54 protein-coding genes (1 of these 54 cut by a window edge) are annotated in these 56792 nt (G+C 64.4%); 23 read left to right on the plus strand and 31 right to left on the minus strand.

Annotation, left to right across the window (positions count from 1 at the left end; all coding sequences use genetic code 11):
* Window positions 1-222: 222 nt before the first annotated feature.
* Window positions 223-972, plus strand: a complete 750-nt coding sequence (locus tag PQQ53_RS06545; protein ID WP_408152112.1) for a GntR family transcriptional regulator — start codon at window positions 223-225, stop codon at window positions 970-972.
* A gap of 389 nt (window positions 973-1361) precedes the next feature.
* On the opposite strand, the gene infA is transcribed toward PQQ53_RS06545, so the two are convergent.
* The 3 genes from infA to PQQ53_RS06560 all read right to left on the minus strand — a co-directional run bounded on the left by infA (window position 1362) and on the right by PQQ53_RS06560 (window position 2841).
* Window positions 1362-1634, minus strand: a complete 273-nt coding sequence (gene infA / locus PQQ53_RS06550; RefSeq protein WP_012427521.1) for a translation initiation factor IF-1 — start codon at window positions 1632-1634, stop codon at window positions 1362-1364.
* Between the two features lie 136 nt (window positions 1635-1770).
* Entirely contained in the window at window positions 1771-2052 is a 282-nt protein-coding gene (locus PQQ53_RS06555) for a hypothetical protein (protein WP_121323029.1), read from the minus strand.
* Window positions 2053-2622: 570 nt separating this feature from the next.
* Window positions 2623-2841 carry a hypothetical protein gene (locus PQQ53_RS06560; RefSeq protein ID WP_121323027.1) on the minus strand — a complete coding sequence of 73 codons (219 nt, stop codon included), beginning with the start codon at window positions 2839-2841 and terminating at the stop codon, window positions 2623-2625.
* 290 nt (window positions 2842-3131) lie between these two features.
* On the opposite strand from PQQ53_RS06560, the gene PQQ53_RS06565 reads away from it, so the two are divergent.
* The 3 genes from PQQ53_RS06565 (at window position 3132) to PQQ53_RS06575 (ending at window position 4338) form a co-directional block, all read left to right on the plus strand.
* Entirely contained in the window at window positions 3132-3776 is a 645-nt protein-coding gene (locus PQQ53_RS06565; protein WP_408138705.1) for a helix-turn-helix transcriptional regulator, read from the plus strand.
* 87 nt (window positions 3777-3863) lie between these two features.
* Entirely contained in the window at window positions 3864-4055 is a 192-nt protein-coding gene (locus PQQ53_RS06570; protein ID WP_408152135.1) for a DUF1653 domain-containing protein, read from the plus strand.
* 88 nt (window positions 4056-4143) lie between these two features.
* Complete coding sequence (locus tag PQQ53_RS06575; RefSeq protein ID WP_168663758.1) at window positions 4144-4338, plus strand: YqaE/Pmp3 family membrane protein; 195 nt, start codon at window positions 4144-4146, stop codon at window positions 4336-4338.
* 90 nt (window positions 4339-4428) lie between these two features.
* Here PQQ53_RS06575 and PQQ53_RS06580 read toward each other — a convergent pair whose 3' ends face one another.
* Complete coding sequence (locus PQQ53_RS06580; RefSeq protein WP_408323497.1) at window positions 4429-4740, minus strand: 2Fe-2S iron-sulfur cluster-binding protein; 312 nt, start codon at window positions 4738-4740, stop codon at window positions 4429-4431.
* Between the two features lie 200 nt (window positions 4741-4940).
* Window positions 4941-6953: a sigma-54-dependent Fis family transcriptional regulator gene (locus tag PQQ53_RS06585; protein ID WP_408323498.1), complete on the minus strand. Its 2013-nt coding sequence runs from the start codon at window positions 6951-6953 to the stop codon at window positions 4941-4943.
* Window positions 6954-7351: 398 nt separating this feature from the next.
* Between PQQ53_RS06585 and PQQ53_RS06590 the strand changes: the two genes are divergently transcribed.
* Window positions 7352-7642, plus strand: coding sequence for a DUF1488 family protein (locus PQQ53_RS06590; RefSeq protein WP_028194698.1), 291 nt, complete (start codon window positions 7352-7354; stop codon window positions 7640-7642).
* A 304-nt stretch (window positions 7643-7946) separates the two neighbouring features.
* On the opposite strand, the gene PQQ53_RS06595 is transcribed toward PQQ53_RS06590, so the two are convergent.
* From PQQ53_RS06595 to PQQ53_RS06625, 7 genes are all read right to left on the minus strand, one after another.
* Window positions 7947-8477, minus strand: a complete 531-nt coding sequence (locus PQQ53_RS06595) for a cytochrome b (protein WP_408138696.1) — start codon at window positions 8475-8477, stop codon at window positions 7947-7949.
* Window positions 8478-8625: 148 nt separating this feature from the next.
* Window positions 8626-9927: an NCS2 family permease gene (locus tag PQQ53_RS06600; RefSeq protein WP_408138694.1), complete on the minus strand. Its 1302-nt coding sequence runs from the start codon at window positions 9925-9927 to the stop codon at window positions 8626-8628.
* Between the two features lie 211 nt (window positions 9928-10138).
* Window positions 10139-10603, minus strand: coding sequence for a YaiI/YqxD family protein (locus PQQ53_RS06605; protein ID WP_408323499.1), 465 nt, complete (start codon window positions 10601-10603; stop codon window positions 10139-10141).
* A 352-nt stretch (window positions 10604-10955) separates the two neighbouring features.
* Window positions 10956-11216: a DUF4148 domain-containing protein gene (locus PQQ53_RS06610; protein WP_408138690.1), complete on the minus strand. Its 261-nt coding sequence runs from the start codon at window positions 11214-11216 to the stop codon at window positions 10956-10958.
* Window positions 11217-11406: 190 nt separating this feature from the next.
* Window positions 11407-12180, minus strand: coding sequence for a slipin family protein (locus tag PQQ53_RS06615; RefSeq protein ID WP_408138688.1), 774 nt, complete (start codon window positions 12178-12180; stop codon window positions 11407-11409).
* Window positions 12177-13832 (minus strand): NfeD family protein, encoded by a 1656-nt coding sequence (locus PQQ53_RS06620; protein ID WP_408323500.1) that lies wholly within the window; start codon window positions 13830-13832, stop codon window positions 12177-12179. Before PQQ53_RS06620 ends, PQQ53_RS06615 begins: the two co-directional genes overlap by 4 nt.
* Before the next feature lie 84 nt (window positions 13833-13916).
* On the minus strand, window positions 13917-14954 hold the full coding sequence (locus tag PQQ53_RS06625) for an AraC family transcriptional regulator (protein ID WP_408138685.1): 1038 nt from the start codon (window positions 14952-14954) through the stop codon (window positions 13917-13919).
* A 242-nt stretch (window positions 14955-15196) separates the two neighbouring features.
* Between PQQ53_RS06625 and PQQ53_RS06630 the strand changes: the two genes are divergently transcribed.
* The 10 genes from PQQ53_RS06630 to PQQ53_RS06675 all read left to right on the plus strand — a co-directional run bounded on the left by PQQ53_RS06630 (window position 15197) and on the right by PQQ53_RS06675 (window position 25435).
* The gene (locus tag PQQ53_RS06630) at window positions 15197-16330 is read left to right on the plus strand and encodes an acyl-CoA dehydrogenase (RefSeq protein ID WP_408323536.1); all 1134 of its coding nucleotides are present in this window, start codon (window positions 15197-15199) and stop codon (window positions 16328-16330) included.
* Window positions 16331-16580: 250 nt separating this feature from the next.
* Complete coding sequence (locus tag PQQ53_RS06635) at window positions 16581-18272, plus strand: AMP-binding protein (RefSeq protein WP_408323501.1); 1692 nt, start codon at window positions 16581-16583, stop codon at window positions 18270-18272.
* A gap of 86 nt (window positions 18273-18358) precedes the next feature.
* Window positions 18359-19879 carry a CoA-acylating methylmalonate-semialdehyde dehydrogenase gene (locus PQQ53_RS06640; protein ID WP_408323502.1) on the plus strand — a complete coding sequence of 507 codons (1521 nt, stop codon included), beginning with the start codon at window positions 18359-18361 and terminating at the stop codon, window positions 19877-19879.
* Between the two features lie 28 nt (window positions 19880-19907).
* Window positions 19908-20822 carry a 3-hydroxyisobutyrate dehydrogenase gene (gene mmsB / locus PQQ53_RS06645; protein ID WP_408138679.1) on the plus strand — a complete coding sequence of 305 codons (915 nt, stop codon included), beginning with the start codon at window positions 19908-19910 and terminating at the stop codon, window positions 20820-20822.
* A complete protein-coding gene (locus PQQ53_RS06650) occupies window positions 20819-21643 on the plus strand; it encodes an enoyl-CoA hydratase (protein WP_408138678.1) in 825 nt (274 codons plus the stop codon). The genes mmsB and PQQ53_RS06650 overlap by 4 nt, the downstream gene beginning before the upstream one ends.
* Window positions 21643-22785: an enoyl-CoA hydratase/isomerase family protein gene (locus tag PQQ53_RS06655; RefSeq protein WP_408323503.1), complete on the plus strand. Its 1143-nt coding sequence runs from the start codon at window positions 21643-21645 to the stop codon at window positions 22783-22785. Before PQQ53_RS06650 ends, PQQ53_RS06655 begins: the two co-directional genes overlap by 1 nt.
* A 550-nt stretch (window positions 22786-23335) precedes the next feature.
* Window positions 23336-23518: a CsbD family protein gene (locus PQQ53_RS06660; RefSeq protein ID WP_408138674.1), complete on the plus strand. Its 183-nt coding sequence runs from the start codon at window positions 23336-23338 to the stop codon at window positions 23516-23518.
* 118 nt (window positions 23519-23636) lie between these two features.
* Entirely contained in the window at window positions 23637-23879 is a 243-nt protein-coding gene (locus PQQ53_RS06665; RefSeq protein ID WP_408138672.1) for a CsbD family protein, read from the plus strand.
* 114 nt (window positions 23880-23993) lie between these two features.
* Window positions 23994-25079, plus strand: a complete 1086-nt coding sequence (locus PQQ53_RS06670; RefSeq protein ID WP_408323504.1) for an AI-2E family transporter — start codon at window positions 23994-23996, stop codon at window positions 25077-25079.
* Between the two features lie 107 nt (window positions 25080-25186).
* Window positions 25187-25435 (plus strand): FCD domain-containing protein, encoded by a 249-nt coding sequence (locus tag PQQ53_RS06675; protein ID WP_408138668.1) that lies wholly within the window; start codon window positions 25187-25189, stop codon window positions 25433-25435.
* A gap of 67 nt (window positions 25436-25502) precedes the next feature.
* On the opposite strand, the gene PQQ53_RS06680 is transcribed toward PQQ53_RS06675, so the two are convergent.
* From PQQ53_RS06680 to PQQ53_RS06740, 13 genes are all read right to left on the minus strand, one after another.
* Window positions 25503-26549 (minus strand): XdhC family protein, encoded by a 1047-nt coding sequence (locus PQQ53_RS06680; protein ID WP_408323505.1) that lies wholly within the window; start codon window positions 26547-26549, stop codon window positions 25503-25505.
* A 70-nt stretch (window positions 26550-26619) separates the two neighbouring features.
* Window positions 26620-27990 carry an MFS transporter gene (locus PQQ53_RS06685; protein ID WP_408156893.1) on the minus strand — a complete coding sequence of 457 codons (1371 nt, stop codon included), beginning with the start codon at window positions 27988-27990 and terminating at the stop codon, window positions 26620-26622.
* A gap of 59 nt (window positions 27991-28049) precedes the next feature.
* Window positions 28050-29711 (minus strand): UbiD family decarboxylase, encoded by a 1662-nt coding sequence (locus tag PQQ53_RS06690; RefSeq protein ID WP_408323506.1) that lies wholly within the window; start codon window positions 29709-29711, stop codon window positions 28050-28052.
* A 201-nt stretch (window positions 29712-29912) separates the two neighbouring features.
* On the minus strand, window positions 29913-31385 hold the full coding sequence (locus PQQ53_RS06695) for an NAD-dependent succinate-semialdehyde dehydrogenase (RefSeq protein WP_408323507.1): 1473 nt from the start codon (window positions 31383-31385) through the stop codon (window positions 29913-29915).
* Window positions 31386-31484: 99 nt separating this feature from the next.
* Complete coding sequence (locus PQQ53_RS06700; RefSeq protein WP_408323508.1) at window positions 31485-32069, minus strand: UbiX family flavin prenyltransferase; 585 nt, start codon at window positions 32067-32069, stop codon at window positions 31485-31487.
* Entirely contained in the window at window positions 32056-33723 is a 1668-nt protein-coding gene (locus PQQ53_RS06705; protein ID WP_408156885.1) for a UbiD family decarboxylase, read from the minus strand. Before PQQ53_RS06705 ends, PQQ53_RS06700 begins: the two co-directional genes overlap by 14 nt.
* A 139-nt stretch (window positions 33724-33862) precedes the next feature.
* Entirely contained in the window at window positions 33863-34591 is a 729-nt protein-coding gene (locus tag PQQ53_RS06710; protein WP_408138654.1) for an enoyl-CoA hydratase/isomerase family protein, read from the minus strand.
* 65 nt (window positions 34592-34656) lie between these two features.
* The gene (locus tag PQQ53_RS06715; protein WP_408323509.1) at window positions 34657-37023 is read right to left on the minus strand and encodes a xanthine dehydrogenase family protein molybdopterin-binding subunit; all 2367 of its coding nucleotides are present in this window, start codon (window positions 37021-37023) and stop codon (window positions 34657-34659) included.
* A gap of 4 nt (window positions 37024-37027) precedes the next feature.
* Complete coding sequence (locus PQQ53_RS06720) at window positions 37028-37540, minus strand: (2Fe-2S)-binding protein (protein WP_408138652.1); 513 nt, start codon at window positions 37538-37540, stop codon at window positions 37028-37030.
* A gap of 19 nt (window positions 37541-37559) precedes the next feature.
* Window positions 37560-38441, minus strand: a complete 882-nt coding sequence (locus tag PQQ53_RS06725) for an FAD binding domain-containing protein (RefSeq protein ID WP_408138650.1) — start codon at window positions 38439-38441, stop codon at window positions 37560-37562.
* A 30-nt stretch (window positions 38442-38471) separates the two neighbouring features.
* Window positions 38472-39170, minus strand: coding sequence for an SRPBCC family protein (locus PQQ53_RS06730; protein WP_408156879.1), 699 nt, complete (start codon window positions 39168-39170; stop codon window positions 38472-38474).
* A gap of 109 nt (window positions 39171-39279) precedes the next feature.
* Window positions 39280-40074: an alpha/beta fold hydrolase gene (locus PQQ53_RS06735; protein ID WP_408323510.1), complete on the minus strand. Its 795-nt coding sequence runs from the start codon at window positions 40072-40074 to the stop codon at window positions 39280-39282.
* 163 nt (window positions 40075-40237) lie between these two features.
* Window positions 40238-40639 (minus strand): carboxymuconolactone decarboxylase family protein, encoded by a 402-nt coding sequence (locus PQQ53_RS06740; RefSeq protein ID WP_408138645.1) that lies wholly within the window; start codon window positions 40637-40639, stop codon window positions 40238-40240.
* A 137-nt stretch (window positions 40640-40776) separates the two neighbouring features.
* Here PQQ53_RS06740 and PQQ53_RS06745 point away from each other — a divergent pair, with 137 nt between their 5' ends.
* The 5 genes from PQQ53_RS06745 (at window position 40777) to PQQ53_RS06765 (ending at window position 47314) form a co-directional block, all read left to right on the plus strand.
* The gene (locus PQQ53_RS06745; RefSeq protein ID WP_408138643.1) at window positions 40777-41460 is read left to right on the plus strand and encodes a GntR family transcriptional regulator; all 684 of its coding nucleotides are present in this window, start codon (window positions 40777-40779) and stop codon (window positions 41458-41460) included.
* Between the two features lie 425 nt (window positions 41461-41885).
* Entirely contained in the window at window positions 41886-43184 is a 1299-nt protein-coding gene (locus tag PQQ53_RS06750) for an MFS transporter (RefSeq protein WP_408138642.1), read from the plus strand.
* A gap of 162 nt (window positions 43185-43346) precedes the next feature.
* Entirely contained in the window at window positions 43347-44741 is a 1395-nt protein-coding gene (locus PQQ53_RS06755) for a uracil-xanthine permease family protein (protein ID WP_408323511.1), read from the plus strand.
* A gap of 232 nt (window positions 44742-44973) precedes the next feature.
* Complete coding sequence (locus PQQ53_RS06760) at window positions 44974-46017, plus strand: porin (RefSeq protein ID WP_408323512.1); 1044 nt, start codon at window positions 44974-44976, stop codon at window positions 46015-46017.
* Window positions 46018-46222: 205 nt separating this feature from the next.
* The gene (locus PQQ53_RS06765; RefSeq protein WP_408138636.1) at window positions 46223-47314 is read left to right on the plus strand and encodes a porin; all 1092 of its coding nucleotides are present in this window, start codon (window positions 46223-46225) and stop codon (window positions 47312-47314) included.
* 217 nt (window positions 47315-47531) lie between these two features.
* Here PQQ53_RS06765 and PQQ53_RS06770 read toward each other — a convergent pair whose 3' ends face one another.
* From PQQ53_RS06770 to PQQ53_RS06780, 3 genes are all read right to left on the minus strand, one after another.
* Window positions 47532-47801: a nuclear transport factor 2 family protein gene (locus PQQ53_RS06770; RefSeq protein WP_408323513.1), complete on the minus strand. Its 270-nt coding sequence runs from the start codon at window positions 47799-47801 to the stop codon at window positions 47532-47534.
* A gap of 206 nt (window positions 47802-48007) precedes the next feature.
* On the minus strand, window positions 48008-48832 hold the full coding sequence (locus PQQ53_RS06775) for a siderophore-interacting protein (protein WP_408323514.1): 825 nt from the start codon (window positions 48830-48832) through the stop codon (window positions 48008-48010).
* Window positions 48833-48926: 94 nt separating this feature from the next.
* Window positions 48927-49877, minus strand: coding sequence for a PadR family transcriptional regulator (locus PQQ53_RS06780; protein ID WP_408323515.1), 951 nt, complete (start codon window positions 49875-49877; stop codon window positions 48927-48929).
* 432 nt (window positions 49878-50309) lie between these two features.
* Between PQQ53_RS06780 and PQQ53_RS06785 the strand changes: the two genes are divergently transcribed.
* The 3 genes from PQQ53_RS06785 to PQQ53_RS06795 all read left to right on the plus strand — a co-directional run bounded on the left by PQQ53_RS06785 (window position 50310) and on the right by PQQ53_RS06795 (window position 53964).
* On the plus strand, window positions 50310-52364 hold the full coding sequence (locus PQQ53_RS06785) for an alkyl/aryl-sulfatase (protein WP_408323516.1): 2055 nt from the start codon (window positions 50310-50312) through the stop codon (window positions 52362-52364).
* 9 nt (window positions 52365-52373) lie between these two features.
* A complete protein-coding gene (locus PQQ53_RS06790; protein ID WP_408138629.1) occupies window positions 52374-52898 on the plus strand; it encodes a hypothetical protein in 525 nt (174 codons plus the stop codon).
* Between the two features lie 163 nt (window positions 52899-53061).
* Window positions 53062-53964 carry a hypothetical protein gene (locus PQQ53_RS06795; RefSeq protein WP_408323517.1) on the plus strand — a complete coding sequence of 301 codons (903 nt, stop codon included), beginning with the start codon at window positions 53062-53064 and terminating at the stop codon, window positions 53962-53964.
* A gap of 100 nt (window positions 53965-54064) precedes the next feature.
* Here PQQ53_RS06795 and PQQ53_RS06800 read toward each other — a convergent pair whose 3' ends face one another.
* From PQQ53_RS06800 to PQQ53_RS06810, 3 genes are all read right to left on the minus strand, one after another.
* The gene (locus PQQ53_RS06800; protein ID WP_408323518.1) at window positions 54065-54442 is read right to left on the minus strand and encodes a response regulator transcription factor; all 378 of its coding nucleotides are present in this window, start codon (window positions 54440-54442) and stop codon (window positions 54065-54067) included.
* A 96-nt stretch (window positions 54443-54538) separates the two neighbouring features.
* On the minus strand, window positions 54539-55162 hold the full coding sequence (locus PQQ53_RS06805; RefSeq protein WP_408323519.1) for a response regulator transcription factor: 624 nt from the start codon (window positions 55160-55162) through the stop codon (window positions 54539-54541).
* Window positions 55159-56792, minus strand: the 3' portion of a protein-coding gene (locus tag PQQ53_RS06810) for a sensor histidine kinase (protein ID WP_408323520.1). 352 nt of this gene lie beyond the right edge of the window; only the last 1634 of its 1986 coding nucleotides appear in the window; its start codon lies off the right edge, out of view; it ends in the stop codon at window positions 55159-55161. The genes PQQ53_RS06805 and PQQ53_RS06810 overlap by 4 nt, the downstream gene beginning before the upstream one ends.

Here is a 56792-nt window from a genome sequence, read left to right on the forward strand (position 1 = left end):
ATGCATTCGCGCACCGCATTTCCATGAAGCGTGGACCCGACGCGCGGCGTCAGCGTGCGCTGAACTGTGGCCCCGTTTCGAATCCTTGGCGCTTGATCGGGGTGTCAGGCGCGCCGCGCCCTCGCCGCGCAAAATTGCGATGGAATTGTTTTGTGCCGGCATCGGCGCCTTGCCGCGGCTAGAATGCCGGTCGAGATCGCTTCGTTCCCACTTACCGAATCTATGGCCCCACGCTCCCGCCGGTCTCCGCCGGCCGCCACCGACACCGAAACACCCATCGGTACCCCAACGGGCGACGATACGCCCAGCGTCGAAGCGCGTATTTACGCGTCGATTACCACGGCATTGCTGCAAGGGCGTCTACGGCCCGGCGCGCAACTGGTCGAGCGCGATCTCGCGGCCGCGTTCGGCTGCACGCGCGGCGCGCTGCGCAAGGTGCTGGCGCGGCTCGGCTTCGAGGGCAAGCTGGTGCTCGAAGCGAATCGCGGCGCGTTCGTGCCTTCGCCGTCGGAAGAGGACATTCGCCAGGTGTACCGCGCGCGGCAGATCGTCGAGGCGGGGATTGTCGCGGCGTTGTGCGGGTCGTTGAGCGCCGCGCACAAGCGCCGTCTGCGCGCGCATGTGCGCAGTGAAGAGAAGGCCTTGCGCACGGCAGCCATCGATGAATCCGTGCGCCTCGCCGGCCAGTTTCACGTGCTGCTGACGGAACTGGCGGGCGGCACCGAACTGCTCGGACTGGTCGGGCAACTGGTCGCGAAGACCGAGTTGTACAAGGCACTGTTCGACCCGTCGAAAGGTTCGGCCTGTTCCGCCGACGAGCACGCGCGGATCATCGACGCGCTCGATGCCGGCGACCTGGCCGCGGCACTGACGGCGATGCGGGAGCATCTGTCGGAACTGGAAGAGCGGGTGGTGGAGCAGGTGCGCAAAAGCGCCGCCGGAGAGGATCTCGGGGCGGTGTTCGGGCTGTAGAGAAGAAGCGGGGCGGCGCACGGAGACGCGCAACATCCACTGAAAATGCGAAAGGGCGCACTGCTGAAGCAACGTGCGCAGCGGCGCGTGCGCCAGAGGCCGCGCGCAGCGTCTTGTACGCTTGCGTGGCCGCACAGCTTGCACTGCAGAGCGAAAGTGAACGACGCACGCGTGAGCAAGCCACCCGAGCCGATCCACCTGAACGACCTTCGGCGGGCCGCCCTGCACAGCACGTGCACATTCATACGACGCCGAGACGCGCCGCTCAGGCTCGAATCAACCAGTCAGCGAGTCAAGCCGGAGAAGGCGCGCGAAAGGCTTCGCATACAACTCGATCGCAACGATCACACGACGACCGCGCACAGCGCGGTCAGCGTGCCGTCAAGCCTTTAACGGCGACGGAATTGCGTATTGCGGGCGCCGCCGCCACCGGTGGCGCGCTCGTCTTTGTGACGGAAATTGATCCGGCCTTTGGTCAGATCGTAGACCGACAGTTCCAGCGTCACGCGGTCGCCCGCGAGAATGCGGATGTGGTTCTTGCGCATGCGTCCGGACGCATAAGCGCCAACCACGACGCCGTTGTCGAGCGTCACGCGGTAACGGCTGTCCGGAAGTACTTCGTCGACGATACCGTCAAGTTCAAGCAGTTCTTCTTTCGCCATGCATAACTCCTGGTCGATGGGATAACGGGTTGCCGGGTCGCCCGCAAAGCCGGGCGGCACAGCATTGGATACGGTTGACAGCGGGTTTTCAGACCCGCTGCGCTTGCGGCATCAGCCTATGCGCTGATAGTACCGCTCAAAGATCGGCGACGGACTGGCCGTCCACACGGCCGTCGATCAGTTGTTCGGCGTGAGCCATGCACGCGATGCGCGCCTTGCCCGTGCCGTCGAACGGAAACAGATACTGCAAACGGAACACCCGGCCGTCGGCCGCGGCGTTCGCGCCCACGCGGCAGATGCGCACCGACGCGTCGTAGCCCGCATCGGGATTGCGGCCCGTCTGCCCCTGAGCCGGGCGGCGCGGATAGACGAGCGGGTGAATTTCGTAACCCTTGTACGTCTTGACAACTGAATTCATGAAGCATGTGTCCTGTATTACGTGGCCGACATGTCACGCGTGTGTTACGCGCGGCACGACAGGCCGGCGGCGCTGCACCCAAGGGCGCGCCGCCATGGAAAAAGTTGGCATAGGCCCCATGGCAAGGGCTTGAGCGCGGCCGCGCAAAATCGCGGATTCGATGGAGAAGAAACACGCTGAAGTCGCGCAGACATCGGGCGCGTAAAGCTGAACCGCTCAGCTGTACAACTCGCGACGGCGAATGCATGCAGCGCATTGCCGGAGTGACGGGATCGCCGACGGGCGGCGGTCGAACAGTCGGGGGTGGTGCGGAGATGCCGGTTTGAGACTGCCTGCAGCTGTTGCCTGATGTTGCCGGTGCTACGAATGCGGATACAGCTATTCCAATATGATGCCCTAAATGGGGCTAATTAGATAGCAGAAAGTTCCGAGCACGGGCAAATCGCCCGTCTGGCGGGGCTTTGGGCAATATCCGGCGGGACACTGACGGTGCGCCGCGCATGAGCGGGGCGCCGTGTGTGCGTTGCGACGCGCTGAACCGAAGGCGGACCGCGGTGGCCCGGACGCGTTCTAGCGCGACGTTTCAGCGACGCGTTTCTGCAATTCTCGCGCGGCGGCGAGCGGGATGCGGGCGTCGTCCCAACTGGCCAGCCATTCGACCTCTTTCGACGTGAAGATCTGCCCGTGATTGCGCAGCGCGTATTGGAGCGAATCGATGATGTGATTGCGGATGATTTCGGGCGTGCCTTCGTCGTCGAGCACGGTGCGAAACGCTTCGAGCGTGGCCATCTGTAGCTCCGTGGGGTGAATGGCTCTGTTATCGCATGAAAAAAATCACCTCGCCACGTGGAAAAAAATCGCCGGGTCCCTGTGGAACGTCAAACGGGCGCGTGGCGGGTTTTGATCCGGGCGGCCCGTACGGCGGTCGCGAGGGAGGGGCGGGGTGGCTACAATGGCGAGTTGCCGCGGGCGGGGGTTCGTCCCAGCACCGGCTCCGCCTTCGGTATTGGCATCGGCGCATTTTCACCACCCGGCGCGGGCGCAACCCGCGCCGCATCCTTCGAACACTGCGATTTCCCATGCGCAACACAAACGTGTCTCCCGTGAAAGACCTGCTGCTGCAGCGTTACGCTCCGATCGCCGACGGCATCGCGGCGCTCCTCTATCCCTGTGCCGAAGTGGTGATTCACGACCTGCGCGATCAGACCATCGCGTACCTCGTGAACAATCTGTCGAAGCTCGAAGTCGGCGGGCCGTCGGTGCTCGACGAGGTCCATTACGCGGCGCGCGGGCAGACGATCGGACCGTACGAGAAACTCAACTGGGATGGCCGGCGCATGCGTTGCGTGAGCAACATCCTGTTCGATGACGACGGCAAGCCCGCGGGCATGTTGTGCGTCAACTTCAATATCGCGGTGTTCGAGGACGTGCGCTCGACACTCGATCTGTTCATCAAGGGCGGCAGCCTGTCGGACGCGCCCTCGGAAGACCTGTTCCGCGACGACTGGCAGGACCGCATCAACACGTATCTGCATACGTGGCTGCGCGAGCGGCAGATCGGCATCAATGCGCTCACGCGCGAACACAAGCGGGAAATCGTCGAGGCGCTGCACGCGCAGGGCGCGTTTCGCGGGCGCAGTTCGGCGAACTACGTGGCCGCCGTGCTGACGATGGGGCGCGCGACGGTCTACAAGATTCTGAAGCAGATGAAAGAGGGCGGGTGACGCCTGGAAGAAGGAGGTTTCCTTCGCGGGCGGTTCGCCCGTCGCCGCGCCGAGGCGTGGCGGTTTTCAATCACGAGGAGGATGGCAATGGTGCGTTACCGGCACTACAAAGGCGGAATTTACGAACTGGTTTGCGAGGCGACGCTGGAGTCCGATCCGACGGTCACGATGATCGTCTACAAAGCGGCCAATGGTACGATCTGGACGCGTCCCGCTTCGGTGTTTTTCGAACTGATCGAGCAGGACGGCGCCATGGTGCCGCGCTTCGCACCGATCTGACCTGGCGCGGGTGTTCAGTTCCTCTCGCCTCGGCTCATCGGGGCCCGGACGAACGCGCGCCGTCATGCACGACCAACAGGAAATCTGAATGCGTTTATTGCTTGCCATCATTCTGCCGTGGTTGCAGTTCTTCACGATCGGCCGCCCGTTTGCCGGCATCATCTGTCTGATTTTGCAGATCACGCTGATCGGCTGGATTCCGGCCGCGATCTGGTCGGTGTATGCGTTGAGCCAGTACAACACCGACAGGAAAATCGCCCGCGCGATGGGCAACGGGCGTTAAGGCCTGCTTGCGATGAGTGCGCGCCAGCGGCTCGTGACCTAGAGTGCGCGCGCCGCGACGTGATGCACGAGGTTGCGGCCGCGCAGCGGTTTATCGCGACGACGGCATGTCGACGGCGTCCGGCGCTTCGATCACCACGTCGGTTTCCGCGATCGCCACACACGGCAGGATATAGCCTTCGACCTTTTCTTCGCGGCTCAGACCCGGCCATTCGATCGTGTAGCGCACGCGGCCGGTGGTCATCTTGCAGATGCAGGTCCGGCATGTGCCGTTACGGCATGAGCGTGGCAGACGCAGATTCGCGAAGCCGGCGGCTTCGAGGATGGTCAGCGAATCGGGCGCTTCGAAGCTCTGGCCGAGCGGCTCGATGCGAACGCGAGGCGGGCGGGTTGGATCGGACATCGTGTGACGTGGGGTGGCTGCGTGCGCGACACTTTACACGGGATGGACGGGGCGGGATTTGTCGCTTCGTGGTTGTGGCTGATTGAGCTGGGCATTTGCCGCTCGCAGCACGCGCATTCGAGGGTGCGCTTCACGTCAAAGGCAGAACGCACCGCTGCGCGCCTCAGCAATCACCGCTCGATCACGATCCCCGCGCCACATCAATGCGTCGTCCCTGCGCGCCGCAAATACCGGTACACCGTGTTGCGCGCGAGCCCCAACTCCCGCGCCGCAGCAGACACATTGCCGTCAAGCCGCGCGAGCGTCCGGGCGATCAGCGTGGCCTGCCAATCTTCCATCCGCGCTGGCGCGCCACGCACGGTTCCCGCAGCAGCGCCATCCACATCGTTACCTGAGCTTGCCGCCTGCACACTAGCCGCATCCGCTGCATCGACACAATCCGGCAAGAAGTCATCCGGCAAATCGTCCACCTCGATCTGCTCGGCGCCTTCCGCCATGATGCTCGCGGTGCGCAGCACGTTGGCCAGCTGCCGCAGATTACCCGGCCAGCGGCATTGCTCGAAGCGCGCCAGCACCGCAGCCGACACGCGCCGCGGCAACTGCTCGTCCTCCGGCTGCAAGGCCAGCATGCGCGTGACGAGCGCAGCCAGATCGGTGCGCTCGCGCAGCGCCGGCAACGTCACGACGAGGCCGTTGATCCGGTAGTACAGGTCTTCGCGGAAGGTGCCCGCGTCGATCATCGCGCGCAGGTTGCGGTGGGTCGCGCAGACAATGCGCAGATCGACCGGGATCGGTCGCGTCCCGCCGAGCGGCACGACGGTGCGTTCCTGCAGCACACGCATCAGACGCACCTGCTGGGCGAGCGGCATATCCCCGATCTCGTCGAGAAACAGCGTGCCGCCGTCCGCCTGCACGATCTTGCCGACGCTGCCGCGCTTCTTCGCGCCGGTAAACGCGCCGTCCTCGTAACCGAACAGTTCCGCTTCGATCAGCGTATCGGGCAGCGACGCGCAATTCAGCGCGATGAACGGCGCGGCGCGCCGTGGCGAGTCGTGATGGATCGCCCGCGCGAGCCATTCCTTGCCGGTGCCGGTTTTGCCGAGCACGAGAATCGGGATGTCGCGGCCACGCAGCTTGGCGACGCGCCGCAGAATCGCCGCGACCTGTGCGTCGCCGGTGTCGAGCGTCTCCAGCGTGGCGGGCGGCGCGGGATCGGCGCAGCGCGGCGGCGCGTGACGGGCGCCGGCCGGCATCGGCGCCCGCATCGCGCCGCCGCTGTCCTCCACCGGCACGACGACGTGCGCAACATGGCGCGGCGCCGCGTATTCGCCACGCGCGACCACCCGCACGCCGCTTGGCAGCGTCAACAGGATGCTTTCGCCGGGCGCCCGGGCGATCTGCTGCAACAGCGCCGCGAAGGCGACGCCGAACAGCGCCTCGAACGGTTGCCGTTGCAGCTCGGCGAGCGGCTGCCCGAACTGGAACAGCGCGCTGCGGTTTGCCGACAGAAACACGCCGTCCGGCGCGAACGCCGCCAGCCCTTCGAACAACGTACCGATGAATTCCGCGCGTGCGTGAAAGTGCACGCGAATCGCGTCGGCGAATTGATTGGAGAACAGATGATTTTCAATCATCTGTGCCGACATCCTGACGAGCGCCAGGGTGTGCTTATGAAAACCGCGCGTGTCGCCGCTCACGTCGAGCGCGCCGATGGTGCGCCCGAACGGGTCCGCAATCGGCGCACACGAGCAGGTGAGAATGCGGTTCGCGTGCAGGAAATGCTCGTCGGCATGCACGACGGTCGGCTGCCGGTCGACCAGCGCGGTGCCGATCGCATTGGTGCCGCGATCCGCTTCGGCCCACGACACGCCCGGACACAACGCGACGCGATTGGCTTTTTCGACGAAGTCGCTATCGCCGAGACTGTGCAGGATCACGCCGTGATTGTCGGTGAGCAGCACCATGCTTTGCGTGTCGACGATCTGCGCGTGCAGCGTCTCCATCACGGGCAGTGCATGCGTATAAAGTGATTGATTGCGCTCGACGAGCTCGCGCAGCGCGGGCCGCCGCAGCGGCTGAAAGTCCGGCGTTTCCGACGCGCGCAGGCCGATTTCGAGCGAGCGCGCGTGAGCCTGCGCGATGACATCGGGCCGGCCGATGCCGGCCGGTGAATCAGGGCAATGAGCAGGACGATGAGCAGGACGATGGGTCAAGGCATGTCTCCGGTGATCGGACGCGCGGCGGGTACTTGGCCCGCCGTTCGATGCCGCAGCGCAGCATGCGCGCGTGTGGCCGAATCCCGATCTTACAGGACGAAACGCGCGGCGCGCGGCAGCGAAAACACCGCAAACGTGCAGGCCGCGTGCCGCAAAAATACGCGTGAGGCACCAAAATCAGGCAAACGAAAAGGAAAACTTGCGCGCCGCCCGAACTCGTCTAAAGTGAATCAATTCACCTCCGCGCGGCGCGAACTGCAGCGCCGTCGCGGCGGGTGACGAGCCCGCGTCGTCAGCATTGGACAAGGAGGAGGAAGCTGCTGGCGCGATCAGATGCAACCGGCGCGCGCACTACCTGGCCACACCATGCGCGGCCCAACCTTCCAGGTGAACCCATGCAGATCCTATTCCCCAATGAAACTCCTGAATATTCAGGTCGCGAACTCACCTTGGCGTTCCCGGCGATGGTCGATGGGCAGAGGGTGGAATGCATGATCACGGCGGAGGCGCTCGAGGATCACTTCGGCGCCGCCTCTCCGCGTCTGGAAGACATGGTCGGTGCCTTCGATGCGCACCGCGCCCGGATCGAAGCCGCCACGCGTCGTTTGCTGTCGGAAACGCGGGCGCAGTGCCTCGTGCTCCGCAGCGGCTACGTGCGCTTCTACGAGGCGAACTGGCGTAACTGATGCAAGGCCGAGGTTAGTGCCGAGGGCTGAGGGCGTTTCCGGCGTCCGGAAGTGCTCGAAACACTTTCACGCCATCAAGCTCGAACGAGCAGGAAAGCTGCGCGTCAATCACGGGCCGTCGAAAGCCGCGCGCGGCGCGAGCCGTCCGAAACCGGCGGCGGCCAACGGTGCCGTCGTTCTCCCTGAGCGCGCCCGATGGTGCCTCGGGCACATTTCAGCAAAATCACGTGGTCGATGCAGGCGTTTCACGCACCGCGTGAACGCGTGCGAGCACACTTGCGATGCCGACGAGCGCGGCATCCCGTCAGACTATCCGCCGCAGCGTCCGGTCCTTGAAAATCACGTGATGCACGATCGCCGCCAGCGCGTGCAGGCCGATCACCCAGTAGAACAGATTGCCGAGCCATTCGTGCGCGTCCTTGAGCAGGGGCCGCGCGATCGAATCAGCGCTTACCAACGTAAAGCTGACGTTGACCCACGCGAGGCTCACCGGCCGTCCACCGGCATTGACCATCAGAATGCCGAGCAGCGGCTGCGCAAAGATGAACACGTAGAGCGCGAGATGCGCCGCGCGCGCGACGAACGCAAGCAGCCGGTTGCCGCTGAGTTCCTCCGGGGCGCCGGCCCACAGTCGCCAGAGCAGGCGCGGCACGGCGAGAGCCAGCACGAGCGTGCCGGCCCAGAAATGCACGCTGGTCCAGAACGCGCGGCTGTCCGAGCCGCGCGGCCCGCGTATTTCGATGGCCAGATAGGCCAGCGCGACCAGCAGAAAAATGGCCCAGTGAAAGAAAATCGCGGGCGGCGTGTAACGGTCCGCGGGGCGGCTGTAGGACATGGGGACTCCTGCGACCTGGTCGATCCGATTCTTGAATCCCGCGATGATAAACGGTGCCGGAGCAGGAATGCGCTCTCAATAAAGTACCGTTGATCCAGGATCAGATGCGGCGCGGTCCACACCTGATCTCATGCCCTCCGCCCGCCGGTTATTCGCTGCCGAGATAGAAATAGCGGAACAGGAAAATCGCCGCGATGATCCACACCACCAGCTTCACCTGACGCGCCTGCCCGGTCAGCAGCTTCAGCCCGGCATAGGAGATGAAGCCGAACGCCACGCCGTTGGCGATCGAGTAGGTGAACGGCATCAGCAGCGCGGTCAGTGCGGCCGGCACGACTTCGGTGGCGTCGTCCCAAGGCAGGTCGAGCATTTCGCGCAGCATCAGGCACGACACGTACAGTAGCGCCGGCGCAGTCGCGTAGGCGGGCACCACGCCCGCCAGCGGCGCGAAAAAGAGCGCCAGCAGGAACAGCACGGCAACCGTGATCGCGGTCACGCCGGTGCGCCCGCCCGCCTGCACGCCCGACGCGCTTTCGATGTACGCGGTGGTCGACGAGGTGCCGAGCATCGAGCCGGCCAGAATCGCGGTGCTGTCGGCGAGCAGCGCGCGGTTCAGGCGGTGCATCTTGCCTTCGACCAGCAGCCCCGCGCGATTGGCCACGCCCATCAGCGTGCCGGTCGCATCGAACAGTTCGACGAGGAAGAACACCAGCACCACGTTCAGCACGCCGGTGGACAGCGCGCCGCGGATGTCGAGCTGGAATAGCGTCGGCGTGATCGACGGCGGCGCGGAGACGATGCCGTGGAACTGGTTGCCGCCGAAGAAAAAGCTCAGCGCCGTCACGCCGACGATGCCGATCAGGATCGCGCCGCGCACCCGCAGGTAGTCGAGCGTGACGATCGCGAAGAAGCCGATCATCGCGAGAATCACGTGCGGTTCGTGCAAATTGCCGAGCGTCACGAGCGTGGCCGGGCTGCTGACCACCACGCCGGCTTCCTTCAGCGAAATGATCGCGAGGAAGAGGCCGATACCGCCGGTGATCGCGATGCGTATCGAATGCGGGATACCTTTGACGATCACTTCACGTACGCGAAACAGCGTGACGATCAGAAACAGGCAGCCGGAGATGAACACCGCACCGAGCGCGGCCTGCCAGGTGAAGCCCATGCCCTTGACGACCGTGTACGCGAAGTATGCGTTCAGCCCCATGCCGGGCGCGAGCGCGATCGGGTAGTTCGCGTACAGACCCATGATCAGCGAGGCCAGCGCGGCCACGAGGCAGGTCGCGACGAACACCGCGTCCTTCGGCATGCCGGCGTCGCCGAGAATCGCCGGATTGACGAAGATGATGTAAGCCATCGTCAGGAAGGTGGTTACCCCGGCGAGCACTTCGGTGCGCAGGTTGGTGCCGGCGGCGTCGAAGCCGAAGTAGCGTTTTATCGAGTCCATGAGGCGGGTCTCTCGTCGTTCAGAAAGCGTTTCTTGTGGTGGAGGCGGGTGAGGCGTAGCGGCCCGGCGGGTGGGCTGCCGGCCGACGCGGCGCGGGGCTACGGGCGGATTGTAATCATGAATGGCGGGCGCACGCGGTACCGCGTGGCCGAATCGGCGTGTAAAGGCGGCTCAGGCGGGCGGTTCGCCGCGAGAGTGTGGCGTCGGCGCATCAGGGCGCATCGGGGCGCGGCGGCCGGCGCGCGAGCCAGCGGTCCAGTTCGCCCGCGAAGCTCTTGCTGTCGCGCGCGCTGAACGCGGCGGGGCCGCCCGTATCGACGCCGCTCCCACGCAGCTGGTCGAGCATCGAGCGCATGCGCAGCCGCTCTTCGATGGTTCCGGGCGTGTACCAGTTGCCGCGCGGGTCGAGCGCCTCGGCGTTTTTTGCGAGGACGGCGGCGGCGAGCGGGATGTCGGCGGTGATCACGAGGTCGCCCGCGACGACGCGCTCGGCGATCAGGTCGTCGGCGGCGTCGAAGCCGGCGGGCACCTGGATCGTGCGGATCAGCGGCGACGGCGGCACGCGCAGAAACGCGTTGGCGACCAGCGTTAGCGGCATGCCGGTGCGGCGCGCGGCGCGAAACAGCATGTCTTTGATCACGACCGGACAGGCGTCGGCATCAACCCAGATTGGCATCGTTCGGAATCCGGCAGCGGGGTTTGTCGAAGGGGCGAGATGATACCTTGCCTGCGCGGGGCGCACGGGGCAAGAGGGGCGTGAGCCGAGCGGCGGGGTGGTTGCGAAGGAGCAGCAGCCTGGCGGCGCAGGCGTACGGCCAGGCGGCACTCGGAAGGTCTGAACGACGACAGGGAGAGTCGACGGTTGAAGGTGGGCCAGTTGACCCGGCCATGCGGGCGCACGGCAAGCACACGTCACCCCTCGGCCTGCCGGCGAAAGGCAGGCCACCAGCCGTCGAGGCAGCGTGCGGGGGCCGCATTCGCCGACGACCATTGCAGTCGTCGCGTGCAGCCCGTCAACCCGCCGCGCGTTACTGCGTCATCGTCCCACCCGCCTGCTGCGCGCGCCGTGCCGCGACGATGCGGCCCGCGCGCTGCGCATTTTCCGGGTAGTCGATCCAGTCGAGCGGATCATAGCCGGCGGCACGCCACTCGATCAGATCGGCCCGGACCTGCGCCCGCGTTTTCGGCGCCGACGGGTCATTGGGCTGCGCCTGCGTCTGCGCGAACGCGGTGCTGATAGTCATGGCGGCCAAAAGCGCGCCGAATCCAACCTGAGAAACCATTTTCATGATGAGCTCCTTGGGGAGCGGTTAACAAAACAAGCCCGGCATTCTAATTTCCGGTTGCCTGTCGAGTAAGACGATGGAAAGCAATGCATCATTTCGTGTGGCGGCATGAAACGCGTGACGCGCGCGGCAACCGCGCCGAACGCGCCGAACCCGCGCCGGTTCGCGGGCGTTCACAAAAACTCCCCCCGCATCACGGCGCAGTCGGCTTGCCGAAGCGCTCGAGCAGCGAGCTCAGCAGATCGATCGGCAGCGGAAACACGATCGTCGAGTTCTTGTCGGCGGCGATCGTCGTGAGGGTTTGCAGGTAGCGCAACTGCATCGCCTGGGGCTGCTTCGCGAGCGTCTGCGCCGCTTCCAGCAGATGCTGCGAGGCCTGCAATTCGCCTTCCGCGTGAATCACCTTGGCGCGCCGTTCGCGCTCGGCTTCGGCCTGACGGGCAATCGCGCGGATCATCGTTTCGTTGATGTCCACGTGCTTGATCTCGACGATCGAAACCTTGATGCCCCACGCGTCGGTCTGTGCATCGAGCACTTTCTGGATGTCCGCGTTCAGTTGCTCGCGCTCGGCGAGCAGTTCGTCGAGTTCGTGCTTGCCGAGCACCGCGCGCAGCGTCGTCTGCGAAAGCTGGCTGGTCGCCTCGAAGTAGCGCGCCACCTGAATCACCGCTTTCTCCGGATCGACCACGCGGAAATAGACCACCGCGTTCACCTTCACCGAGACGTTGTCGCGTGTGATGACGTCCTGTGGCGGCACGTCGAACACGACGGTGCGCAGGTCCATGCGCACCGCCTGCTGCACGACCGGAATGATCAGCACGAGCCCGGGGCCCTTGACCTTCCAGAAGCGTCCGAGCATGAATACGACGCCTCGTTCGTACTCCCGGAAAATCCGCACCGACGACGCAATCAGCGCGGCCGCCAGCAGAATCAGAATGCTGCTGAAACCGAATGTGAAACCGATCATGAGCGTTCTCCTTGTAGGGCTTCACCCGGCGCACCCGATGCACCCGATGCGACCGGCACCACGGTCAGCGTCAGTCCGTGCCGCGCGGTGACGCGCACCGGCTGGCCCGCCTCGACCGGGGCCGCGCTGGACACCCGCCAGCGCTCGCCGTGCACGCGCGCCCAGCCTTCGGGCGGGCCGTTCGGCGTCGCGTGCCCAGTTGAAAGGCCGCCGTCGAGCACCACGCCGACGCTGCCGATCAGCCCCTCCGAACCGGTCACCACGGGCCGGCGCCGCGCGTGCAGCGCAAGCCGTGACACGCCGAGCACGAACAGCACGCTGAACACGACGACCGCGGCGATCAGCGGCAGCGGGATGCCGTAGCCGGGCACGTCGGTGTCGATCAGCATCAGCGCGCCGATCACGAACGCGACCACGCCGCCGAAGCCAAGCGAACCGAAGGTCGGCAGGAACGCCTCGCCGATCAGGAACGCGATGCCCAGAAAGATCAGGCCGAGGCCGACGTAGTTGATGGGCAGCATCTGCATCGCGAACAGGCCGATCAGCAGGCTGATCGCGCCGACCACGCCGGGCAGCACGAAGCCGGGATTGGCGAATTCGAAGAAGAGGCCGTACATGCCGATCATCAGCAGGACCAGCGCGACGCTCGGGTCGGTGATGACGGCGAGGAAATGGCTGCGCCAGTCGGCTTCGAGCGTCGCAAGCGGCGCGTGGGCGGTGCGCAGTGTGACGTTGCCGCCGCTCGTCGCGATCGTGCGGCCGTCCACCTGGCGCAGCAGGTCGGGCACGTCGCGCGCGACCAGATCGACGACGTGCTGCGCGAGCGCGTCCTCCGCCGACAGGCTCACGGCTTCGCGGACCGCGCGCTCGGCCCAGTCGATGTTGCGCCCGCGCATCTGCGCGAGGCCGCGGATGTAGGCGGCGGCGTCGTGGACCTGCTTGCGCAGTTCGGTCGATTGGGTGTCGAGGGGGAGGGCGGCGCCTTCGCTGGCTGAAGTGGTTGAGGCGGGCGTCGATGCTGATGATTCGCTGGCACCAGAGCCGGAACCGGCGCCCGAACCGGCACCCGAACCGGCACCCGACCCGGCACCAGGCAGCCCGGGCACGCCTCGTCCCGGCAACCCCGGCGCTCCGCCACCCGCAGGCGGCTCGCCGCCGCCAATCCCGATCTGCACCGGCGTCGCCGCGCCGAGATTGGTGCCCGGCGCCATCGCCGCGATATGGCTCGCGTAGACGATATACGTTCCGGCGCTCGCCGCCCGCGCGCCGCTCGGCGCGATGAACGTGGCCACCGGCACTGGCGAGCCGAGAATCGCCTTGATGATCTGCCGCATCGACGTATCGAGCCCGCCAGGCGTATCGAGTTGCAGCACTGCGAGTTGCGCGTGCTCGTCGGCGGCGCGCTGCAGGCTGCGCACGATGAAGTCCGCGCTGGCCGGACCGATCGCTCCGTTCACCGGAATCACCACGACGCTGTTGCCCATCAGCGCGGCGTAGAGCGGAGCCGCCATGAATTCGCACGATGCGAACCCAAACGCCAACAGCGCGCCAAGCGCGATCATGCCGCGCATCAACCGGCCCACGACGCCGCCACGGGTAAGCGGCCGGCGCGGACCAGACTGCCGGAACGGGAGACGCGGATACGTGCTCATCGCTGACGGCTGCCGCGCCTCGCCAACAGGTATTGGCCGGCGCGGGCCGATATCCCAGAAGAAGGCTGGCCTGCCGCTTACAGCTTAGTCCGATTCCGCGCGCTGCGTGAAATCCGCCCGCGCCGGCCGGTAGTCGCCGGGCCGCATGCCGGTCCACTTGCGAAACGCGCGATGAAACGCGCTCGGTTCCGCAAAGCCGACCGCGCTGGCGATGTCGGCGATCGTGCGCTCGCCGCTCTGCAATTCGCCGATCGCGATGTCGCGCCGCAAGTCGTCCTTGATCGACTGGTAGGTATGGCCTTCCTGTTTCAAACGCCGCCGCATCGTGGCCTCGGCGACGTGCAGGCGCGCGGCCATCTGATCGGCGCCGGGCCAGCCGGCCATCGGCAGCGCGCGCAGCGTCTTGCGCACGCGCGCCGCGAGCGAACCGGCATTGCGATACTTGACGATGAAGCTGCCGGGCGCATCGCGCAGGAACGGCTTGACCGACCTGGTCGTCTGGATCACCGGCAGGTCGACGAAGACCGGCGCGAGATCGACGTACGACTCGGGCTGATCGAAGCTCATCTGATCGCAGAACATCAGCCGGTATTCATGCGCGGCGGGCGGCGCGGCGCAGCGAAAGCGCGCTTCGAGCAACGGAATGCGCCGTCCGACCAGCCAGCACAGCAACCCGTACACGAGGATGAACCAGGTCGCGTAAGCGAACATGGCCGGCGCCGGCGCGCCTTCGCGTTCGACGAATCGGAGCCGCACGCGCTCCGTGCTGGTGTCGATCTGCGCGCCGAGATCGTCGAGCACGAGGCGCATGAAGCCGACCGCGCGCGCCAACGCCTGCGCGCCGTTGCGCGCGGTCAGCGCGGCTTGCGTCATCGCGATGAAGCTGCCGCTTTTCATGCGATGTGAATCCTGGCCGAAGAATTCGTCGTCGAGCGCACGTGCAATCGCGGCCCACAGCGCGCCGTACTGCGCCGACGACACCCGGCTCTTCGGCGAAGCCAGCATCGGCGCGGCGATGCCGGCGGCCTCGGCGAGCGGCAGCGCATCGAGGCCGCGGGCTCGGGCGAGCGCGAGGGTCTCCTCGACCAGACTGACGGAAATCGTGCCCTTGTCGTTTTTCATGGGTAAGCAGCCTGGCTGGCAAAAGCGCTCAGTGTTTTCCTTGTAGTGGCCCGCTAAGTCCTTGAAATAGCGGGCCGAAGAACGTGTACATGGTAACAGTATGGCAAATGCGCTCACTCAGAATGATCGGGCTGAGCATCGAAGCAGCCCGGCGGCTTGCCTACACTTTGCGTCAACCGGGTGCGCTCGCGCTTGTCATCGAGCGCCGCGACCGGCCGCACCGCACGACAAAGGACCGGCCCATGGACAGCTTCTACACCGACGAACAACGGATGATCCGCGACGCCGCGCGCGACTTCGCCACCGAGCGCCTCGCGCCGCACGCGGCGCAATGGGACCGCGACGCGCAACTGCCCGCCGACGTCATCGCGCAGATGGGCGAACTCGGCTTCCTCGGCATGATCGTGCCGCCGGAGTGGGGCGGCTCGTACACCGATTACGTCGCCTACGCGCTCGCGCTCGAAGAGATCGCCGCCGGCTGCGCCGCCTGTGCCACGGTGATGAGCGTGCACAACTCGGTCGGCTGCGGGCCGATCCTCAACTTCGGCAGCGACGCGCAAAAAGACCGCTATCTGCACGATCTCGCGACCGGCCGGCGGATCGGCGCGTTCTGCCTGACGGAGCCGCAGGCCGGTTCCGAGGCGAACAATCTGCGCTCGCGCGCGGTGCTGCGCGACGGCCAGTGGATTCTCAACGGCAGCAAGCAGTTCGTGACCAACGGCGCGCGCGCGGACCTCGCGATCGTGTTCGCCGTCACGGATCCGGAGCGCGGCAAGCGCGGCCTGTCCGCGTTCATCGTGCCGACCGGCACGCCGGGCTTCAACGTCGGCAAGCCGGAACACAAGCTCGGCATTCGCGCGTCGGACACCTGCCCGATTTCGCTCGACGACTGCGCGGTACCGGAAGCCAATCTGCTCGGCGAGCCGGGCGAGGGCCTGCGCATCGCGCTGTCGAACCTCGAAGGCGGGCGGATCGGCATTGCGGCGCAGGCGGTCGGGATCGCGCGGGCCGCGTTCGACGCCGCGCGCGGCTATGCGAACGAACGCGTGCAGTTCGGCAAGGCGCTCAAGGATCATCAGACCATCGCCAACATGCTCGCCGACATGGCCACGCGCCTGAATGCCGCGCGCCTGCTCGTGCATCACGCGGCGCGGCTGCGCTCGGCGGGTAAGCCGTGTTTGTCGGAGGCGTCGCAGGCGAAGCTGTTCGCGTCCGAACTGGCCGAGGAAATCTGCTCGAACGCGATCCAGATTCACGGCGGCTATGGCTATCTGGAGGATTATGCGGTGGAGCGCCATTACCGCGATGCCCGCATCACGCAGATTTACGAAGGAACCAGCGAGGTACAGCGGATGGTGATTGCGCGTCATGTCTGAGCGGCAGCGGCGTGGCGTTTGAGCGCAAAATAGCTGGGCCCGGCGAGCGCAGGTGAAGCATGGGCGCCAGCAGAGCAGCAGGGCAAGACGAAGTATCAGCGGGACAAAAGCAGAGCGCATACCGCGCCATCCACTAGCAACGGTGTTGCATGAGACCGGAGTAAGTGCTGTGCATGGAGGCGGAGTCAGTGCTAAAGCACTCACTCCGCCCGACAGCTAAAGCGCCAACTCTGGTCGACAGGAGACGACGATGACTGCAGCGAAGGCCTTTTTCGACGCGCGCGATCTGTTATTGCGCCACCGAACCGACTACGAGCGCGCCTACCGCGAATTCACCTGGCCGGCACTGGGCGAATTCAACTGGGCGCTCGATTACTTCGACGTAATCGCCCGCGACAATCACAACCCCGCGCTATGGATCGTCGACGACCCCGCCACCGAGGGCCTGCGCCTGTCCTATGCGCAGATGTCCGAGCGCTCGGCGCGCATGGCGAACTTCCTGCGCGCGTCGGGCGTCGGCCGTGGCGACCGCGTGCTGCTGATGCTGCCCAACCGCGTCGAACTGTGGGACGTGATGCTCGCGGCCATGAAGCTCGGCGCGATCGTGCTGCCCGCCACCACCCAGCTTTCCGCCGACGATGTGCGCGACCGCGTGCAGATCGGCGGCGCGCAGTTCGTGGTGGTCGATAGCGCCGAGCTGGCCAAGTTCGACTCGCTCGACGTGCCGCTCACGCGCTTCTCGGCCGGTGCGCCACGCGACGGCTGGATCGATCTGGCCGCCGCCTACGATGCGTCACCGCAATTCACGCCCGACGGCGTCACGCAAGCCACCGACACGCTGCTGCTGTACTTCACGTCGGGCACGACGTCGAAACCGAAGCTCGTCGAGCACACGCATCAGAGCTATCCGGTCGGCCATCTGTCGACGATGTACTGGATCGGGCTGCAACCGAACGACATCCATTGGAACATCAGCTCGCCGGGCTGGGCCAAGCACGCGTGGAGCTGCCTGTTCGCGCCATGGAACGCGCAGGCTTGCGTGTTCGTGTACAACTTCGCGCGCTTCGTGCCGAAAGACACGCTGAACGCGCTGGTGCGCTTTAACGTCACCACGCTGTGCGCGCCGCCGACCGTGTGGCGCATGCTGGTGCAGGAGCCGCTCACCGACTATCCGGTCAAGCTGCGCGAGATCGTCGGCGCGGGCGAGCCGTTGAATCCGGAGATCATCGAGCGCGTGAAGCACGCCTGGGGCATCACCATTCGCGACGGTTTCGGCCAGACCGAGAGCACCTGCCAGATCGGCAACCCGCCGGGGCAGCCGGTGGTCGCCGGTTCGATGGGACGGCCGCTGCCGGGCTACCGGATCGAACTGCTCGACGCGGACGATCAGCCTGTAACCGAAGGCGAAATCTCGCTGCCTTTGAACGAACGTCCGCTCGGTTTGATGACCGGCTACGCGAACAACGTGAACGCCACCGCGCAGGCAATGCGCAACGGCTTCTACCGCACCTCCGATGTCGCGCTGCGCCGCGACGACGGCTACTACGTCTACGTAGGCCGCTCCGATGACGTGTTCAAATCGTCCGACTATCGCCTGAGTCCGTTCGAACTCGAAAGCGTGCTGATCGAACACGAGGCCATCGGCGAAGCCGCCGTGGTGCCGAGTGCCGATGCGCTGCGCCTCGCGGTGCCCAAGGCGTTTGTCACCGTGCGCCACGGCTACGAAGCCGGGCCTGAACTCGCGCGCGCCGTGTTCGCGTTCTCGCGCGAAAAGCTCGCACCGTATAAGCGGATTCGTCGCCTGCAGTTCAGCGAACTGCCGAAGACCATCTCCGGCAAGATCCGCCGCGTCGAATTGCGGCGTCGTGAAATGGAACGCGCCGCCGAACCCGCGCGCTTGCCCGGCGAGTACTGGGAAGAGGATTTCCCGGAGCTGCGTTGATCATTTTCATTCCGCCATTTCCCCGTCGTTTCCGTTATCACCGTCACGCTGCGGCCGCCGCGCGGCCCACGCACAGGAGTTTCAGCATGAGCGCAATTGCTTCGAACCAGGCCGTCGCCAACGTCAAGCTGCTGATCAACGGCGAGTTCGTCGATTCGACAACCCGCGAATGGCGCGACATCGTCAATCCCGCCACCCAGGAAGTGCTGGCGCGCGTGCCGTTCGCGACAGCCGACGAAGTCAACGAAGCGGTGCGTAGCGCGCATGCCGCGTTCAAGACCTGGAAGGACACGCCGATCGGCGCGCGCATGCGCATCATGCTGAAGTACCAGGCGCTGATTCGCGAGCACATGCCGCGCATCGCGAAGACGCTGAGCGCCGAGCAGGGCAAGACGATTCCCGACGCCGAGGGCGACATCTTCCGCGGACTCGAAGTGGTCGAGCATGCGTGCTCGATCGGCACGCTGCAGCAGGGCGAATTCGCGGAGAACGTCGCGGGTGGCGTGGACACCTACACGCTGCGCCAGCCGCTCGGCGTGTGCGCCGGCATCACGCCGTTCAACTTCCCCGCGATGATCCCGCTGTGGATGTTTCCGATGGCGATCGTCTGCGGCAATACCTTCGTGCTCAAACCGTCGGAACAGGACCCGCTCTCGACGATGCAGCTGGTCGAGCTCGCGCTCGAAGCCGGCGTGCCGAAGGGCGTGCTGAACGTGGTGCACGGCGGCAAGGAAGTGGTCGACGCGCTCTGCACGCACGAGCTGATCAAGGCGATTTCGTTCGTCGGTTCGACGGCGGTCGGCACGCACGTGTACCGCCTCGGCAGCGAGCACGGCAAGCGCGTGCAGTCGATGATGGGCGCGAAGAATCACGCGGTGGTGCTGCCCGACGCGAACCGCGAGCAGACCTTGAACGCGCTCGCCGGCGCGGGCTTCGGCGCGGCCGGACAACGCTGCATGGCGACTTCGGTGGTAGTGCTGGTGGGCGCCGCGCAGCAGTGGTTGCCCGAGCTCGTCGCGAAGGCGAAGACGCTCAAGGTCAACGCGGGCAACCAGCCGAATACCGACGTTGGCCCGGTGGTCTCGCGCGCGGCAAAGCAACGCATTCTCGGATTGATCGATGCGGGTGTGAAAGAAGGCGCGACGCTCGCGCTCGACGGCCGCGACGTGAAGGTGCCCGGCTACGAGCAAGGCAACTTCATCGGCCCGACGATTTTCACCGACGTCACCACGGAAATGGAAATCTACCGCACCGAAATTTTCGGTCCGGTGCTGCAGGTGCTGAACGTCGCCACGTTCGACGACGCGATCGCACTTGTCAATCGCAATCCGTTCGGCAACGGCGTCGGTCTGTTCACGCAGAGTGGCGCGGCGGCACGCAAATTCCAGAGCGAAATCGACATCGGCCAGGTCGGCATCAACATTCCGATTCCGGTGCCGGTGCCGTTCTTCAGCTTCACCGGCTCGCGCGGCTCGAAGCTCGGCGACCTCGGTCCCTACGGCAAACAGGTCGTGCAGTTCTACACGCAGACCAAGACCGTCACGGCCCGCTGGTTCGACGACGACACGGCCAACGACGGCGTCAACACGACCATCAGCCTGCGCTGAGCGGCGCGCGAAAAACGGAGACGACATCATGAAAATAGGCTTTATCGGACTCGGCAATATGGGCGCGCCGATGGCGCACAACCTGCTGAAAGCGGGCCACGCGCTCAACGTATTCGACCTGAACGCGCAAGCCGTGCAGGCGCTCGTCGATGCGGGCGCGAAGGCGGCCGGTTCGCCTAAAGCGGCCGTGACCGACGTCGAGTGCGTGATCACGATGCTGCCCGCCGCCGCGCATGTGCGCAGCGTGCTAAGCGCGGACGACGGGGTGTTCGCGGGCATCGCGAAGGGCGTGACGATCATCGATTCGAGCACGATCGATCCCGCCAGCGTGACGGCCTTCGCCGAACTCGCGGCGCAGCATGGCAACACCTTCGTCGATGCGCCGGTGTCCGGCGGCACGGGCGGCGCGGCGGCGGGCACGCTGACCTTCATGGTCGGCGGCAGCGCGAGCGCGTACGAACAGGTCAAGCCGGTGCTCGGCGCGATGGGCAGGAACATCGTCCATTGCGGCGGAACCGGCACCGGCCAGGTCGCGAAGATCTGCAACAACCTCGTGCTCGGCATCACGATGGCGGGCGTGGCCGAGGCGATGTCGCTGGGCGAGGCGCTCGGCATCGACGCGAAGGTGCTCGGCGGCATCATCAATACCTCGACGGGGCGCTGCTGGAGTTCGGACACGTATAACCCGATGCCCGGCGTGATCGAAACCGCGCCGTCGACGCGCGGCTACACCGGCGGCTTCGGTACCGATCTGATGCTCAAGGACCTGGGGCTCGCCACCGACGCCGCCCGCAGCGCGCGTCAACCGGTGTATCTCGGCGCGCTCGCGCAGCAGCTTTATCAAACGATGAGCACGAAAGGCGCGGGACGTCTCGACTTTTCGGCGGTCATCAAGCTTTATCGTCACACTGCCGACGACGGCACGCAAGGAGGCGCACGATGATCGAACTCTCCTACGCGCACGAAGGCGCCGTCGCGCAACTGACGCTCAAGCGCCCGCCCGCGAACGCGTTCACTGCCGATGGCCTGCTGCAATTGCAGCACACCGTCGAACGGCTGAACGGCGAGGCACGCGTGCGCGCGATCGTGATTACCGGTGACGGTCCGAAGTTTTTCAGCGCGGGCGCCGATCTGAACACGTTTGCCGACGGCAACCGCGAAGTCGCGCGTACGGCGGCGGCGCGCTTCGGCGCGGCTTTCGAAACGTTGCAGAACGCGCGGCCCGTCGTGATCGCGGCGATCAACGGGTATGCGATGGGCGGCGGACTCGAATGCGCGCTCGCGTGCGACATCCGCATTGCCGAACAGCATGCGCTGCTGGCGCTGCCGGAGACCGCGGTCGGCCTGCTGCCGTGCGGATGCGGCACGCAGACGCTGCCCTGGCTGGTCGGCGAAGGCTGGGCCAAACGGATGATACTGACCGGCGAGCGTGTCGATGCGGCGACCGCGTTGCGCATCGGTCTCGTCGAGGAAGTGGTGGAAAAAGGCGCCGCGCTCGACGCCGCGCTGAAGATGGCCGCGCGTGTCGCCGGTCTGAGTCCGCAAGCGGTCGGCTTCAGCAAGACGCTGATCCATCAGGCACGCAACGGCGTGCCGCGCGCGGCGGCGCTGGCGCTGGAACGCGAGCGCTTCGTCGATCTGTTCGACGGCGCCGATCAGCGTGAAGGGGTCAACGCGTTTCTCGAAAAGCGCACGCCGCGCTGGCAGGCGGACTCGCCTACGCAAACAGGGCAGACCACCCACGCACAAACGGAGATTCATTGATGAGCGCCTTGCAAAGCATCGCGCCCGATGTGGGCGCGCAGGCGGAGCGCGAGATTCTGTTTCGCGTCGTCAACCGCGTGGCGATCATCACGCTGAACCGGCCGGCCGCGCTCAATGCGCTCTCGCATGCGATGGTGCGTGAGCTTGCCGTGCTGGTCGAACATTGCCGCCATGACAGCGGCATCGTCGCGCTCGTGCTCAAGGGCGCGGGTACGAAAGGCTTTTGCTCCGGCGGCGATGTGCGCGAAGTGCATCGGCTGGCGAAGAATGGCGATCATCGCTGGCTTGCGTTTTTCGCCGACGAGTACCGGCTCGACTACGCGCTGCACACCTTCGCGAAACCGGTGGTCGCGTTGCTTGACGGCATTGCGATGGGCGGAGGCATGGGGCTCGGTCAGGCGGCGCGACTGCGCATCGTCACCGAGCGCAGCAAGATCGCGATGCCGGAGACGCGTATCGGTTTTTTGCCGGACGTCGGCGCGACGCGTTTTCTGAGCGTGATGCCGGTGGAACTCGAGCTTTATGTCGGGCTGAGCGGCGCGACCTTGTCCGGCGCCGATGCATTGCGTCTGCAACTGGCTGACCTGTGCGTGCCGGTGGAATGGCTCGCAAGCTTCGAGGAACGTTTGCAGCGCATGTCGCACGACGGCGATTTGATGACCGCGTTGCGCGGTGTGTTCGAGCCGCCGTGCAACATCGTTCCGCATGCCGCGTTGGAGCCGTTGACGCAATCGATCGCCCGGCACTTCGACCGGCGCTCGAGCGTCGAGCGGATCATCGCAACGTTGCGCCACGATCTGGAGCGCGAGCCGCCGCGCGAGGTGAAACAGTGGTTGCAGTCCACCTACGACGCACTGACCGGCCACTCGCCGACGATGCTCTGCGTCACACGGGAAGCGCTGTTACGCGGCCGGCAGATGACGCTCGCCGAGTGTTTCCGCATGGAGCTGGGCATCGTCAAACGGGTGATCGAGGAGGGTGATTTCTGCGAAGGGGTGCGGGCGCAGTTGATCGACAAGGATCGCAAAGCGCGCTGGGCGCCCGCGACGCTCGCGGAAGTGCGGCCGGAACGGGTCCGGCATTTTGTCGCTTCGCCGTGGAAGAGCGAGGAACATCCGCTGGCCGGGTTGGGGACGGAGTAGCGAAGATGCGGCGCAACGGCGCAACTGCGCAGAGCGCGCGCTATTGGGCGCGAGCAGCCTCCGGCAAGAATTGCAATCGATGCGCTGTGCCGGAACAGGAATTTCCGCTCACCGGCAAGGCGAACGCGAGCGGCAATCTGGCGAATCGTCATCCGGCAGTCGGTAGCACGTCCGCGATCGCAGCCTCGCGCTGACTGACTCGCGCGCACGGTCACGAAGGCCGCATGCGTGGTTTTTTCCAGCGGTACTCCCTTCCTCCGACGTCCCCAGGCACAAAGTGTGCTGACATCCCCAAATTGTTGCTCCGAAGCGGATCGCGCAAAGCGAAGCGGTCCACGAAATGATGTTGGAGTGATGCGCGGGTCGAATGCAGGTGCAACGGATGCCATGCGCGGCATCGGGCAACATGCATCGAAGCGGTGCAGCGAACCCGCAACCGGTGCCCACGACGAACGCGCTCGCACGTAGCACCGCAACGTTGCAACCCACCCGGCAATTCATTCATCTCCAGCATCACCTGTCTGCAACTCAATCGTTTGGGGAAAACGTCATGGACAAGAATCGTATCGAAGGTGAAGCGAAGCAACTCAAGGGCTCGGTGAAGGAAGCGATCGGCAAGGTCACAGGCAATCGCATGACACAGGCCGAGGGCGCGGCGGAAAAGCTGGCCGGCCGGGTGCAGGCGAAGCTCGGTGAAGCGGTCGACGCGCTGCGCGACCGCGCGAAAAGGTAGGGCGATCATCGCCACGCGCCGCAGCGCTGCTGCTCGATCAGTTTCAGGCCCGTAGAGCGGCATACGCTCAACGGGCGCAAACTCACCTCTCCCTCTTAAACCTCAAAGGACAATCACGATGAATGCAAACCAGCTCGACGGAACGCTCAAAGACGCAGCGGGTCAAGTGCAGGACGCCGTCGGCGGCCTGACGGGCGATCTCGACTTGCAGGCCGAGGGCAAGGTCCGCCAGCTATCCGGGCAAGCGCAGGCGAAATACGGCGAAAGCGTCGAGCAACTCGCCGAAGCGACGCGCAATAATCCGCTCGGCGCGTTGCTGATCGCGGCGGGCGTCGGCTTTCTGCTAGGCAAGCTGTTGTAGCCGATCCACGGCACGCGTTTCCAATCCCGCGGCCGCCGGATATTGTCCGATGTTCCCGGCGCGCTCGAGGCGCCGGATCTCGTCGTCTACTCATCGTCTACTCGAGGAAGGTTCATGCTGGGATTCGATGTCCGCACGGCCAGAAAAGTCTGGACCGCGTCCTTGATCGCGCTGCTGTTTTTCGTCATCTATATCGCGTCGACCACCGTGCTGGTGGTGGTGTTCGCGGTGTTCTTCAGCTATCTGATCTACCCGATGGTCGAACTCGTCGAGCGCGTCAGGCCGCGCCGCATGCCGCGGGTCGCATCGATCGCGCTGGTGTTCGTGGTCGTCGTCGCGCTCATCGCAGTGGTCGGTTCGATCTTCGGCGTGCAGTTGCAGGATCAGGCGACGCATCTGTTCGCGCAACTGCCCACCTTGCTGAAGTCGGATGTGCCCAGTCGCTTACCGTTGCCGCACTTTCTCGAACCATTGCGCGAACGGATCGTCGATTTCGTGCGCAGCCAGATCGAGACCGGTTCCGACAAGGCCGTGCCGGTGGCCCGCAGCGTCGGGCTCGGCGTCGTGCATGCGGCGAGCAATCTGATCTACCTCGTGCTGATTCCGATTCTGAGCTTTCTGCTGATCAAGGAAGGTCCGCAGATGCGCGACGCGTTTCTCGAACTGCTGACGGCGCGACATCGCACGCTGTGGGCGGAGATCGTCACGGACCTGAACGTGCTGTTGTCGAAGTACGTGCGTGCGTTGCTGTTTTTATCGCTGGCTACGCTGATCTGCTATGGCGTCGCGTTCTCGCTGCTCGGCGTGCCTTACGCGTTCCTGCTCGCGGTGAGCGCGGGCTTGCTGGAGTTCGTCCCGTTTGCCGGACCGCTCGCCGCTGTCGCGATCACGCTGGTGGTCGCGGTGTTCAGCGGCTATCCGCATCTGCTGTGGCTGGTGGTTTTTATCGGGCTGTACCGGCTGTTTCAGGACTATGTGCTCAACCCTTATCTGATGAGCGAAGGCGTGGAGGTCAGCCCGTTTCTCGTCATCGTCGGGCTGCTGGCGGGGGATCAGCTCGGTGGCGTCGCGGGTATTTTTCTCGCCGTGCCCGTGATCGCGATGTTGAAGATCATCATCGGCCGAGCGAGAGTTTTTTACGCGGCGTCGCACGCTGAAGGCGAAACCGCGCGGCGCGCATTGACCGGGAAAACCGATTGATGGCGAAAGCCCGATGCCCCACGCCGAACACACGACACGCGGTACTTCAACAGAACGTGTCGCGCATTGCGCTCGGTACTTCGAACAGCACGTAGCCGAGAAAGAAGATGCCCGCGCCGGCGCCGAACACGGCAGGGGAGAAACCGGGCTCGCCGCAGACTTTGCATTTCACGCAGATTCTGTGGGCACGTTATCCGTTCGATATTATCAACGCCGCCGGGAACCGCGCTCAGGATGCGGCCAGGGAGCATGATGAGATTCTGCAGGCGCATGCATCAGGAGACGTCACCGCCACCATGCTCGCAATGCGCAAGCACATCGAGTCGGGCTGGACGGTCTTGAAGTCAGTCAGGTAGTCGATTGCAGAATTCGCCCAGTGAGGCGGTGATGGCTATGAATGGAGTCGGAATAACTGGCCACTATCTACGTGAATGAATGACGCTCCGCTACGGCGCAGTTCGTCTGTTCATTCACCGCGATTTCCAGCGTGGTTTTCGCTTCTTCGACCCGAAATTCGCCGGGTAATGCCACACCGTTCTTGACCGCTGTAATTTCGGCGAGGATCGACACCGCGATTTCCGGCGGCGTACGGCTGCCGATATAAATGCCAACGGGCCCGCGCAAGCGGGCAAGTTCATGTTTGTTGAGATCGAAATGGGTTTCGAGCCGCTCGCGTCTTGCGGCATTGTTGCGGCGCGAGCCCAGCGCGCCTACGTAGAATGCGGGCGTTCTGATCGCCTCCATCAACGCGAGGTCGTCGAGCTTCGGGTCGTGCGTGAGCGCAATGACCGCGCAGCGCTCATCGAGCTTCATGTCGAGCACGGTGTCGTCCGGCATCGAACGCACGAGCGTCGTGCCCGGTACGTGCCAGCCGTCGGTGTACTCCTCTCGCGGATCGCACACGGTCACCTGATAGTCGAGGCCGAGTGCGATCTGGCAAAGATAGTTCGAGAGCTGACCAGCACCGATCACGAGCATCCGGTAACGCGGACCGTGAATGGTCAGCAGCCGGTGCCCGTCGAAATCGGTGCCGTCGGTCGAGTGCGCCGGCATGAGCCTCGCCGCGCCGCTTGCCATGTCGAGCGAGCGCGCGACGAGTTCCCCGGCGGCTGCCCGGCGATACAAATCGTCGATGCCGCTCGCACACGTCAGCGGTTCGAGCACCAGCTCGATCGTGCCGCCGCACGGCAATCCGAAGCGATGCGCCTCGTCCGCGGAGATGCCGTACTTCAGCGCTTGCGGGACCGTCTGCTCGATGCCGAGCCGGCGCACGCGGTCAATCAGGTCGTCCTCGATGCAGCCGCCGGATACCGAGCCGACCACCGAGCCGTCTTCGCAGATTGCCAGCATCGCGCCTTCGGGCCGCGGCGACGAGCCCCACGTCTTGACTACGGTGACAAGCAGCACGCGACGGCCGCTTTCGATCCAGCGAACGCTCGCCTTCAGCACTTCGAGATTGACGCTATCCATGAAGATAATTACCTGTTGGAGCCGCCGGTCCCGCACCGGCGCCGTATGACAACGCTTCGGAAGACACTCGCTAGTGCCGCGACAGCGCCGAGCGCAAGGACATTTCTCGCGCGGCTTCTGGCGTGATGGTCCTGTTGAGCATGAAGCAGGCGACACCGGCCGCCAGCATCGGCAGCGCACCGAGAAGAAAGATCGTTCCGATCGGCGTTCCGACGGCGATCAGGACACCGGCGAGCAGCGGGCCGACGATGGCGCCGATGCGCGCCACCGCGAAGGAGGCGCCGGTCGCGGTCGACCGGATGAAGGTCGGATAGATCATGCTCGAAATGGCATTGAGGCCGATATTCCCACCCAGCACCAGCAGACCCGAGACCAGCGCCATCGCCATGGTGAGACCGGCGCCGGTACCGGCACCCATTCCGACGGCCAGCCCGAGGGCCGCCACGGGAATAGCGCCGAGGATCATCGTGAGCGTCATCACCGATACGCCCTTTCTGTCGATCATCCAGCCGAAGAACCAGCTGAAGCCGGCACCAAGCTGGAACAGGGCCTGGCTGCGGGCCGCATTGGCGAAGCCGATTTCATCGGTCAGCAACGTCGTCATCCACTGCGACAGGAAGAAGTGGGTGACGAAGGAAAAGCCGAGCGCCAGCCACAGGAAGCCGGTCATGGCCGAACGACCCTCAGTGAAGAGGTGCCTTACCGGCACGCCCGTGCGTGCCTGCTCCTGGATGGTGAAGCGCGTGTCGTCCGCGAATTGCGCGCTGGGTTTCAGCTTGCGGGCATAGGCCAGGATGCGCTGGCTGGTGGGGTTGCGCAGGGCCAGGTAGCGGATGGATTCAGGCAGGCCGGCGAACAGGACGATGCCCACCACCACGGCGCCGGCGCCCCCGACATAGAAGACCGAGCGCCAGCCATGGGCCGGGATGATCTCCGCCGCGAGAAGACCGCCGCCGGACGAGCCGGCGGTGTAACCGAGATAGAGGAGGGTAATGATCAGCCCCCGCTTACCCGAGCGGGCATAGTCCGTGATCAGCGACACCGCCATCGGCATGCCGCCGCCGATGCCGAGCGCGGCGCAAAAGCGCAGGATCGACAGTTCGACCAGATTGTGGGCGAACGGCACGGCGAAAGTGAAGCCGCCGAACAGCGTGGTGGCCAGCAGGATCGCGCGCCGCCGGCCGATGCGGTCGGCCAGCATGGCAAAGACGACCGAACCGGCCATCCAGCCGATGATGCTCACGTTGAACACGGGCGTCATCAGGGCCCGGTTGATGCCCCACTCCTTGATGATGCCGGGGGCGGCGTAATTCAAAGCCTGATTGTCGAAGCCGTCCGCCAGCATGACGAGGGCGCACAGAACGAAGAGGGTCACGGTGAACCAGCTGCGCTCCTGCGTCTCGACGACGTGGGCGATATCGACGGTATTCTTTTGAGTCATGGCGGTCTCCGGATGCCTCTGCTCCAGGGGTTGTTTACATTCGGCTGGCGCGTTGGAGCTCACTCGCTGTGGCCGCCCGAAGCCTCGCGCACCGGTGTTTCCGGCTTTACGCCGCCACGCCGGTTGGCCCAGGTGCGCTCGCCCGTCTCGCGCCAGCCGCCGGAGGTCGCCGCCTCTGCATACTCATCCCAGCGTTTGTCCCAGTCGCCCAGGTGATAGCCGTGCCATGGCGGCTGCGGCGTGAGGGCGGGGAGTTCCAGCTCTTCCCAGATCTTGCGTGCCGCGCTCATGTATGGCTCCTTCGGCAGGGCCAGCGGCGGCATGGCGTGCTTCAGCGTCGCGTCGATCAGCAGGGTGCTTTCGAGCGGCGCGCGACCGGACTTGGGGCCATGGCCGCTGGCGCGATAGGGCGTCACGTGCAGGTCGTGGGTGAAGTCGGCGCGATAGGCCAACGACCAGAAGATCGCATCGGCGTTTTCCGGGTTGATATCCTCGGAGACGGCGATGACCAGCTTGCCGCACTGCGCCTGGAGCGTCGCGGCCCCTTGCAGGCCGCGCCAGACTTCCGCCTGCTGCGTGCCGCGCGCAAACTGCAGGAAGATCACCTTGCGCAGGTTGGTCAGCGGCTCGTGCATCACCACCCGCTCGATGCCGCGCACGCCCATCACCTTGCGCAGATGCTCGAGGTACAAGGGCTCGTAGGCCACTTTCTTCAGCACGGAGCTTTCGCTGGGCGTGACCTGGCTGATGATCGAGACGAAGACGGGCTTCTTCTTCATCGTGATCGCGGTGACGTGCATGGACATGTTGTAGTCTTCGAGCGCGATGTGGCCGTGGCTTTCGCCGAACGGGCCTTCGGGCTCCAACGCATCGGTGTCGATCAGGCCTTCGATCACGATTTCGGCATCGGCGGGAACGACGAGATCGATGGTCTTGCAGCGCACCACTTCGACCGGCGCGCGCATCAGGCCGCCGGCGACGGCCATCTCGTCCTGGTCGATCTGGAGCTTCTGCGGCCCGGTGAACAGCACGGCGGGCGCGCAGCCTAGCACGATGGCACACGGCATCTGCTGGCCCTTGGCCCGATATTTCTCCCAATGGAGATAACCGCCGGCTCCTGACAGGCGGCTCGCCATGCGCACACCCAGCCGGTTCTCCGACTTCAGCGCGGCGCGGTAAGTGCCCATGTTCTGAACGCCGCTCTCGGGATCTTTGGTCACGCAAAGCGTCGCGGTCAGGTAAGGCGCCGCGTCGAAGCCGGGCGTGGAAACCGGCACGGGCAGGCGCGACAGGCCTTTCTCCTTCAGCGCATCGCCGCTGATCACCACCTCCTGGCAGGGCGCCTGCGTCACCGTGACGGGGGCAACCGGCTCGGCGATCGCCTCCGTCCAGGCCTTGCCGATCTGCTCGACCGGCAGGCCGAGGCCGGTGGCGTAAATCTCGGGCGAGGCGGCAAGCCCGCCGATCAGCACCGGGATGTCATAAGTCTGGCCGTCGCCGTCCACCACATTGGTGAACAGGAAAGCGCGGCGCTGATCTTCGTGCAGCCCGCCCTGGAACTGCCAGCGCGCGAGCGGGTGCAGCTCCGTGTCCTTGTTGATCGGCCGCTCGATGCGGGTCAGCAGCCCCTTGGCCTCCAGCCGGGCGATATGTTCCTGCAGGTCGCGCGGGGCTCCGCCGGCGGCGGCCGTTTGCGAAAGATCGTGAGGCGATGATGACATTCTGTCTCCTTGATATGAAACCCAATGGGTGGGTAAGTTTGCATGATTGTATGATTGCATGCCGATGTTGAGGGTGTCAACGCGGCTTTACCCACTGACGCATGGCGCCCAGGCGGCGTCTGGACTGCTGTCGAACGACTGCTGGGCGTTGGTTCTGGCCTGACGAATTCGGGCCGGCAACTGGCGCCGAAGCGGCATCGCTCAGAGACCACCCATGCACAGGTACTTGATCTCGAGATATTCCTCGATGCCGTATTTCGAGCCTTCGCGGCCCAAGCCGGATTGCTTGACGCCGCCGAACGGCGCGACTTCGTTCGAGATCAGGCCGGTGTTGATGCCGACCATGCCGTATTCGAGCGCCTCGGCCACTCGCCAGACCCGGCCGATGTCGCGGCTGTAGAAGTAGGCGGCGAGACCGAACTCGGTGGCGTTCGCCGCCGCGACGGCCTCGTGCTCGTCGTGGAAGCGGAACAGCGGGGCGACCGGGCCAAAGGTTTCCTCGGTGGCGAAGCGCATCGACGCGGTGACGCCCTCGACCACGGTCGGCTCGAAGAAAAGTGTGCCGGGCGCAAGGCGCTTGCCGCCGGCGAGCACGCGTGCGCCGTGCGACACCGCGTCGGCGATGTGCGCTTCGACCTTCTCGACGGCAGCCTCATTGATGAGTGGGCCCTGCGTGACGCCGCTCTCGAAACCGTTGCCGACCTTGATACGCGCGACTGCCGCCGCGAATTTTTCGGCGAACGCGTCGTACACGCTGTCCTGCACGTAGAAGCGGTTCGTGCACACGCAGGTTTGCCCGGCGTTCCGATACTTCGAGGCGAGCGCGCCTTCGACCGCCGCGTCGAGATCGGCGTCGTCGAACACGATGAACGGCGCGTTGCCGCCCAGTTCGAGCGAAAGCTTCTTGACCGTCGGCGCGCACTGGCTCATCAGCAGTCGGCCCACTGGCGTCGAGCCCGTGAACGAGAGCTTGCGCACGATCGGGTTGGCGGTCATCTCCGCGCCGATCGCGCGCGGATCGCCGACGACCACGCTGAACACGCCGGACGGTACGCCCGCACGATGCGCGAGTTCGGCCAGCGCGAGCGCCGAGAGCGGCGTGGCTTCGGCCGGCTTCACGATCATCGCGCAGCCGGCGGCGAGCGCGGGCGCGACCTTGCGGGTGATCATCGCAGCCGGGAAGTTCCACGGCGTGATCGCGGCGCAGACGCCGATCGGCTCCTTCGTCACCAGCATCCGCTTGTCGGCGGCCGGCGAGGCGAGCACGTCGCCGTCGATCCGTTTGGCCTGCTCGGCGAACCATTCGATGAACGACGCCGCGTAACCGATCTCGCCTTTCGCTTCCGCGAGCGGCTTGCCTTGCTCGGCCGACATGATGATCGCGAGGTCGTCCGTGTTCGCGATCATCAGCGCGTGCCAGCGCTTCAGGACCGCCGCGCGCTGCGCCGCGGTGAGCGCGCGCCAGCCGCGCTGCGCGCGTTCGCCGGTTTCGATCGCGCGGCGTGTTTCGACGCCGGTCATCAGTGGCACGTCGGCGATCTTCTCGCCGGTGGCGGGATCATTGACGGCGAATGTGCGGGCATCGTCGGCACCACACCAGGCGCCGTCGATGTAGGCGAGCGTGCGCAACAGGCTCGGGTCGGCGAGCCGGGAAAGCGGATTGGATTCAGTCATGATCGTCGCAAAGGGCGGCCCGCCGACGCACGCGGCGCGGCGGTCCTGTGATGTTGATGAAAGCGGGGCGGCGTCTGCGTTACTGCCGCATGACCAGGCTTATGGCTGCTCTTTCCAGCGCTTGACCACGCCGGTATCGATGTCGAACAGATCGAGCATGCGGCCGACCGTGTGATTGACGATGTCGTCGATCGTTTGCGGTTTCGAGTAGAACGCCGGGACGATCGGCGCGATGACCGCGCCCATGTCCGAGAGCTGCACGAGCGTGCGCAGGTGTCCGCCGTGCAACGGCGTCTCGCGCACACCGAGCACGAGACGCCGGCGCTCCTTCAACACGACGTCGGCGGCACGGCTGACCAGCGAGCTCGTGATGCCGGTGGCGATCTCGCTCATCGAGCGCACCGAGCACGGGACGATCAGCATGCCCTTCGTCTTGAACGAGCCCGAGGAAATCGCCGCGCCGATGTCGCCGGGCGAATACCAGTGCGACGCGCGCGCGCGCAGGTCGGCGGCGCGGATGTCGGTTTCGTAGGTCATCGTCAACTCGGCGGCCTTGCTGATCACGAGATGCGTCTCGACGCCCGCCTCGGCGAGAAGTTCGAGCGCGCGAATCCCGTAGATCACGCCGGATGCGCCGGTGATGCCGACGACGATCCGCTCCGGAGTACCGTTATTCATCGCCACGATCGCCCTCGACGCCGCGTACCGGCGAATTCGGTTCGACGCCGCTGCGGCGGCGCGTCTGGTAGGACGCGTCGCGCTGCATCCATTCGCCGCGCGTCGCCTGCTCGGCGTTGCGATCCCATTCCTCGGTCCAGTCGCCGAGCGAGTAGCCGTACCACGGCGACTCCGGCTTCAGCTTCGGCAGGCCGAGACGTTCCCACAGCACCTTCGCGTTCTCCATGTATTCCTTCTTCGGCAGCGCGAGCGGCGGCATGGGCGTTTTCATCGTCGCGTCGATCAGCATGGCCGAATCGAGGCCGGTTGCGTGGTCCGAGCGCGGACCGTGGCCCGGCTCGCGGTACGGGATCAGCTTCACATCCTCGACCGGATTGCAGCGATAGCCCATCGCCCAGAACACGGCGTCCGCGTTGTCGGGATCGATGTCGTCGTCGATCGCGATCACGAACTTGCCGATCGCGGCCTGCAGCGACATCGTGCCGTACAGCGCGCGCCAAACCTCGGTGCGTTTCGCGCCGCGCTCGAACTGCAGGAATACGAAGCGCCGCAAATTCGTGAGCGGCTCGTGCAGCGACACCTTGCGGATGCCGCGAATGCCCAGATGGTCGCGCAAGTGGCGCAGGAACATGGGCTCGTAGGCGAGACGTTTGATGACGCTCGATTCGGACGGCGTGACCTGCGAGATGATCGATGTCAGTACTGCGTCCTTGCGGCGCGTGATCGCCGTGACTTCGATGGAGAGGTTGTAGTCTTCGAGCGCGACGTAACCGTGGCTTTCGCCGAACGGACCTTCCGGTTCGAGATACTGCGGATCGACGTAACCCTCGACGACGACTTCCGCCTCGGCCGGCACCAGCAGATCGACGGTGCGGCCCTTGACGACGCGGATCGGCGCACCGGCGAGGCCGCCGGCGACACTCAGTTCATCGACGTTCGGGCGCAGTTTCTGCGGGCCCTGGAACGCGACGAGGGGCGGCGCGCCGAGCACGATGGCGACCGGCATCTTCTCGCCCTTCGCTGCGTACTTGCGCCAATGGTCGAGGCCGCCCGCGCGCAGGTTCACGAGCATCATCATGCCGAGCCGCGTGGCCGACTTCAGGTGGCCGCGATAGGTGCCCATGTTCTGCACGCCGGTTTCCGGATCGCGCGAGATCACACCGGTCATCGTCATGTACGGCGCGGCATCGAAGCCCGGCGTCGAGATCGGCAGCGGCAGCGATTCGAGGCCGTTGCCCGGACCTTCGAGGTCCTTACCTTCGATCACGATGTCATGCACGGGGCCGCTTTCAACGACGACAGGGGGCACCGGATTATCGATCGCACGGTTCCACGCGTCGCCGATGTCGTCGAGCGACGGCACGTTCATGCCGATCCGGTAGATCTCCGGATTCGCGGCGATGCCGCCGACGATGACCGGAATGTCGTACTTGCGGCCCTTGCTATCGACGATATTAGTAAAGAGGAATGCCTTGCGATCGGCTTCCGGAATGCCGCCGCGGAACTGCCAGCGCACGAGCGGATGCATCTCGGTGTCCTTATTGACCGGCTCGTCGATCCGGTACAGCAAGCCCGCCGCTTCGAGGCGCGCGATGTGTTCGTGCAGGTCCGCGTACCCGGCTTGCGCGGAAGACGTGGAAGTGGTGTCTTGATCAGCCATGGCTAGATGTCCCGTGAAGCGCCGCGTTGCGCGGCGTCCTTATTGCTTGAAGTGCTGCCCGAAGCGGGCGAGGTATTGCGTGTTCGATCCGTCTCACACGTGCCGCGCGCGTGCAATGCGACGACACGTCGGTGGTGTATCAGCGGCGCATCGACGTCATTGCGTTGGCGAGCGACGCTCCCGCCACTTCGCTCGCGAGCGAGAAGTCGGGAATCGTGATCTCGCGGAAGTACGTCTTCAGCGTCGCGATGGCGATCCGGTCACGCGTGCAGATCGAGGCGACCATCGCGTCCGCTCGCTCGCTCAGGCTCGCGCCCGCCACGACTTCGGCGACGATGCCCCACTCGCGCGCATTCGCCGCGTCGATGGTCTCGGTCAGGTAGACCATGTGCGCGGACGCCTTCGGCGGCACCTTGTGGCGCAGCACGGACAGCACGAGCGTCGGCGGCAGGTTTTTCTGCAGTTCGGGCAAGCTGAAGCGCGCGCTGTCCGAGGCGACGGCCATGTCGCACGCGGTGACGAGCGCACAGCCAAATCCTTCCGCATCGCCTTGCACTTCGGCGAGCAGCGGCACTTCGCTTTCGTGCATCGCGCGGTAGACGTCGAGAATCGGATCGGCCACGTTGCGGCGGAACTGCGCGGACGTCGGCGGCGTGGCCGGCGGCGCGCTGACCGCGCGGCCGCGGCAGAACGCGGGACCGGACGCGCGGATGCGGATGATCTTCACGGCGCTGTCGCGGCCGGCCTTGCGGATCTCGGCGGCGAGCGCGCGCATTGCGTCGAGCGTCAGCGTGTTGCCCAGGTCCGGCTGGCTAAGGGTGATCCGGTATTCGGAATCGTGGAGCGCTGCGATGAATTCGGTCGTCATGGAGAAGAGGTCCAAACAATGAAAACAGGGGATGAGCGCCCGCGACGAGCGAGCGCCCGCGCAGGTCAGCGCGCGTAGGCGCCGGCCTCCTTGAGTTTCTGGAAAACCCGCTGCGGTACGAGCGGCGCTTCGGTGAATTCGACGCCGTATTCCGAGAGCGCGTCCTCGATCGCCCCGACGATTGCCGCCGCGGCCGGAATCGTGCCGCCTTCGCCCGCGCCCTTGACGCCGAGCGGATTCAGCGGCGAGGGCGTTTCGAGGTGCACGATGTCGATGTTTGGCACGTCGGTCGCCATCGGCAGCAGGTACTCGCCGAAGTTCGTCGTGGTCGGCTGCGCGTTCTCGTCGTACTGCATCCATTCGAGCGTCGCGTTGCCGATGCCGTGCGCCACCGAGCCGATCACCTGGCCGTCGACGATCATCGGATTGATGAGCTTGCCCGAGTCGTGCGCCATCACATAATTGAGAATCGTGATGTGGCCGGTCTCGCGATCGACTTCGAGTTCCACGACGGCTGTGCCGTTGCAATACGTCGACTGCGCGGGGGAGAAGTATTTCGTCTCCTCGAGGCCGGCGGTGAGGCCCTTGGGCATCGTGAAGCCCGGCATGCCCTGCGAGATCTTCGCGAGCTGGCCGTAGCTCGTGCGGTGTTCGATGCCCGAGCGGCGCGCCACATGACCCTCGACGAGCAGAAGCTCGGCGGGTTCGCACTTCCACAGGTGGGCGGCGAGCGTGAGCATCTTCTCGCCCACGGCCTGGGCGGCGATATAGACCGAGTTGCCGGCATTGACCGTGACGCGGCTCGCGAACGTGCCGACACCCATCGAGATGCCGCCCGTGTCGCCGGTAATGACGTCGATCGTTTCGAGCGGTACGTTCAGCTGTTCGGCGCAAATCTGCGCGAAGGTCGTCTTGTGGCCCTGGCCTTGCGGCGATGCACCGGTGATCACGGCGATACGGCCGTTCGCCTGCACGCGCACCGTCGCGCCCTCGAACGGGCCCATGCCGGTGCCTTCGACGAAGCTCGCCATGCCGATGCCGACGAAGCGGCCCTCACGGCGCGCGTCAGCCTTGCGTGTGGCGAAACCCGCGTAGTTGGCGCGCTCCAGTGCCGCTTTCTGGCAGGCCGGATAATCGCCGCTGTCATAGCGCAGCGGGCTGCCGTCGCGGTAGATGAAACCCGCGTCATACGGCATCTGCTCCGGCTGGATCAGATTGCGCCAGCGTAACTCTGCGCGGTCCATGCCGAGTGCGCGCGCGGCCTTGTCGAGAATCCGCTCCATGGCGAACACTGCCTGAGGACGGCCTGCGCCGCGCACCGGCGAGGTTGCGCACTTGTTCGTGTAGACGACGTCGAGCTTTGCGCCCATCGCGGGGATCACATACGGGCCGGGTGTCGTCGTGATCGAGATGTACGGCGTGATGATGCCCCACGGCAGGAACGCGCCGTTGTCGTGCACCATCTCCAGCTTGACGCCGCGGATTTTGCCGTCGTTTCCGAGCGCCATCCGCACGGTCCACCACTGGTCGCGCTCCTGCGTGACCGCGAGGAAGTGCTCGCGCCGGTCCTCGATCCATTTGACGGGACGCTTGAGCGCGATCGCCGCGATCGAGACAAGCGCCTCTTCCGGATAGAACGGCAGTTTCGGACCGAAGCCGCCGCCGACGTCGTTCATCAGCACACGCAGCTTCTCGGCATCCCACTCGAGTAGCTCGACGAGATTCTTTTTCTCGTGGTGTGGCGCCTGACCCGACGACCAGACGGTCAACTCGCCGTTGGTGGAATGATATTCGGCGAGATAACCGCGCGTCTCCATCGGATGTGCGGAGCCGCGGTTCTGCCAGTACGTTTCCTCGACGATGTGCGGCGCTTCGTTGAAGGCTGCGTCGATGTCGCCGAAACCCATTTCGATGTGCGCGACGACGTTGTCTTTCGCGTCGGTGTGGCAAAGGGGCGACTCGGGACGCAGGCCGTCTCGACAGTCGGCGACGGCGGGCAGCGTCTCGTACTCGATCTCGATCAGACCGCACGCGTCTTCCGCGATATAGCGGTTGTCCGCGACGACGAACGCCACCGCTTCGCCCGCGAACGTGACTTCCGTAGAGACGAGCAGTTCCTGGGTGCGCTCGAAGCGGATCGCCGGGTTCGGCAGCATCGACGGCGCGCGGCCGCGTGCGCGACCGCTCAGGTCCGCGTGCGTGTAGACGGCGTGCACGCCCTTGAGTTCGCGGGCGGCCGTGCAGTCGATCGAGATGATCTTCGCGTGCGCGTGCGGGCTGCGCAGCACCGCGGCCTGCAGCATGTTCGGCAAGTGCAGGTCGTCCACGTAGGAACCCTGGCCTTGCAGCAGCTTCTTGTCCTCGGTGCGCGTGACGCGCTTGCCGATGTAGCGCTGGTCGGTGGGGGTAGCTTTCAGATCGGAAATTTCCATCGTGTTACTCCGTGGCGTGCGCGGCCGGGGCGGCGGCACGCTGATCGCGGATGCGTTGCGCGGCGAGCAGGGCCGCGGCCACGATCGGCTGGTAGCCCGTGCAGCGGCACAGATTGCCCGTGATCGCTTCGCGGATCTCGGCTTCGGTCGGCGAATCCGTTTCGTTCAACAGTTCGGTCAGCGTCATCAGCATGCCGGGCGTACAGAAGCCGCATTGCAGCGCGTGCGTTTCGGTAAAGGCCTTTTGCAACTCGTTGAGCGTGCCGTCCGCGTGGGCAAGCCCTTCGACGGTGGTCAGCGAGCGGCCGTTCACCTGGGCGGCGAGCGTCAGGCAGGCGCGCGCGGTGCGGCCTTCGATCAAGACGGTGCAGGCACCGCATACGCCGTGCTCGCAACCGTAGTGCGTGCCGGTGAGATCGAGGTCGTGACGCAGGAAGTCTCCGAGCATGCGACGCGATTCGACCTCGCGCTCATAAGCGGTGCCGTTGACGACGACTCTGACGGTATGAGTCTCCATGTCTATCTCCTTTGTCACTCTAGGATTGTCTTGCGACGCGCGAGAACGCTGTCTTCAGCGCTCTTTCGGTCAGGACGCCGGCGAGATGCTGGCGGTAGTCCGTACTCACGTGCGCGTCGGTCATCACGTCGAGCGCGCGCGCGGCGTCGCTCGCGATGCGCAGCGCGCTGTCGTCCATCGGGCGGCCGCGCAGGGCGGTCTCGACGTCGTGCATCCGCACGGGGCCGGGGGCCACGCCGCAGATCGTCAGCGAAATGCGGTCGAGGTGCCCTTGCGCATCGGCGGTGCAGAGCGCCGCGACGCCGACGATCGCGTAATCGCCATGGCGCCGTGCGAACTCTTCGAATGCGTAGCCATGGCCTTCGGGCCAGATGTCGAGCGAGATGCCGGCGAGCAGGTCGCCTTCTTCGAGCGCGGGCGTCATATACATCAGCGCCCACTCGGACATCGGCAGCTCGCGGGTCGCGACTGCGCCGTCTTCGTAGCGAGCGATCGTCAGCACGCCGTCGAGCGCGGCGGTGAAGCACGGCTGCTCCGACGACGGATCGAGCTGGCACAGGCTGCCGCCAAGCGTGCCGCGGTTGCGGATCTGCTTGTGGCTCACGAGCTGGTACGCCTCGCGGATCAGCGGCGCACGTTTCGTGACGAGCGGCGACAGTTCGATGTCGCGTTGCCGCGCCATTGCGCCGATGTGAAGGCGGCCGTTGCGCTCTTCGATGCGGGTGAGCGCCTCGACGCCGTTCAGGTCGATCAGGTGACTTGTCATCAGATACCGGAAGTTCATCATCGGCATCAGCGACTGGCCGCCGGCGAGCACTCGCGCATCCTCGAGCGTGCCGAGCAACTGCGCGGCTTCGTCGACGGTGGTCGGCGCGTGGTACTGGAATTCACTGGGTTTCATGCGTGCTCCGATAGTGCGGCGATGGCTTCGTCAGTGATGCTGCTTGACCCCGAAGAGGCGCGCGAAGAAGTTCCGGATCGACTGCCACATCGCCTTGCGCACGAGTGCGCCGGCGTCGAGCGGCGCAACCGGTGCCGCGGCGGGCGGCGGGCGGCGCGCTTCGGTGGCCGGCGTCGGCGCATCTGGTTCAGCGGCCGTGTTCGACGCGCCCTGCTCACTAGCGAGGTTCGGCTCGGCGGCCGGAGCGGCTTGGGCGGCGTGTGCCGCGTCCGCTTCCATGAGTGCAGCCAAATTCTTTGCGAACTGGTTCAGCATTTGCTGCGAGAGCGCCTCGATCATCCCGGCACCGCGTCCGTACTGCGCGACCGTGCCCGACAGGTTCACGTCCGAAACGACGTCGACCGTGGTCTTGCCACCGCCCGCGTCGGTCACCACTGCGTTGATCTGCGCATCGGCGCCGCCACGGCCTTTGGTGTCGGTGCCGCTCGCGGACACGACGACCGTGCGCTCGGCGTCGTTCTGTTCAGCAATCTTGAATTTGCCCGCGAACTTCAGCGTGAGCGGGCCCAGCTTGACGGTGAAGCCGCCCTTGTAGCTGCCGTCGGGCTGCTGTTCCTTGAGTTCCGCGCCCGGAAAACACGGTGCGGACCGCTCGATGTCGATCATGGTCTTCCAGACGTCCGAGGGCGGTGCATCGACGGTGAAAGACGAACGGATTGTGATTGCCATACTGCCTCCTTGGGGCGATCGGCCCGTGCGGGCGCCGCTCCACTTATCTAGTCGCTGAGCCACGCGGCGCGTGAAACTGTCCCAACGCGCGGGCGGCCCGGGTTTCATTTCATGGCGCGAGGATCGACAGAAAATCGTCGAACACCGTGGCGAAGACGTCGCGCATGTCAAACGCTCCAAAGTGCGCCGCGCCTGGAATCACGACGAAACGGCTGTTCGGCAGCGCCTCGGCGATCTTCTGCGATACCGCCGGCGCAATGCTCGCATCGGCATCGCCCGCGACGACGAGCGCCGGCGCCGAGACGGCCGGCAGATCGGCGAGATTGTCGAGCTGCGAGATCGCCTGCCAGTTTGCACTCCAGCTATACCAGTCGTCCGCTGCGAGCCGCGCGCGACACTTCTGGAGAAGGTCGGGACGCGGCGTGTTTGCGGCGAACCAGCGCGTGATGGTGTCGTCGACCACTTCGGACATCGAACCGCGCCGGCTCATGTCGCCGCGCGCGAGAATGCGCGGGCGCACTTCGTCGGGGAATCCGCCGGCCGTTGCGCAGAGAATCAGCGCGCCAACGAGCTCGGGGAACTGGATCGCAACACGCTGCGCAATCATGCCGCCCATCGAGACGCCGATCAGGGTGGCACCCGTCAGGCGTTCCTGACGCAGCACCGCGGCGACGTCGGCCGCATGATCGGCGAGCGTAATGGGGGCGAGAACGCTGCTGGAGTCCCCGTGGCCGCGGATATCGATCGCGACGACGTCATGCGACGCGGCCCAGTGCTCGACGTATTCGTCCCACCAGCTTCGGTCGACGCCGATCGGGTGAAGCAGTACCAGCGGCCGGCCCGTCCCGCGACGGGAGTAGGCGATGCGGCCAGCTGGGATTTCACAGAAAGTTGAATGAGACATGAGCTATACGGGTAACGCGCGGGGGCGACAGATGCTCCGCGCCATCGGCTACCGGGTCGGCAACCCACGGCGCGAAACGCCTGCGCCCCACTGGACCACCAGGCATGCGCGCCTGGGATGAGATGACGAATTGCGCGGCGCCTTCACGACGCGCACGCCGCCTTCAGGCAGCAGCGGCTTTTGCTTTCTGGTCGAGCACGACAGCCTTCGCGCGACGCAGCCCTTCGGCCGCGACCGGAATGCCTGCATACACGCCGGCCTGCAGCACCACTTCGGCAATTTCTTCTTCCGTCACGCCATTGTTCAGCGCGCCGCGCGTATGCACTTCGAACTCGTGCCAGCGGCCGAGCGACGCCAGCATCGCGAGATTCAGCATGCTGCGCGTCGCGCGCGTGAGGCCCGCGCGGTTCCAGACGTTGCCCCAGCAAACGTCCTCCGTGTATTCGAGGAACACCGTGTCGAACAGGTGGGGGTTGGCATTGCTCTGCGTGTGGCTCCCGCCCAGCACTTCCTTGCGGATCTTTGCGCCGATCGCACGGCGCTCCGACAGCGTGATGTCTTCCATGAGTATCCTCTGGTTTGTCCAACGGTTGTAGGATTGTATAATGGTAGGCAGTATCGGAGCTTCGCTGCAGAATGTCAATATGATTGTATTACGGTATTGGGCGTAGCTCCCACTCATTGATATGACAAAGGGATGGAATGAACACCAACAGATTGGTAGTGCGGCCGGTGGCAACGCTGCGTCAGCAAGTGATCGACGGTTTGCGCGCATGTATTAGCGACTTGACCTTCAAGCCGGGCGACCGGTTGATCGAGCGCGAGTTGTGCGAAATGCTTGGGGTGAGCCGCACACTGGTTCGTGAGGCGCTGAGCCAACTGGTGGCCGAGGGGCTTGTGCAGATCATCCCGCACAAAGGTCCGATCGTCTCCGTGATGACAGGAGAAGAGGCAAGAGGTCTCTATGAAGTGCGTGGGGTACTTGAGGCGCTGGCGGGCAGGCAGTTCACCGAGCGGGCGACGGACGATCAGCGTGTGGCGCTGAAGCAGGCGTTGAACGAACTCGCGTCGATTCGGGACATGCGGGGCGAGGAGGTCACCATGCTCTTCCTGAAACAGAAGGCGCGGTTCTATGACGTGATACTTGAGGGCGCCGGCAACCCGGTACTCACGGAGATGCTGCGTCTCGTCCATACGCGCGTCATGATGCTGCGCGCGACGACGCTCTCGCAGGAAGGGCGCCTCCCGCAAAGCTATGACGAAATCGCAACGATCGTCGACGCCGTCATGCGCAACGATGCCGACGCGGCCGCGGCGGCGTGCAAGCGCCATGTCGAGCAAGCTGAACGGCTTGCTGTCGAGGTGCTCGCCGTACCGGCCAGCTAAGTCGACAAACGCCGCGTCTGCCGATTCCTTCGTGCCCGACATGTCAGGCAGAGGGTGAGATCTTCGCGGCGCGGCGTGTCGGCTTCTCGGCTTGCGAACTGGGCCGGTCCGGTCCGATGAACGGCTTACAACCCGACGCGCTCTTTTCCTGCTCATCCGCGTCTTCAGCGCTTTCCCAGCGGGCGGTTCGGCCCCGGATTCCGCCTCATTGCGGGCGGTGAAATCCCCGTTTCTTCTGATCTTCCCCTCAACACCCCCCGCGCGATGGATCTCATTCACCCCTGAGGTGTCGTTAGACCGTAATACAATAATCTGTATTGCAATCTAATTGCATTACGCTATACTGCGCCGAATGATGAATCGGGCATACGATCCGTGTCAGGCAAGTCGCTTGCCTTTGCGCAGAAGATCAGGAGACAGGAACGATGGGCATAACACAGGGCGCCAAGGCGGCGTCGGTGGCTTCGGCCGAATCGCAGGGAGTCAGGTTGTCGCGCTATCAGTGGCTGGCGCTGATTTCGGCGTTCCTCGGCTGGATGTTCGACTCGATGGACCTGAATCTCTTCACGCTCGTGCTCGTGCCGAGCGTCGGCCAGCTGCTGCACAGCACTGACGCGACCGAAATCAGCAAGATCGGCAGCTATATCATTTCGGGCAAGCTGCTCACGTGGGGCATCGGCGGCGTGCTGTTCGGCGTGGCCGCCGACCGCTTTGGCCGCTCGCGCATCATGGGCTGGACCATCGTCATCTACGCGGCCTTCACGCTGCTGAGCGCATTCTCGAGGACCTGGACCCAGCTTGCTATCGCGCAGGCGCTGGCCGGTTTCGGCATCGGCGGCGAATGGGCGGCAGGGGCCGCGCTCGTCGCCGAATCGTGGCCCGGCCGGCAACGCGCCCGCGCCATGCAGATCATGCAGATGGCATTTGCGTTTGGCTTTCTAGCGGCGGCCCTCGACAACCTGCTGCTCGGCCGCTTCGGCTGGCGCGTCGTACTCGGCGTGGGCGCCGCGCCCGCGCTCGTCACGATTCTCGTGCGCCGCTTCGTGCCTGAGCCCCAACGCTGGGTGCAAGTGCGCGACAGCGTCTTGGCCGAATCGGCGATGCAAACCTTCACCGCCATCTTCGCGCCCGGACTACGCCGCAAGACGATCATCGGCGTGATCGTCTCGTCGGCCGCCATGCTTGGCTGCTGGGGTGGGCTCACGTTCCTGCCGAGCTGGATTCATCAGCTGTCGGTTGTGGCCGCCGATCATCGCGACGTCAGCGGGACGGTCAGCTACGCATTCATTCTCATGATGATCGGCGCGACGCTCGGCTACCTGACGCTGATCTGGATGCTCGACGCGCTCGGCCGCCGGATGTCTTACTTCATCTTTTCGGCAGGGTCGCTCGTGGTGTCGCTAGTGCTGTTCACGACGGTGCATGACATCGGTCGAGTGCTGTGGCTGATGCCGATCTACGGTTACTTCGTCATTGGCGCCTTCGGCACGTTTGCCGCATATTTGCCTGAGCTCTTCCCGACCCGCGTGCGTGCGACAGGGCAGGGCTTCTGCTGGAACATGGCCCGTGCGCTGACGAGTATTGGTCCGATCGCCGGCAATGCGGTGGTCGCGAAGTTCGGTTCGTTTCCAGCGGCATCGGCGGCGGTATCGCTGCTCTTCATCGTTGGCATGGTGTCGATCTGGTTCGGTCCCGAGACAAAGGGCGTTCCGCTCGACAACTAAGGATCACTGAAGATAACTGGGCGGGCGAGTCGTTCGCGCCGGGGATACAAGGGTTCCCTTCGTGCGATGGCGCTTGAAGGGAAAGGGAGCGCCACGGCTGCCGTCCGCGTCGCCAGACAGGATTTCGTTTTTGCTCTAATGGAACACACCTTGAGTACAGACATGCCGAAACCCGGCGCTTCAATCCAGAAGGCCATCGCCGAGAATCCGCCGGCGCGCGTCTTCGACGTCGGAATCAACGAGCGGTTGCCCCTCTCGCAACTGGCCGTGCTTGCGCTGCAGAACGTCTTTGGAATGACGGGCATGTTTGTGTTCCCGGGACTTCTCGGCCGCGCATTTCATTTGTCCGATCCCCAGATCGCGTACCTGTACGGGATGACCTTCATGGCGTGCGGAATCATCACGATTCTGCAATCGGTGCTGCTGTTGCGCCTGCCGATCGCGCAGGGTCCCTACGCGGGCAGTTTCGGTGCGCTCCTGACGGTCGGTCATTTGCAGTCGGGCGGCCTCGGTACGGCATTCGGGTCATTCTTCGCCGCCTCGCTGATCTGGTGCCTCCTCACGGTACCGATCCGCGGACGCAGCGTGGCGGGCATGTTCGCGCGGCATTTGCGCCTGCCTGTCATCTCCGGGATGATCGTCATGCTGATCGTGGTGCAGATCGCCAGCGTTGCGCTGCCGACCTGGATCGGCAGCCCAAAAAGCCCCGGCTTTCCGGTCGTGAACCTGCTTTCCGGCGCGGCCGCAGTAGCCGGTATCGTGTTCGCGATGCTGTGGGGCGGCCGCCGGTTGCGGCGCGTGGCGATCCTGCTCGGCCTCGCGCTCGGCACTTTGGCCTACACGCTGTTCGAGCCGGTTTCGTTCGCGGCGGTGGCCGCCGCGCCGCTCGTCGTCGAGCCGCGAATCTTTCCGTTCGGCTTCGGCGTGCGCCCCGATCTCGTTGCGGTGTTCCTGCTCGTGCTGATTCCGGCGGGCATGGGATCGATGGCCCTCTATCAGACTGTCGCCGATTGGGGCGAAGAGACGCTGAGTCCGGGCCGCATGTCCGAAGGGCTGTTCGGCGTCGCGCTCGGCTCGGTCGTCGCGGCAGTGTGGGGTGGCTTCAGCACGATCGCGTATCCGGACAACATTGGCATCCTGCGCGCGACGCGTGTCGGGTCGCGCTTCGTGACGCTCGCTGCGGGCATCCTCCTGATCGTACTCGGCGGCTGCGTGAAGTTCGACATGCTGCTCGTCGTCGTGCCGATTCCGGTGATCTCGGCCGCCGCGACGCTGCTGTTCGGCATCGTCTTCATGCACGGCGTACACATTCTCGCGCACGTCGAGTGGGACGATCGGCGACTGATCGCGTCGGGGCTCGCGTTTCTCGTTGGCCTCGGCGGTCTCTTCATTTCACCCGAAGTCCTCCATGCGATGCCGTTGATGCTCCAGCTCGTGTTTCAACAGCCGGTGATTTCCGGCGGTCTCACGCTTGTCGCACTGCACTCGCTGCTTTGCTCGAAGCAACAGCCGAGCCCGTCGTCGACCGCGCCTTCCCGCGCCCGGAACCAGGCTTAGGCAAGGTCGCAAAACATGTCCGGGCGGGCTGCCCGTCCGGATCCCTCGAAGCACTGTTATTTCTGAAGATCGTGCGCAGGTATCGAGAGAAGTTCTGCAACACCCATTTAATAGTTTGCACTACATATCAATAAACATTGCGGGTATTTGGAGCGAATTTCGGCATGCCGACGTGTGAAGGCGACCCCCTTCGCAGCGGCGAATCCAGGGCTTGGAAAGGCAGGAGACATAGATGAAAATAAATTTGGGGATGAAAGCGCTCGTTCTTGGCGCAGTTCTGTTCGCTGAGGGCGCGCACGCGCAATCGAGCGTGCAGCTCTACGGGCTTCTCGATGCGTTCGTCGGCTACAAGAAGCCGATGAACGGTCAGTCGAGTGTGATCGCGGGCAACGGCGGCATGACGGCACCGTACTTTGGCCTACGGGGAACAGAGGATATCGGTGGCGGCACGAAGGTCATTTTCGACCTCGAAGGCTATTTCAATATCCAGAACGGCGCGATGGGCCGCACCGGTTTTCCGCACGACGGCCTGTTCTCGCGTAACGCGTATGTTGGGGTGAGCGGCCGGTACGGTACGGCGACCGCCGGTCTGATTCCGCCGCTGCTGTGGTTCTCGACAATTACATTCAACCCCTTCTGGAACTCATTCGTGTTCTCGCCGATCGTGCTGCACAGCTACGTCGGCGTGAACGGCCAGGGCGTATTCGGCAATGCGGGCGAATGGTGGAACGCCGTGTACTACGCGTCGCCGTCGTTCAACGGCTTCGTCGGCCGCGCAATGTACTCGTTCGGCAACGATCCGGGCCATCTCGGCCAGAACAAGTGGACCGGCCAGGTCTCGTACAACAACGGCGGTTTCGCGACGTCCGTTGTGTATCAGCAGATCAAATACAGCCTGAATGCCGGCGACCTCGGCACCGTGCTGCCGGGACTGACGACGCAGTCGGTGGTGAACCTCGGCGTGTCGTACGACTTGAACTTTGTGAAGTTGTACGGCCAATACCAGCACATCTGGGATTCGATCTCGAATGGCGACGTCGGCATCGATACCGGCCAGATCGGCTTCTCGATTCCGGTGGGCGTCGGCAGGATTCTCGGCTCGGACGCGTATTCGAAGAGTAGCGGCCATAGCTCGGTTTATCGCAACAGCTGGGCGCTCTCGTATGACTATCCGCTGTCGAGGCGCACCGATGTCTATGCGGCGGTGCTGTCGGATCGCGCGAGCAGGATGTCGAGCGGCACCACGATCGGCGGCGGTTTGCGCACGCAATTCTGATCGAACGCCGGCGCCGACGACGCACGAGACCCGCTGATTCGACGCCACGGGAGCGCCGCGGGCGCGCGAGTTCAGACCGCGCAATGACAGGTCGTCGCACGCAGTTCGAACTCGACCTTCGTGCAATCCACGGTTAACGGCATGGGAAGTGCAGCGCACCGCACAGCCCCCGCCCCAAGAATTTAACGATGTCAATGGAGGAGATATGTTTGAAATTGGAGGAGCAGGTAGCGGTGCGCGCAGGATCGGTCTGAGGCGCTCGCTGGCCGCAATGACCTTGTTGGGGCTTTCTGGCGGCGCCGCTCACGCGCAAAGCAGCGTGACACTGTATGGCTCGCTGGACGGCGGTCTGCGCAATCTCGTGAACGGCACGAAGGCAGGCGGTGCGGCGCTGACGATGGCATCGAACGGCGTCTACAAATCGAATCGCTGGGGTTTCCTCGGCATCGAAGACCTGGGCGGTGGTTACTACGTCCGCTTCAATCTGGAAGCGGGCTACATTCTCTCGACCGGCGCCAACAGCAGCACGACCAACCAGCTGTTTCAGCGTACGTCGACGGTTGGGATAGGCGGACCGTTCGGCCAGGTCAACATTGGCCATCAGTTCACACTCCAGCACCGGCTGATCAAGGACTTCGAACCATTCGACCTGCATTATCTGGGCATTACCGAAGCGGCAGCGATTTCGGGCGGCACTAATGGCCGCGACGACAACGCGATCCACTACCACGGCGACTTCGGCCCGTGGACGGCGCGCGCGGTCTATGCACCGGGCGGTGTAGCAGGCAGTCTCGCGAGCGGCACCATGCTCGCGGGCGGTGTGAATTACCACACCAGACTGTTCAGGTTCGGCGCAGGCTATACGCATCGCTCGAACCCATTTTCGGCCACATCGAGCGCGTATTTCGCCAACAATCAATACACCGCGGGCGGTGCCGTGACGCTCGGTCCCGTTGATCTGATGGGCGGCTATTCGCTCGCAACACAAGCGGTTCCTTCCACGGCGCACGGCGAGACGCGCAATCAATATCTGTGGGGTGGCTTCCGCTATCATGCAACGTCGGTCTTCAACGTCACGGGCGCTTACTACGACGACAAGAACACGACGGCCGGCGTGGATGGAAGAAAGGGTGTCGCCATTCTGGGCATCAACTATGTGCTGTCGAAAAGCACCGAGCTTTACGCCGATATCGACTACACGCATTTCACCGGTGGCTACGTGACTAATCTAACGCTGAACCCGTCCGGGCATGGCAAACAGACAGGTGTCTCGTTCGGTATGAACCATTTTTTCTAAACCCGCTAACGTGCGCTGGACGTGAGAAGGGCAGGCGTGGAGTATTCGCGAGCCCGTGCAACACGGGCTCGCAGAATGCACTGATTTTTTCCGGTGGGGCGCCGAACGCACGCCCTCACCGTTACGAACCGCCGCGAAGCGACCAGATGCCAATCACGCAGTGATGCCTGATTTCGAACGACGCGTCGATGACGTACTGCGATCCTTCGCAACCGGGTTAAACCGGCGCCGCAATCGAAGTCGGGTATAGCAGCGTATCGGTCACGCAAACCCGGCTTTCAAACAGGAACCGGTGGCCGTCTGCAACAACGACGCGGTCGATATAACGCCCTGACGTCGCGATTTCTGTCATCCGGTCAAGCATCGCCTGCGGGATTGGAAAATCCGCGTCGACGCGGTAGCCGTCGCCATCCACGTGAAGCGAAGCGTTCAGGCGCGCAGCGTGGCCGCGAGGGAGACCGCCGTTCCAAATCGTGAAGGCCTTCATCGATCAGCACCGCTGCACCTTTGCGGACGAGCCGATCCACAAGGTTTTGCAGATTGCCCCGTCGGGTTACCGACGTGGCTGCTGATTGCGTACTTCGGTCGATTCCTTATTGTTGTTCGACGCGCAGCGTCTGCGGGAGCCCACATCGCTCGCTCATCGCGCTCGCCGATGCCCGTGCGAACGCGGTGTCCGGCGAGCGCATACGTTCAATCGTCGAGCGATTCGTGGACTGCTTGCGCGCCCTGTTTCCAGTAGCTAGCCGCGCGAATACGCGACTTGTCGACACCGCGTTCCGAGCACAGATGCTGACGCACCGCACGCATTGTCGCGGATTCGCCGGCGGCCCACACGTAGCCTTCGCCGTCTTCCGGCAGATAGACATCGCGGACTGCCTGCAACAGCGCCGCGCCGCGTTCGCCCGCTTCGCTGCGATAACACCAGACCAGATGCAGTTCGGCCTGTGTCGTGAACTCGATCTGCGCCGACGGATCGGCCACTTCGATCACCGCGGCGGCGCGCGTACCGGGCGGCAGTTCTTCGAGGCGGCGAGCGATTGCGGGCAGGGCGGTATCGTCGCCGACCAGCAGATGCCAGTCGAACGCGGTGGGAATCACAAGCGAGCCGCGCGGGCCGCCGATGCCGAGATACTGGCCGACTTTGGCCTGCGCCGCCCAGTTCGCGGCGGGGCCGGCCTCGTGCATCGCGAATTCGATGTCGAGCTCACGCGCTTCGCGATCGAAGCGGCGCGGGGTGAAATCGCGCGCGGTCGGGCGCTGGCCTGCGGGAAACACCGGACCGTCGGGACCGGCTTCCGGCAGCGTCGGTTTGTCCGCGCCGGGCTCGGGGAAGAACACCTTGATGTGGTCGTCGAACGAAGCGGAAACGAAGTCGTGCAGATCGTCGCCCGTGAAGGTCACGCGAATCAGGTGCGGGGTCAGCGCGCGCACCTGCTTGACCTGCAGCAGACGGAACTTCAGCGGATGGCGCACTCGATGCACGGCCAGGTCGGGTCGATTGTCATTGCTCAGCATGAGGGTGGTGCTCCTGTTGGGTTCGAATCGCGCGGGGGCGGTCGCGCAGGGGCGCTGCTGGCGTGCGGACACGCAAGCAGCAGACCGCGTGATTTCAGCCGGCGGGTTCGCCGCCGCTGCTGTCAATGCCGGCGCCTTCGCTGGCTGCCTCGATGTCTCTTGCCGCGCGCATCAGGATCGCGGCGATCCGGCGCTGCTCGGCGGCCGGTGCGTTGTCTCGGCGCAGCAGGGCATGCTTCAGCGTGCGGCGGGCTTCGTTCAGCTCGGGCAGCCAGCCGCCTTCGCTGATGTCGGCCGGCTCTTCGCCGGCAAAGGCGCGGCGCACCGAATCCATCTTGCGGGCGATGTGAGTCAGCTTCGCCAGCATCAATTCGACGCGCTCGCGATTGGCGGCCAGATATTCGCGGCCCATGTCCGCCAGTTCGTAGCGCTTGCGGTTGCCTTCGAGTTGCACGGTGACGTAGCCGAGTTCTTCCAGATACGTGAGCGCCGGATAGACCATGCCGGGGCTCGGACTGTAGAAGCCGTTCGAGCGCGTTTCGAGCGCCTTGATCAATTCGTAGCCGTGACTCGGCTGCGCGTCGATCATCGACAGCAACAGCAGTTGCAGGTCGTCCGAACTGAATTTGCGGCTGCGCGGAAAACCGTCGCCATCGCCGCCGAAGCCGCCCGGGCCACCGCCGAAGCGCCCGCCACGGCCACCGCCGCGCGGGTCGTGATGACGGCCGATGGCGTGCCACAGCAGCGCTTGCGGCGAGAAACGGTGGCGACCGTGCGGGCCGTGGTTGCGTGCGTCGGCGTGGAAATCGCGGCGGCCGTGATGGCCAGCTGCGTGGCCGTAAGGCTCGCGTTCAGCATGTTCACCACGTGGGCCACGCTCACCACGCCGGCCAGATTCGTCGCCGTAGAACTCGTGGCGCTCGCCACGCTGCGCCTGATCGCGGATGAACGCATGCCAGAGCTCATGGAAGGTCGCATGATCCTGGCCTGCGCGAAAACCTTCGTCCGCCTTGCTCGGACGGGAAAATCGATGCGGATGTCGCATTCTGGGCACTCCCGTGAATGTCTTAAGATATGTCTTAAGATATATATCTAAAGATAGTTTGTCAAACTTCTTTTTCGCGACTTATCGGCGGCAACAGAGTGTGCGGAACGCAAAAATTGCGAGCTCGGGCTTTGCCGAAGCGAGCGAGACGAGCGCTGCATTGCAGCGCGCACGCTGAGGTGGCACGCGCGTTCGGCATGCCGACTGCTCGTCGTGGCAAATTCGTGGCGGCTGGACTCCTGCCCGCTTTTTCCCTTTGGGGCAACCGCATTGCCCGAACTACCTATGGCCTCACCGCGGCGCCTATGCGAAAAAGACTGTTGCGCCCGACCGGCAACGCGACTCTCCGGAGAGGGTTGTAATGCACGCCGTGCCAATGGCCATTTCGCAGGCCGTTCGGCGCCTGTCAATCGCAAATAACCGGAGGTGGCCATGTCTCAGTCCGACGACGCAGCGAAAGCCGGATCACGCAGGGCATTTCTGAAGAACGTCGCGGTAGCCAGCGCTGCGACCGGTCTGTCGGGTGTGGTCGGCGAGACGCTTGCTCAAACTGGCAATGTGGCAAACCCCACCGGCCCTGCTTCGAAGCCCGCGACGCCCGCTACTATTGCACTGAACAAGCAGTACGCCGACTTCCTTAATTTCGCCGACGTTCAGGACTTCGAGGATGCCAAACGTGGCCTCGTCGCGACGTTGCCGGAGCCGGTCATCATCAAGGGGCAGGGCGAATTCCCGGCGTGGAACCTTCAGCAGTTCGCGTTTGTGAGTGGCGGTCCGGAGAACAACGCGCCATCGACCGTCAATCCGAGCCTCTGGCGTAACGCCAAGCTCAACATGAATCACGGGCTTTACACGGTGGTCGATGGCATCTGGCAGGTGCGCGGCTACGACCTTTCCGTGATGAGCATCATTCGAGGCGACCACGGCTATATCGTCATCGATCCGTTCATCACGACCGAAGTTGCCTCGACGGTGTGGAAGCAACTCGTCATCCCGCATCTGGGCGACAAGCCCATTACCCACGTTATCTACACACATAGTCACGTCGATCACTATGGCGGCGTGCGCGGCCTCGTTAGCGACGAGGACCTGAAGTCGGGCAAGGTACAAATTGTGGCGCCGGTCGGCTTCACTGAAGCCGCCGTTGGCGAGAACATCATAGCCGGCAACGCAATGGGAAGGCGCGCCAGTTACATGTATGGCTCACTGCTGCCGCGCGACCCGGTGGGGATTGTCGACGGAGGGCTCGGCAAAACGACCTCGGTTGGCACGATCACGCTGGCCGTGCCCTCGATGTTCGCCGAAAAGACGGGGCAGAAGTTGACGCTCGACGGCGTAGAAATTGAAGTTCTGATGGCGCCCGAATCGGAGGCACCGGCGGAATTCATGTTTTATCTGCCGAAATTCAAAGCGTTCTGCGCGGCGGAAGACGCCACCCATACGCTTCACAACCTCTATACGCTGCGCGGCGCAAAGGTCCGTGACGCCTTGCTCTGGTCCAAGTACCTTCAGTCGGCGCTCGACATGCACGGCGACGACATGCAGGTCATCTTCGCCTCGCACTACTGGCCGACCTGGGGCAACGATCGCATCAATGCTTTCTTGCGCGCCCAACGCGACATGTATCGCTATCTGCACGATCAGGTGATGCGCATGGCCAACCTCGGTCAGACGCCGCTTGAGATCGGTGAGGCCATCCGTTTGCCGGACAGCCTTGCGAAACACTGGTATTGCCGAAGCTACTACGGCACGGTCTATCACGACGCGGTTGCGCAGTACAACCTGCGTCTCGGGTTCTTCGACGGCGTGCCGGCGAACCTGCACCGGCTGCCGCCGACCGAGAGCGGCAAGCGCTACGTCGAGTTCATGGGCGGCGCACCCGCCGTATTGCGAAAGGCGCATGAATCCTTCGACAAGGGCGACTATCGATGGGTGGCGGAAGTCGTCAACCACGTCGTGTTCGCCGACCCGCAAAACACCGCCGCCCGGCAACTGCTGGCGGATGCTTACGAGCAGTTGGGCTATCAGTCGGAGTCGGCGCCCTGGCGCAACTTCTATCTGACCGGCGCAATGGAATTGCGCAACGGTGTCAGAAAAGGGCAGGCGCCTGCACCGCAGAGCCCCGATACCATTCAGGCGATGCCGCTCGACATGTTCCTCGACTATCTGGGCATCCGGCTCAATGCGGAGCGCGCAAACGGCAAAACGGCATCGTTCAATCTCGTGTTGACCGACACGAAAGAGAATTGCGTTCTGGGCGTCGAGAACAGTGCGTTGCATTACTCGAAGGGCAAGACCTCGAAGACGGCAGATGCGACGGTCACCATGACACGCGCGGACCTGAACAGCATCATGATGGGCCAAACCAATATGCAGAAGCTCGTGATGGCCGGCAACGCCAAGATCGACGGCAATAGCCAGAAGCTGGGCGAGTTCGTCTCGTGGCTCGACAACTTCGATTTCTGGTTCAATATCGTCACGCCTTGAGGTGAGACCATGTGCGCGATCTGCAGCTTCAAGATTGATTTCGGTGTTGGCCACCCACTGGCCCTGAGCGTCGCGGTGGCGACCCGAAAGGCGATCGAGGCCGGGCGGGTCGAACCAATCGATGCCGCGGAGGGTGCGCTCGCGTCCGCCCGCATGCGCATGTCCGCCGTTGACGCGCTGAACCTGCTGCAGGCGCGCATCGAGGGCGCGCTCAGCGAAGAGGGGCTGCTGGGCCTGCCCGATTTTTACGTGCTGCTCATCGAGAACGATACATGGGGCTTTTTCCACGCGACAACGAATGGCTTCGATCCTGAGATCGTTCCCGACATGCCTGACCTGGCGACAACGGATGAAGCGCGGCGCAGCAGCATTGTCATTGCGTCGGAGGCCGGGTTGCGTGCGTGGCTGGAAGGGCGTTTCGATAGCGAATATGCGCTACGTGAGTCGCTGTTCGTCGTCGACGCACCCCGCGTGCCCGCCGCCTCCATGGTGCAGATGCTTGCTGCTACCGACTTAGCCAGCATCGATCGTTAGTAACCTTAAACGCCGGACGCGACGTCCGCTCGATAGCATGAAGGTGCTATTGATGCCGGGAAACGATGGACGCGTTCATCGCCTCGGCGTGGGAATCGGAAAAATAGGCTTACGGCGTATCCGACAGCTGTGCAGGTTCGCTTGCACAGTGCAAGTCACTAGCGTGCTTCTGATCGCGAGCGGCCTGTGGCTCATGCCCGGTATGGCCGAAGCGCAAGCTGCGTCGGGGCCCGCATTTACCGGTCCGGATGTGCAACGGCGCGCTAACGCGGTGCTCGCCATGCTGTCCTTCACCGTCACACCGGATCTCTCCGCGAGTACGCTCGGCATCCGGGATGGATCGACGGGGAATCCTTCGCTGAATATGACGCAGTTCGGCGGCGGCTTCACGCTAAGCCCGAACTTTCCGCTTTATCTGGAGGGGGCATTGGGTGGTTCGCGCTACGATCCCACGTTTCTGGTGTCGGACGGTCAGGAGCAACGGGTACTGCCAACGCGGTGGACTAACGTCGCGGCAACGGGTGGCATTGGCTGGGATTTTCCGCTTAACGAAAGCAAGAATCTGGTCATCAGGCCGATCTTTAACTTCTCGCTCGGAGAGGTGTTGAGTGACGCAACGGCAGCTCAGTTCCTCATCAATCGCAAGACGGACAAGAACATCGATTTTATCCAGGGTGGTTCTCTCAGTGCTTACGGGCTCGGTGGGTCGCTCATGCTTGGCTGGTATCCACGCATGGAACCGTATGAGTTCGACCTTGAACTACGCTTCACGGACATTTATCTCCAGAGCTTTGGCTCGTCGAGCGGGGTTCGGGGTTCCGCCAATGCGGAGTCCACGAACCTGTATGCCCGCTGGCGCGCACCGACTGGTTTGCTGGTTTTGCACCGTCCACTGCGTTATGTCCTCGAACTTTCTCATTCGACGTACCTCGGCAGCCAGGCGAACATCCTCGGCTTCAATCAGCTAACGTCGTTGGGCACAGGCCTCGAGATCGATACAGGCGCCGTGACGAAGCTTTTTCCCGCCTGCGAGTCGTTGCGCGCTACGCGTTCGGAAAGGACGTGACTGGCGTGTCACTTGGCCTCGCCCTCAGCTTCTGATCGACGCCGATGTGTCGGCATCGGACTATGCATCGAGGCGCGTTATCGCGGCATGTTCGTCATCGTTAAGGTCGCGTGTCTTGCAGCACGGACCGTGAAATCGCATCCAGGAGATCCTTGGCCACGAACGGCTTGGTCAACAGTTCGTGGCCGCCGGCGCTCATGACTGCGCTGCGCGTCGCGGGACTGTCGTGCGACGTGATGAACACGGCAGGCGGACGTGGAGAACTGAGTTGTTCGTAGCATCGCGGACCCGATACCCCGGGCAGTCGAACGTCCAGCACCAGACAGTACGGCACGCGCGTGTCGTTCGCGCCAAGTAATGCCTCAGCGCTGTCGTAAAGCAGGGTATCGAAGCCCGACACGCGTAGCAGGCGTTGCAAAGCGCGACGCATGCCGGCGTCGTCTTCGACGACCACGATCAACTGTCTGGTATCGTTCATTGCCGGCCACGTTTCGGTGCATCAATTGTCGTGCAGGCCGACGTTCAATGCTATCGGGGCTTGGGGCAACGGGTTGCCCTTCGGGGCAAGCATGGCTCAGTTCGGGGCTCGCGTTCGCATGATTGGCTCCGCCAGTCTCACGAGGTCGGCAAACGAACGAGCATGAAGCTTGCGCATCAGATCGGCCCGGCAGGACTTGATGGTGCGCTCACTCAATGCCAGTTCCGCTGCAATCTGCTTGTTAAGGCGGCCTGCAACAATGCCGCGCAGCACGACCTGCTCGCGCGCGTTCAGATCGACGGCGTCTGCGGCGTTCGCAGGCTCATCGGAATCAGGCGCGACGGCTACAGTCGCGAGGGCGGATTCGATAGCGGCGAACAGGGCCTGCGCATCGATCGGCTTGAGCAGGAAGTCGCTTGCGCCGGCCTTGATGGCCATGACCGTTTTGGGAATATCCCGGTGTGCGCTGATAAACACGATCGGCATCGGACTGCCAACTCTTTGCAGTGCGTGTTGCAAATCGAGTCCGCTCGGACCGGGGAGTTCCAGGTCCAGCAGCAGGCACCCGGGTGATGCGTCAGGCGCTGTCACGAGAAAATCCCCGGCGCTCGGGTAGCCTTTTACCGTGAATCCCGCGCGAGCCAGTAGCCGCATCAATGCGGTGCGTAGGGCAAGGTCATCGTCAACGACATGGATGACGGCATCAGCATGATCGCTCACGTGTGTCCTCCTTGTGTTGTAGGCCGGGCTTTCAAGGTGGCCCTTTCAGTGGGGTTATCAAACCCGGGTCGAGCCTCGCGAGCATGCGAGCTCGCATGCTCCGCGGCCGAAGGAAGCCAGACGGTGAACACGCTGCCGCCGCCATACCGGGACGCGGCCGAGACACGTCCGCCGTGCGTCATGACGATGGTGCGTACGATGGAGAGTCCGAGTCCCATCCCGTTGGGTTTGGTCGTATACAGCGAGTCGAACAGGCGCTCTCCGACACCGGCCGGAATGCCGTGTCCGCGATCGGCGACGGTCAGTTCGTAGCCTTGTCCCACCGCCCGCGTCGAGATAGACAATATGCGGTCCGCGGGGGGGGTGTCCTCCATCGCGTCCATGGCATTGATGGCCAGATTGAGCAAGACCTGCTGCAGTTGCACGCGGTCGCCCTGCACGCGGGAGTTTTCCGCGGCCGGATTCGACTCGATGACGATGCGCCGCCGCCGGGCTTCGAGGCCGAGCAACGCCAGCGCTTCTTCGAACGCCGAATTCAGGTCGAGCATGTCCATCTTGAGCGGGTGCTTTTGCAACAGTGCCCGCAGGCGCTGCACCACCTGATTCGCGCGCAACGCGTCACGGCGTATATCGCCGAGGATCGAGTGAAGCTCGTCGATATCGGGTTCGTTTTGAAGCATCATGCCAGCCGCGTCGGCGTTGCTGAGAATAGCGCCTAGCGGCTGTCCGACTTCATGAGCGATCGACGCGCTCAGTTCACCCGCCGAAGCGAACCGCGCCGCGCGAGCCAGTTCGTCCAGTCGCAGCGTTGCTTCATCTTCGGCAATCCGCCTGCGCCTGCGCTGCCAGAGCAGACCAGCAATGGTCAGCGCCTGGAGCAGCACGACGGCGAGGGCGATCAACACGATGTCCCTGTATTCCCGCCAGAGCGAAGGTGGCACGTCGATCAATTCGCAGCCCTCGGGCAAAGCGTCCGCGCGCAGCCCCAATTTGTCGATCACCCCGACGTCCGCAACACAGCGGGAGGCGCTCGCAGCTACGGTGGCGCTTTGCGGTGGCACCTTGCCAAGCAGGATCGACGCGGCCAGTGCACCGGTCAACTGGCCGTTGGTCTCGAAGCCGGTCATCGATCCCGCCGCCAGCCCATGACCCATGTAGGTGGGGTACCAGCCGTAAATCGGCGCGTTGGAGGCCTTCGCCATCGGGGCAACGACCTCGTAGGGGAAAAAGGTTCGACCGGTACGATCGCGATACATCGTCGTGTAGAGCACGGCAGTATCGCGGTCGAGTGCAGCGAGGCGTTGCTGTAGTTCGGGCACCGTCAAGCCACTCCAGACATCGACGGCCCACTGGCGCGATTTGCGCGCACGCGCCGCATCCGCGCCACGCTGCGCGAACCGGAGATCCAGTGGCGCCACGCCTGATACCACCACGAGATGCCGCGCATTCGGCTGCAGCGTCTCGGCCAGCGCAAGCGTGCCGTCCAGATCGAAATGCACCGGTACGTAGGCGAATTCGGCGGGAATATCTTTTTGTCTTGCCGGCGCGACGCTGGAAATCACAACCGGTACGCCCGGCCAGATCTCGTCGTGATAGCGTTTGGTGAAATCCAGTGCGAAGTCCGCGAGCC

It is taken from the genome of Paraburkholderia strydomiana (assembly GCF_046030495.1).
GTDB lineage: Bacteria > Pseudomonadota > Gammaproteobacteria > Burkholderiales > Burkholderiaceae > Paraburkholderia > Paraburkholderia strydomiana_A.

Coding starts and splice junctions, on each gene's coding strand:
- PQQ53_RS06710 (WP_408138654.1), bottom strand. CDS start 34,591: ATGACGACCGAATTCATCGCAGCGCTCCACGATTCCGAATACCGGATC.
- PQQ53_RS06665 (WP_408138672.1), top strand. CDS start 23,637: ATGAATGCAAACCAGCTCGACGGAACGCTCAAAGACGCAGCGGGTCAA.
- PQQ53_RS06680 (WP_408323505.1), bottom strand. CDS start 26,549: ATGGATAGCGTCAATCTCGAAGTGCTGAAGGCGAGCGTTCGCTGGATC.
- PQQ53_RS06720 (WP_408138652.1), bottom strand. CDS start 37,540: ATGGAGACTCATACCGTCAGAGTCGTCGTCAACGGCACCGCTTATGAG.
- PQQ53_RS06745 (WP_408138643.1), top strand. CDS start 40,777: ATGAACACCAACAGATTGGTAGTGCGGCCGGTGGCAACGCTGCGTCAG.
- PQQ53_RS06590 (WP_028194698.1), top strand. CDS start 7,352: ATGCAGATCCTATTCCCCAATGAAACTCCTGAATATTCAGGTCGCGAA.
- PQQ53_RS06670 (WP_408323504.1), top strand. CDS start 23,994: ATGCTGGGATTCGATGTCCGCACGGCCAGAAAAGTCTGGACCGCGTCC.
- PQQ53_RS06740 (WP_408138645.1), bottom strand. CDS start 40,639: ATGGAAGACATCACGCTGTCGGAGCGCCGTGCGATCGGCGCAAAGATC.
- PQQ53_RS06755 (WP_408323511.1), top strand. CDS start 43,347: ATGCCGAAACCCGGCGCTTCAATCCAGAAGGCCATCGCCGAGAATCCG.
- infA (WP_012427521.1), bottom strand. CDS start 1,634: ATGGCGAAAGAAGAACTGCTTGAACTTGACGGTATCGTCGACGAAGTA.
- PQQ53_RS06705 (WP_408156885.1), bottom strand. CDS start 33,723: ATGGCTGATCAAGACACCACTTCCACGTCTTCCGCGCAAGCCGGGTAC.
- PQQ53_RS06635 (WP_408323501.1), top strand. CDS start 16,581: ATGACTGCAGCGAAGGCCTTTTTCGACGCGCGCGATCTGTTATTGCGC.
- PQQ53_RS06630 (WP_408323536.1), top strand. CDS start 15,197: ATGGACAGCTTCTACACCGACGAACAACGGATGATCCGCGACGCCGCG.
- PQQ53_RS06775 (WP_408323514.1), bottom strand. CDS start 48,832: ATGCTGAGCAATGACAATCGACCCGACCTGGCCGTGCATCGAGTGCGC.
- PQQ53_RS06595 (WP_408138696.1), bottom strand. CDS start 8,477: ATGTCCTACAGCCGCCCCGCGGACCGTTACACGCCGCCCGCGATTTTC.
- PQQ53_RS06730 (WP_408156879.1), bottom strand. CDS start 39,170: ATGGCAATCACAATCCGTTCGTCTTTCACCGTCGATGCACCGCCCTCG.
- PQQ53_RS06560 (WP_121323027.1), bottom strand. CDS start 2,841: ATGGCCACGCTCGAAGCGTTTCGCACCGTGCTCGACGACGAAGGCACG.
- PQQ53_RS06760 (WP_408323512.1), top strand. CDS start 44,974: ATGAAAATAAATTTGGGGATGAAAGCGCTCGTTCTTGGCGCAGTTCTG.
- PQQ53_RS06625 (WP_408138685.1), bottom strand. CDS start 14,954: ATGAAAAACGACAAGGGCACGATTTCCGTCAGTCTGGTCGAGGAGACC.
- PQQ53_RS06780 (WP_408323515.1), bottom strand. CDS start 49,877: ATGCGACATCCGCATCGATTTTCCCGTCCGAGCAAGGCGGACGAAGGT.
- PQQ53_RS06660 (WP_408138674.1), top strand. CDS start 23,336: ATGGACAAGAATCGTATCGAAGGTGAAGCGAAGCAACTCAAGGGCTCG.
- PQQ53_RS06600 (WP_408138694.1), bottom strand. CDS start 9,927: ATGGACTCGATAAAACGCTACTTCGGCTTCGACGCCGCCGGCACCAAC.
- PQQ53_RS06675 (WP_408138668.1), top strand. CDS start 25,187: ATGCCCGCGCCGGCGCCGAACACGGCAGGGGAGAAACCGGGCTCGCCG.
- PQQ53_RS06695 (WP_408323507.1), bottom strand. CDS start 31,385: ATGACTGAATCCAATCCGCTTTCCCGGCTCGCCGACCCGAGCCTGTTG.
- PQQ53_RS06715 (WP_408323509.1), bottom strand. CDS start 37,023: ATGGAAATTTCCGATCTGAAAGCTACCCCCACCGACCAGCGCTACATC.
- PQQ53_RS06545 (WP_408152112.1), top strand. CDS start 223: ATGGCCCCACGCTCCCGCCGGTCTCCGCCGGCCGCCACCGACACCGAA.
- PQQ53_RS06770 (WP_408323513.1), bottom strand. CDS start 47,801: ATGAAGGCCTTCACGATTTGGAACGGCGGTCTCCCTCGCGGCCACGCT.
- PQQ53_RS06650 (WP_408138678.1), top strand. CDS start 20,819: ATGATCGAACTCTCCTACGCGCACGAAGGCGCCGTCGCGCAACTGACG.
- PQQ53_RS06605 (WP_408323499.1), bottom strand. CDS start 10,603: ATGCCAATCTGGGTTGATGCCGACGCCTGTCCGGTCGTGATCAAAGAC.
- PQQ53_RS06800 (WP_408323518.1), bottom strand. CDS start 54,442: ATGAACGATACCAGACAGTTGATCGTGGTCGTCGAAGACGACGCCGGC.
- PQQ53_RS06565 (WP_408138705.1), top strand. CDS start 3,132: ATGCGCAACACAAACGTGTCTCCCGTGAAAGACCTGCTGCTGCAGCGT.
- PQQ53_RS06765 (WP_408138636.1), top strand. CDS start 46,223: ATGTTTGAAATTGGAGGAGCAGGTAGCGGTGCGCGCAGGATCGGTCTG.
- PQQ53_RS06640 (WP_408323502.1), top strand. CDS start 18,359: ATGAGCGCAATTGCTTCGAACCAGGCCGTCGCCAACGTCAAGCTGCTG.
- PQQ53_RS06575 (WP_168663758.1), top strand. CDS start 4,144: ATGCGTTTATTGCTTGCCATCATTCTGCCGTGGTTGCAGTTCTTCACG.
- PQQ53_RS06690 (WP_408323506.1), bottom strand. CDS start 29,711: ATGTCATCATCGCCTCACGATCTTTCGCAAACGGCCGCCGCCGGCGGA.
- PQQ53_RS06610 (WP_408138690.1), bottom strand. CDS start 11,216: ATGAAAATGGTTTCTCAGGTTGGATTCGGCGCGCTTTTGGCCGCCATG.
- PQQ53_RS06655 (WP_408323503.1), top strand. CDS start 21,643: ATGAGCGCCTTGCAAAGCATCGCGCCCGATGTGGGCGCGCAGGCGGAG.
- mmsB (WP_408138679.1), top strand. CDS start 19,908: ATGAAAATAGGCTTTATCGGACTCGGCAATATGGGCGCGCCGATGGCG.
- PQQ53_RS06785 (WP_408323516.1), top strand. CDS start 50,310: ATGTCTCAGTCCGACGACGCAGCGAAAGCCGGATCACGCAGGGCATTT.
- PQQ53_RS06615 (WP_408138688.1), bottom strand. CDS start 12,180: ATGATCGGTTTCACATTCGGTTTCAGCAGCATTCTGATTCTGCTGGCG.
- PQQ53_RS06735 (WP_408323510.1), bottom strand. CDS start 40,074: ATGTCTCATTCAACTTTCTGTGAAATCCCAGCTGGCCGCATCGCCTAC.
- PQQ53_RS06725 (WP_408138650.1), bottom strand. CDS start 38,441: ATGAAACCCAGTGAATTCCAGTACCACGCGCCGACCACCGTCGACGAA.
- PQQ53_RS06620 (WP_408323500.1), bottom strand. CDS start 13,832: ATGAGCACGTATCCGCGTCTCCCGTTCCGGCAGTCTGGTCCGCGCCGG.
- PQQ53_RS06790 (WP_408138629.1), top strand. CDS start 52,374: ATGTGCGCGATCTGCAGCTTCAAGATTGATTTCGGTGTTGGCCACCCA.
- PQQ53_RS06580 (WP_408323497.1), bottom strand. CDS start 4,740: ATGTCCGATCCAACCCGCCCGCCTCGCGTTCGCATCGAGCCGCTCGGC.
- PQQ53_RS06555 (WP_121323029.1), bottom strand. CDS start 2,052: ATGAATTCAGTTGTCAAGACGTACAAGGGTTACGAAATTCACCCGCTC.
- PQQ53_RS06570 (WP_408152135.1), top strand. CDS start 3,864: ATGGTGCGTTACCGGCACTACAAAGGCGGAATTTACGAACTGGTTTGC.
- PQQ53_RS06750 (WP_408138642.1), top strand. CDS start 41,886: ATGGGCATAACACAGGGCGCCAAGGCGGCGTCGGTGGCTTCGGCCGAA.
- PQQ53_RS06685 (WP_408156893.1), bottom strand. CDS start 27,990: ATGACTCAAAAGAATACCGTCGATATCGCCCACGTCGTCGAGACGCAG.